The following is a 57671-nucleotide window of genomic DNA, read 5'->3' on the forward strand; positions in this document are numbered from 1 at the left end:
TGGGGTATAGTAGTCATTGAGTAGGGCTCCTTCTTGGTGGTGTGGTAATCCCGAGAATACCCTACTTTTTTGTCATTTGCCTATACTCCAAATGTTGGTACACAAACTATTTTACTTCATCAAATCGGCGAGCTGCGGTTCGCCTATAAGATGGCGCATTCACTAACGATGGCTTTGGCTCAGCGCCATTCAATCCCACCGTCTACTTTTCCACAAATAGGAGTCCCAAAGGTCTCTTATTCTATTGAAATGGAGCATCAGATGGAACTGCTTGAGCGATATCGCCCCCGATACGATCCATTCATACCACCTCATGAACCTCATGAGGTTCATTCACATGAATGTGCTGCCAGTCTTTTTCCTGCTCAAGCTGCCAGAGACGATAGTAATAGCCTTGGCGTTGGAGAAGTTCCGAGTGTGTCCCCCGTTCTTGGACACAACCCTCATGCATGACGATGATTTCATTCATGCGTTCCAGACCTGTCAATTTATGCGTGATCCAAAGCACCGCTTTGTCCTTCAGCAGCATATCCAAATTGCTCCAAATCGCCTTTTCCGTCAACGCATCCAGCCCTGTTGCCGGTTCATCGAACAACACCGCTGGACTTTTGCGGAGCAGCGCACGTGCCAGTGCCAGTCGCTGCCGCTCGCCGCCAGACAATAAACTGCCCATTTCGCCAATCATAGTTTCATATCCATTCGGGAACTGCTCGATCGTATCGTCAATCTGCGCCAAGCGAGTCGCTTCTCGCAGCTCATCTTCGGTCGCTTCGGGGCAGCTAAGGCGCAAGTTCGCATTCACTGATGCGTTAAACAAGTGAACGTTCTGCGAGACAACGGCAAATTCCGAGCGGACGAAAGTCGCTGGCAAATCGCGAAGCTCTGTACCATTCATCGTAACGGAGCCCTCAGTATACGCGCGCAGCTTCAATAGCAGGTGCAGCAGTGTGCTTTTCCCAGCTCCGCTCTCGCCAACAATGGCGGTCATCGTTCCACGTTTCAACGTCATGGAAAGGTCCCGAATGGCATAAGGCTCCTCTGGACCATACTGGAACGACAACCCACGAATGGAAGTCGTCCAGTCATCTTTGAGAGAGCCGTTCCCTTCACGAGTTGCAGCAGGCTCAGACAAGCTAATTTCTTCTGTTTTGTGGTTTTTCTCGTCAATCTGGTTTTTCTCGTTATTCTGCTTCTTCTCATCAATCTGGTTCTTCTCGTCAATCTGGTTCTCGTCGGCCAATCGAAACAGTCTATCCGCGGATGAAAGTGTAAGACCCATAGACTGAAAGGCGGTCGGTAGCGGCATGACTGCTTCAAAGCAAGCTAATGTAACCATCACTAACGCTGGAATCGCGATACCCTCTAGCTGGCCGCGGCTAACGAAGTACACCGATGCCGCGAGGACCAACCACATCGCCAAATGCGCAGCCCCCAGCATCCCCCCACTCGCATAGGCAGCAACCTTATGTTGATTCGTTTGATACACATTCGAACGAGTTTGTATCTCATCGATTCGAAGAACACGCTCGTTGACACGACCATATACGATCAAATCTTTGATCCCAGCGATGAGATCCGCTGTTTCGGCATACATATCTGCTCGCGCTTGCACGATAGCCTCACCGTGAGATTTAGCGCATCGAACGCTAAGCCAAGGGATGCCTATGCCGGCCAACGTCAACATACAAGCAAGGAGAAGCGCCAATTCAACTTGATGCGCAGCCATCACGATACAGCCTAGAAGTCCTGTAAGCATAGCAACAAGCGGGGGAGCAAGAACGCGTAAATACACATTTTGCAATTGCTCCACATCGCCAATGATCGCATGAAGCAGTTCTCCGCTTCGTCCTTTCTCTAACAGCTTAACTCCATTTGGTTCCAAACGTTCGTATAACCAGACGCGTATTCGATGCAAAATTCGGAACGTCAGATCATGAGAAACAAGCCGCTCGAAATACCGAAACACGCCTCTGGAAAGGCCAAAAAATCGAACTCCCACAATCGGAATCCACAGCATTAGAACGGATTCGGGGCGCAGCGCCGCTTGAGCAATAAGGTAGCCGGAGGTCCCCATCAGCCCCATATTAGCGCCGATTGTCAAACAGCCGAGCAGCACGGCCAAAGCTGTCCGTCCTTTGTAAGGGCGAACGAACTCAAGCATCCGTAAAAACGTCCCGCTCCGATGACTAAAGCGTTCTTGCTCATTTGAAGCCGGGCGTGAAGCAACGTGGCTAACCGCTTCAGTCTCCGCGCTTTCGGAAGATCCATGAGCTTCAGCCACGTTCAGAAACGCTTCTGAGTGGGCTGAACGATTAGCTTCCATCATGCGGGCATACAGCCCATCAGCGGCTAAAAGAGCAGCTGGCGTTCCGATTTCAGCAATCCGCCCGTTCTCCATCACAATGATGCGATCCGCATTTTGTACCGTTTCAAGACGATGCGCCACTGTTATAGACATCCGATCTTGCAATTGTTCATTCAGTCCCTGTCGCACGACAGCTTCATGAAGGAGATCCAGCCCTGAGGTTGGCTCGTCGAGCAGCAGAATTGGCGCTTGTTTAAGCAGTGCGCGTGCGATGGCAATGCGCTGCACTTGACCGCCTGAAAGACGGACAGACTCCCCCATCATCGTCTGATCGCCTTGCGGAAGCTTGTCGATGAAATCGACGCCTGACGCTAGAAGCGAAGCAGCCATATCTGTTTCTGCGACATCACCGCAGCCCATGATCAAATTCTCTTTCAAAGTGCCATGATAAAGCCTTGGATTCTGATTGACAGTGGATAGCTGATCGCGCCACCACGCCATCGACAGCTTGGATAACTCGATGCCATCGACTAGAATTCGTCCTTCCGTAGGCCGAATGAAACCCTGAAGCACATCTAGGAGCGAGCTTTTGCCAGAGCCCGATGGCCCAATCACGGCCACTCGCTCTCCAGGTTCAAGGGTGAACGATACGTTTGAAATTGCGGCTCTTTTTTCCCCAGGGTAAGTAAGACCGATCTCTTGAAATTCGATTCTGTAGCCCTTCGCATTCCAAAGCGGGTGCCGACTATCCTCCCGTTCCGTCCAGCCTGGGGATTCTGTTTCCAGAATATCCATGATGCGGGCAGCAGCAGCCATGCCATTCGTGCTCGCATGAAACTGGGTCCCTAGCGCACGCACAGGCACATAAAATTCTGGGGTCAAGAGAAGCACTAAAAATGCATGCTCAAACCCAATTTCGCCAGCAATCAGCCGCAGTCCTAGAAATACAGCAACGATGGCCGTACTAAGTGTTGCGAACAACTCCATAACAAACGCCGACAAAAAAGCTAAACGCAAGGTCCCCATCGTCGTTTTGCGGTATTCTTCACTAATTCGGGAAATAATTTCAATTTGCGCGCGACTGCGATTGAAAATCTGCAGTGTCGGTAAACCGCGCAGGATATCGAGAAAGTGGCCGCCTAATCGTCCGAGCGTTTTAAACTGCTTTTGTGCTTTCGATTTTGCGGCCATGCCAACAAGAATCATAAAAAGAATGAGCAGCGGGAATGTGACCGCGAGCACTAGGGCTGACAGCCAATCCAAGCCTGCAACAAAGCAAAATACGGCAGCAGGAATGAGCATGGACAAGGCCATCTGCGGCAAATAGCGGGCCAAGTACGTTTCCAATTGTTCAACGCCTTCGTACACAGTGCTGATCAATTCTCCGCTGCGCTCGCCTTTGGCGTAATTCGGTCCTAAATCGGCGATTTTTTGCAGCAGCCTTATGCGAAGATCGCTCTTAATGCGCAGCGCCATGCGGGACGATACATAGTCACTAGCCGTTTGAATTGCCGCTCTCAGGCCAATCCAGCCGAGAAGCACAACCAGCACTGGAAGCAGTGCAGCAAGCCCAAGTCCTTTCATAAACGCCCCATTGACAATTTGAGCCAAATAGGAAGCTTCTACGATAATGAGAGCTCCCCCGGCTAGGCCAAGCCCAATACAGATGGCAAACAGTTGCATCGTCCCCGGCACTTTCAGTAATAGCTTCTTCATCATACTAGTATTCCAAGTGATCTTTCACACTGATCCGTTTGCGGAATACCCAATACGTCCATGCCTGATAAGCGATGACTAAAGGCACCGTTGTTAAAGCAATGATCGTCATCACTTTAAGCGTATACGTATTAGAAGCCGTGTTATATATCGTCAGTGTCCATTCCGGATTCAGCGAAGAGATCATCACTCTTGGAAATAGCGACATGAACACTGTGATAGTGGACAGCGTGATCGTTAAACCCGTCATGATGAATCCCCAACCGTCACGACCTGCCTTGAGGAAGAAATGGACGGACAACAAGGCCATCCCCGCCGTAAGGGGAACCATTCCCGGGATAATGCCGTCACGGGTAAACATGTCTGTCTGGAAGTAACACAGCAGAACAAACAGCAGCAGAACTGCGCTTGCCCACGCTCCAAAGCGTTTGGCAGCTTGGCGGGCCCGTTCGCGGAGCTCCCCTTCTGTTTTGAGTGCAAGATAGAGCGCACCATGTAGTAGAAACAATAGTACGATGCTAATCCCAGCCATAACCGAGAAAGGTGAAATCAAATCCCAAAACGTGCCGACGTAATTCGTCTTGGCATCAATCGGCACCCCCTTCATCAAGTTCGCCAGCGCAACACCCCATAGCAGCGGAGGCAGCAGGCTGCCGAAAAAGATGATCCAATCCCAAGTTTGACGCCATTTGGTGTTCGGTAATTTGCTCCGAAATTCGAACGCCACACCTCTTCCGATCAGGGCAATAAGCATGAGAAACAAAGCCATATAAAATCCACTGAATAAAGTGGCGTACCAACCTGGAAATGCCGCAAACATAGCACCGCCGGCTGTAATGAACCACACTTCGTTGCCATCCCAGACGGGTCCAATCGCATTGATAAGAACACGTCTTTCTGTATCCGTCTTGCCAAGGAAAGGCGTCAGCATGCCCACGCCGAAATCAAATCCTTCCAGAAAGAAAAAGCCGACAAACAGCACCGTGATCAGTACAAACCATAAGGTTTCAAGCATAGGTGATTTCCCCTCACTTTCTTACTCGTCATCAGCTCCCTGTCTTACAGCAGGGTTGCCATGGTTTCCTCACGTTCATCTCGATTATGAAGACCGTGTCCTTCCTCCTCGACTCCCTTGCGTACAAAATGGACGATAAGGTACACAAACACGACGGCCAAAATGCCATAAACAAGCATAAAGCCGATTAACGAGGTGGCTACCATGGAGGAGGAAACGAGAGGTGACACCCCTACCTCTGTCTTATGCAATCCGAATACAGTCCAAGGCTGCCTGCCTACCTCTGTCATGATCCAGCCCGCTGAGTTCGCAATAAATGGAAGACTAATAGCTGGTATCATCCATTTCAAATAATGACGATACCCTTCCAAGCGATTGCGCAATGCGGCGTAAGTTCCTAAGATACTTAGCAGAATCATAAGCACGCCAGCCGCTACCATGATGCGGAAACTCCAGAAGGTCGTCTTCACTGGCGGAATATAGTTGCCAGGACCGTATTTCGCCTCGTACTCGGCCTGCAGCTGGTTCATACCAGGCACGCTGCCTGTAAGCTTGTTATACGAAAGAATGCTTAGCGCATAGGGAATTTCTATTTGAGACTTGTTCTCCTGCTTCTTCACATCAATTCGAGCAAATACGGTCCACGGGGCGCTGTCCCCCGTTGTATTCCATAGTGCTTCTGATGCAGCCATCTTCATCGGCTGAGATTTCATCAAATGCTGCGCTTGCTCATGTCCAGCTACAGCTGTCATCAAGCTTGCCGCGAGCGCGATTGCGATCCCTATTGTAAAAGAGGCTTTAAATAAATCGACTCTGTGTTTGCGTAAAATTTGATAAGCGCTGATGCCTGTTACGAACAGTGATCCTGTAGCCAGTGCCCCATAAATAACATGCGGGAACTCCACCCATAGCTGTGTGTTGCCTAGCAGAGCGAAGAAATTCGTCATCTCCGCACGCCCATTCTGAATCGTGTAGCCGACGGGCTCTTGCATGAATGAATTCGCGCTCAGAATCCAGAGTGCGGATAACGTTGCTCCAATTGCTACAATCCATATACAAGCCAAATGCACCTTTTTCGGCAGTCGATCCCAACCGAAGATCCATAACCCGAGGAACGTAGATTCCAAGAAAAAAGAAACTAAAGCTTCTACGGCAAGAGGTCCCCCAAACACAGCGCCAACAAACCGAGAATAATCCGCCCAATTCATGCCGAACTGGAATTCTTGCATAATCCCTGTCACAACGCCCACTGCAAAATTAAGGAGAAACAATTTGCCCCAGAATTGTGCCATTGCTTTGTATTTGTCATCCTTCTTGACCACATACATCGTTTGCATACAAGCAATCAGATAAGCGAGACCGATAGATAAAGGTACGAAAAAAAAGTGGTAAACTGTTGTTATTCCAAACTGCCACCGACTCAAGTCTAATGCTTCCAAAAATAGCGCCTCCCTTCTTTTCGTTGTAAGTATAAATCGTGGCGTATTGTTTGCATGTGAGGAATATCACAGCCGCGGCAATTTCTTTTGAACAAAGTTTGAACGCAGAAAAAGCGACCTAAGCGGTCGCTTTTTCTGTCTTTTCCTATTTGCCAGACCTATCATCTAGACATCCCCGGACGGATTGATTAGAGCCAGAACCTGATGATCCTCCCACACTCCGTTGATCTTCACGTTGCTCCGCGAGATGCCTTCTTTGTGAAAACCGGCATTCTCAAGCACACGCATTGATCCGGGATTGTGGGGAGAGACTTCTCCGATGATCCGGTGAAACTTCAACTCCTCGAAAGCATACCGTACCACCTGCTTCAGCGCCTCTGTCATATAGCCCTTACCGTTTTCAGCCTGGTCTAGACTGTATCCGATCATGCAGCTCTGAAGCGATCCCCGCGCCACAAAGAACAGCCCTATATTGCCAATAATCCGGTCGTCCTCCTTGTGGCATATCACAAAGGTATATTTCCGATCCTCTTCCTTATCGGCCTTGCTCTTAATAATCGCTTGGAGCTGGTGCTCCTCCGTAAAGTACTCCTCCGTGTTGCTTGGCGAAAACTTCTCAAAGAACTCCCGATTACGCTTGTACATGGCTGCCAATGCTTCTGCATCTGCTTCCTCAGGGAACCGAACATACACTTGCTGCTCTGACATCTGCCTCATCCCTTCAAACTAAAGTAATAAATAATTATATCACAGGATAGGGGGTTCGGATAATGATTCCGTTAACGCACAAAAGACAGCCATTGATATTGGCTGCCTCGTTGTTGCTATTAAGCAATCGAGATTACTGAGGGTGCAATCAGAAACCGACACTCGTAATCGTTATGCTTGAAAGTGGACCACCGTAGGAATATCTGACGACGTATGTGTCTTGTGCTAATCCATTGATACTAATGTTAAAATTAGCTGTACGAGGACCGCCGCTGATAACACGTGAACCTCTGGCAACAAGCTGTTCTGTTCCGTTTACTACACGGTAAACATCTGCAAATACAGCTCCAGATCCGCTGCTAGTAACATACAAATAGCCAGAAATATTCAGTGTCCCTTGGCCAGTAACGGTATCTGTCCGACTTATTACAGTATTAGCGCTGGCGGTGACCGAAAATAAGAAGAGCAACATGGCAGTTAGCATGAAGATTGTTAACCTCTTCGCTTTCATTACATCCATCCTTTCAGTATGTGAGACTAGTAGAAGGAGTCTCTGAGGTGTGAATGCTGGCCAGCTTTCTATTGTATGTGCATAAGCCTTCTATCAACCACTATACCATAATGCGGTCAAGTGAACACTAAATATTTGAATTTTAGTAAATTTAAGTAAACCTTCAAAACTTCTTCAAAAGCAATCCCAGCCTGTCTAAATTTTGTTCATTAGCTTCTTCACACATGGGTTTTAGCTTTTTATAATCTTCCTCTGTTTCGAAAGTCTGCCTGAACGTAATTTCTGTCTTACCGCCAACGTCCTCGAATGTAGAAGTCAGGGTAAAGCGGGGTGTGGAGTCGTGCCGCAGCACAATACATGCTGGTCCGATTTCTTGAAAAACGTTGCGGTTCGGATAGTCCGCTCCACCCGGGCCATGCATCGTAAATTCCCAGACTCCTCCGGGCTTTAAGTCGAATGTATGGAACGTATTTGTAAAACCGTTAGGTCCCCACCACTGGGCAAGCAGCTCTGGTTCCGTCCAAGCCCGGTAGACCAAATTCTGCGGGGCATCCAGCTTTCGACGGGACACTAGTTCAAAGTTTTCTGCGTTGCTTTCCCCAAGGGATTGCCCGAGAAGATCCAGCATTTCATTCGTTCCATGCTCACGTTGTTCCGGTGTATCCAGGCCGTCGAAAAACGCTCCTTGTTCTGTAAACACCACTTTAGTGCCATCGATCGTTGGGATCAATTCAATGGTTGCGATGGAAACCGACATCCGGGTATCTCCTTGGTCCAGGCTGTAAGTGTACACTAGTCGTTCATTAGGCACGATTTCTTGATAATAAGCGTCAAAGGTAAAAACAGGTCCTCCTGCAGGGCCACCCTGACATAATTCTCGCCCTCCAACTTGGAAGTCAAACACCTCGGCAGGCTGAAACCAGCGCTCTTTGGCGCTCCGGTTCGACCATGCTGCAAATACGCGTTCCGGAGCGGCGCGGTAAATGCGCTCAATTTGGAATGTAGAGTGAGTTGTATATCGTTGTTTCATAAAGTAACTCCTTCCTCCTATAGGGAATTCATGTCTCATTATCGTTCAGGAAATCACCAAGCAGATCCAAACGGCGTTCCCAGTTCAACCTGCGCTCAATAATATGTTTTTCGTGGCTTAACTTCATCGTTTCCAGCAATGATATAAATGCCTCAACTGAAGGCGGTTCCTGCTTGTTCATTCGCTCAGCAACGCGTTCGAGTTCTGCGAGAAGTTTCTGCTGGGCTTTCACATTTTTCCGCACCCGTTCAATCTGAATCTCCACGATGTCAGACGGGGTATACGTATGTTCTTTAAGTATTGACTGAATTTCCTCAAGCGATAAGCCCAAGTCTTTTAGAGATACAATTTGGTGCAGCCGTTTGATATCGGCTTCGTTATACAACCGATGACCGGTATCGGAATGCCCTGACGGCGAAAATAAGCCAATCTGATCGTAAAACCGAAGGGTACGAACTGTAAGTCCGGTCAATTTGGCAAGATCCCCCACCTTCCAATACTGCTGCATAACCCACTCCTTTCTTTGGTGCTAGCTGTTTACCGGTGTCTTTAGTATAAAACATGACGTAACGTAAGGTGCAAGAGTTTGTTACTATTTTTTTCGTATGGAAAACAGCAGCGTCGCCAGAGTCCGGTTTTTCGAGCTAGCCTCACCGTAGCATATTTCCGTCGATACAGCGATCCTATGAGGTTGTGAACACGAAGCAACGTAGCTTAGCTGCTCGATAGCGGAAAAAAGGCAGCCGAGCTCGCGGCTGCCTTTTTCTTTGTTTTTGTAGTGCTCTCAATTTCCCTTACACAGCTTACAAGAAATTCGAAGTTCTCCATTTGGAGTAAGTTACCTATTTCTTCATAAGAAAGTTATATAACGCTTCAGCAGTTTCCATTCGTAAAGCCGTGGAAGAAGGAGAGAAGCGCTCGTTTGATAGGCCCGAGAGAATACCTAGCTCGATCGCCTTGTTCACATCTTCTAAGGCCCATGTGGAAATTTCTCTTTGATCTGTATAGCTTTCAAGTTTACGATGGATTGACGTATAGCTGCCATTCAAATACTCATAAGCTCTGACTAGTAGGATCGCCATCTGTTCACGAGTCATTTCCGCATTTGGATCGAATGTCTGTTCCGTGACTCCCGAGACCAAACCGGTTTGACTCGCTGCAGCAACATCTTGGGCATACCAGGCATCTTGCTGAACATCTTCAAATTTCGAAGTCAATGTTGCCAGCTTCTTTAAATGCAAGGAACGTACCAACAACGCAGTAAACTGCGCTCTAGTGGTTATCCCATTGGGGTTAAACTGACCCGAAGTAATGCCTTCAATGATATGCTTCGCAGTCAATACCTGTACCCCACGAAAAGCCCAGTGCGTTTCAGGCACATCTTCAAACTTTTTATGAAACTCTAACATAGCGTAAATGCCCGGTTGGTCCGGCGTGAATGTAACTTCTTTAGACGATAGGTCAATCTTTCCACCTACGTATTCCCATTTCCCGCTCGCTTTATCATAACAATATACGCCAAGCAGTGCCGGATCCTTGCCTGTAGGATCAAACGGCAGAACAAGTTGAACGCTTGATTGAAGTTCTTTTGCTAACCAAATCTTACCTTCATCCGAACGTAAGCTGAGTGAAAATTCAATGGCAGGACTTGCTAGATATATATCAACAGTTGGATCTTTTACACCATTATGCGTAAGGTATGACTCCAAGATTGGCCGCGCTATAATATCTAGTATTGTTTGACTACCATCGCCACCTGCTTTCTCCTTAAGCACTTTAAGAATTTCAGGAAGAATTGTAATCTGAGCGGTTTCTAGGTGAACTTCCAGAGGGAGACTCGGAATCTGCGCAGTTGGCACAGAGACGGCATTCGTTCCTTGTTCAACATCAACCTTAGCTTTACCGTCCTTCACTATGACTTTAGCTGGCTGAGCCTTTGGTTCAGACTCTGTTTGTTTAGGATCAGCGGGGCTAGATCCTGTTTCTTCTTCCGGCCCAGCAGGTTTATTCAATGTGCGCACCGTTACGTCAAGTGATTCTGCACTCCAATTTCCAGCTAAATCTTTCGCTTTTACATGGAATGTATACAAGTGATTTGGGAGTAAATCTTCAATTTGTTGATTATGCCTTTGGCCTGAAACCAAGAGAGACTGCTCATCTTCCCATTGAATTTGATATTCTGTAACCTCGATATCATCAACCGCTGGAGTCCAATTCAATGTCACTTTGGATGAGGTCACATCCGATATTGTCATCTGAGCTGCATGCCCCCAAGTCGGTGCTGCCGTATCAGGCTCAGGTACCATTTGCATCGATACCAGCTGAGATTTACCCATTGTATCTTTTACATTTACTTTCAATTTCAATTTAGGGCTTAGCTGTAGAATCTCTATTCGATCATCCTTGCTAATCACGTTTTGGGCTGACTTATCCAACTCAAGTTCAATATAACCCTTATTCTCCAAAGTAGGATCAGCAACTGCTATCTCATAAGCTCCTGTATATTTGTTCCCTTTCATCATAACGGATGCTTTGCTATTTGAAGTCAAGCCATCTAGGGTAGTAACTTTATCCTTCCAGAAATTGAAGCCTGTTATTCCCAGCTTATTCTCACGAACAGCTTGAACGTCCTGTGAATTGGCCAAAACTGTATACTCTGGAGACGAGGCATACACAGAGGTTTCAGACTTGCTTGCATTTGGCAGGATGGCATATTGATAGGTATCATGGCTTGGATTAGAACCATGATCGAACCACATCGTCAAAAAATTATTTTTCAAAAGCTCTGAAGGAACCGTTGAAGATGGCGGATTACTAAGGCTCGTATCTGAATATCTGCCCTCTTGTTCTGTGCGCATAAATTGAAGTGATTGTGTACCAGGAAATACGTAGCCAACATCCGCTCCAGCCACATTTCCTTGCAAATGTACCCATTCAGGATGCTCCAGGGTTTCCTCTTCAAAGAACCCGTTCTTCAACTCCCCATTTACATAAAGTTCATTCGCATTATTTTCTTTAAGCTTACGCTGTTCTACGATTGTCTCTACGTTCTTATTATCTGTACTCGAAATATCAGAACCTAATGCAACAATTTCATTATCAAAAGTAAACCACGACTTATTCGCTTTCATCTGTGTGCCGTTTTGGATTAAATTCATTCCTGTAACACCATATTGACCCAATACGGCACCACCCGCCCAGGAGTTCGCAGGAGCCGTTTCCCCATCTCCATACTGGTACTGGTCTGAAGCTCTAGGTCTCACAACGACAGTCGTACCTGGCAAGCGATACCAATTAATGGTTTGCCAATAATGATCTGTGTATTGAGATAAATCGTTATTGTACAGATAGGTCATGCCATCACCGGTATACCAGCCTTTCGCATTTTCACCATTCGTCAATTCATAGGTTGCTATTCTCTTAGAACTCTTACTAACTCCAAACAGATAGCCATCGCTGGCATGTACGCTGCGAGCCATCGCATTCATTTCGAAGTGGTCCGGTAGTTCATCTATAGGTTGAATAGTTGGCTCTTCCATCCATCCTTTTATCGTGTCTCCCAAGTCCAAAGGAAGTTGATCGTATGTCAAACCTCTAGCCAAAAGAAACTGGACATGATATTTAATAAAGCTTTTTAAATAGGCAGCCCTCTCCTCTGAAGCTGTTTGCGCAATACGGGAAATACCAATTAATATATTTTTGGCCGAACCATAGGCATCCAAACCTTCCCTAACGATCGCACGTCCACGAGTCATATCCAGTATCTGCCCTTTGTACATGACCGGAGCATATCCTTCTTTGATCCATCGATAAACATGCTCTACCTCAGGAACAACTGGCTGCCAAGTGCTCCCATTCAATAACAGAAGCAAATTGCCCATGCCATTAATTAGAACTTCGCCATAACTTCCTGTATAAGGAACCGTACCGTGCTGAATAAATGAACCATCCTCATAGAAACCATCGCCAGTTGTCACATAATCAAAAAGTGGCGTCAGTCCATCACGTGCATGAATAAGACGATCATAACTTTTCTCAACGAGACCCATTCTCGTTTCAATCAGCATAATATCTGAACGGTTTGCTCCCTGCTGTGTAAACGTAGGCAAGCTCACATCTCCAATGAAATGATCAATGCTTGCCGTGTTTTTTAAAATCTGTTCTGGCGTCAACTCGTCATACATGAAGATGAGAATATCCGCCAGCCGCGTAGGTGTACCGATATCCCAGTTCCACCAATTTCCAAACTCAATCCCTGTATTCGTGTATAAATGATCTAACATCCAATTCATAGCTTGAAGAATGTCTGCCTTTAAATCAGGGTTATTATAAAGAGATGTTCCCTTCGTTGCGAATGATTGTGCCATAGCTTTCAAACGTGTATAGTGATCCACAACATAAGTTGAATCCGTAGTGGAACTCGGTAAATCTGCCCATAGTGTCGTACGAGTGCCACTAATTTGCATGCTGTCCCAATACATTTGTGCTTTCGCTGCGTTGGCCTCAATTCTGTTTCTAACCTCTCTGTTATCAAGGTCCAATGAATCTTTGCCTGTTAATGTTTCCTTCCAGCGAATTCTAATTTTATCGTATTCTTGCGGATCTTTCAGTTCGGGAGCCTTAACCTCAATCGTCGCAGATGCTTGCTTACTATTCGACGATGTTGCTGTTATAGTTGCCACGCCTAATTTCAAAGCCCTTAAACTTCCATTCTCATCAACACGGATAACACCAGGATTATTGGATTGCCATGTCAGTAGCTTGTCGGTTGCATTAGCCGGCTCCACGAAGGCCTCCAATTGAAAGGTATCGTAGTTGGTCATTTGTAATGGCGCATTCGTGAAACTTACACTTGTTAGAGGAACGAACCGAGTTACGGTAACCGAAGTATGGCTTGTTATTGTCGCATCCAGGTCAGATGTAGCCGTAATCATCGTAGTTCCTTCAGCAAGTCCCGTCACTACCCCACTCGCATTAACAGTTGCGATATTCGTATCGGACGAATGCCAGTTGAGCTTTGTATTCGTCGCGTTTTCAGGTTGGAATGTAACGGGCAACGAAAGCGATTTCCCTTCTACTAAAGAAGCTTGGTTGGGTAAGGCAATGTTTTCTAAAAGGATTGGTTTGACGACAGTTATCGGAATTATTTTCGCGTAAGCGCCTCCATAAGTACTCACAGTAACGGTCGTGTTGCCTTCCTTCACTGCGCTAATCCTGCCATAGGTGACGGTAGCAACGGTTGGATCGTCAATACTCCATAATAGACGTTGATCAGAAGCATCTGTGGGTACGGTTAATGCCGTAATGGTAGAACTGGTCGTCTCTGATAATTCAAGTGCTTCAGGAGAGACTTTTATCCCTGTCACTGGGACATAATCAGAGAGCTTCAAATCGTCCACATACCACTCGCCCTGAACCCCGGCCTTAAAATATTGATACAGGTAGATGTGTCTTATATTTAACCAAGCTGCGGGAAGCGAACATTCTCCGAGATATTGATCATTAACAAAATAGGTTACCTTCCTGGCAGCGTTGTCAACGAATAGTTTCAAACGGTACCATGAATTAGCCTCATAATTGGCCAACACTTGATTATTCGCATCCTTTATCCTACCCGTGTTATCAAATGAGATGACAGACACATTCGTAGTTGTCGTGGCGGGAACTGGTGCGTTTAAGCTTCTGAATTGAATGTCCCTGCGATGCTGGGTACTATTCATGTTTACGGAAGCCTCGAACACAAGATTCCCCGAAATTCCGGTACTCCCTGTTGTTGCTCCACCCAAATTGTTTCTTCCAGTATTTATGTTGGTCGCATTGGAAACAATCTTGAGACTGTAGTCACTACGTAAGGGGGCTTGTTCCATCATGAGATAATCTGTATTCGCCGCGGAACTATAAATACCCCACGCGCCCCCGATAGTACCGTTGTAGGTTGTCCCACTGTAAAGCTTCGTGTTTTTAGCCGTCGTACTTTCATCATAATTCACATGCACGTGCACGGTTGCAGCCGCTTTTGCGACTGACAAGCCCCCATGACTTGGACTTATCCACAATGAGAAGAAAATCATAAGAACCAGTACGCCTGCCAAACATTTCCTGATCAAGAGTCTCATACTACGCCCCCCTCGTTTTTCAAATTTCCATCTGCAAAACAAACTCCCGTGGCATTGCGTCCTTACACACTATTTCGATTACTGTCGTATGGTCATCTCTATTTTCTGCGAGTCGACATCCCAAGAAGTCTCCTTTCATGATCCAACTTCCTTTCAAGACGATACGTATCGTGGATGGCATACTTTCAGCATGGATCCACTTTCGAGAATAAACGCTTACTTCTACTTGATTTCCAGCCTCATCATATTGATCTGATTCCTTGCCATCATATAATCGCAAATCAGGATCGACAGCGCTTACGATGAGTTCATCGCCTGCTTCCCGAATCATGATCATCGCAGGTGTGTCAACAGCAAGAACCCAACCTGTTCTGACGTCTGCATTTGCTTCGAACAACGCATAGGCCGTCGTTTGGTTAACATGATCCTTCACGATGTGTGCGCTATGATCTTTGCGAAGCACTCTATATGCCGCGGATTCCAAACTTCGCATGTTCTTGCAAAATGCTTCAATATTAGCGCGATTCGTTTTCACAAGTATCGTATATTCATAGCTGCCTTGTTTAGGTGCACATCCATGCCCCAATATGGCAGTAGCAAAACTGCCCTGCGTATCCGCATCCGTAGCTTGATGCTTGGAATGCTGAACACGTTTAGACAACGAGAGCATTTGTCCTTCTGGGATGTAATAACCATTCTCCAAATGATCCAGAAGCCATATAGGTTCGTCCAATACACGCTCATATGCATATGGAAACTCACAAATAGAGTTGTTGTCATTCACCCAGATTGGACTTCCTAGATCAGCAAGGTGATTCTGAAACAGTGTCGTTTCGGTAGGATAGACTAAGTTCGTATTCTCAATATCCGAACCAAGACAAATAATTCGGTTATCAAAAAAGAAGACGGATTTGCGTGCACGGTGGCTTCCTTCATATTTCGGATGCTCGTGCAGCTTCATCGCGAACATACCGTTCCGTCCCTCCAAATTCAATCCTCCGGCATACGTTTCATCCGAAAGCAGCATCTCTTCGAAGCCGCTAAAGGTATCCACGTTCCGAACATTCGAGCGCAGATCGGCTATCGGTTTATGCACGGTCGTTGTCCCTGGCCAGCGGTTCCAATCCCAGCCGTCGTGATGATAACCGCTGTCCGTATGATTTATGGGCTCACCTTGGCTCATGATTTGCAAATGGCCATGCGAAATGTACCGACCATATAGGTTGGCGCTTACGTACGTTTCGTTCGCCCACAAATACCTGCTGTGCCCTCTTGCGCCTGCAAGCCAAGAATCTCGGCGATGAATCGCCAGCGCTGCAAAATTCATCGTCCAATGTCCGTCTGGATCCGCTTCCGGTGCAATGCGCATAGTTAAAAACTGCTCAGCTGCTTCGGATTCCTCCTTGTGAGGGAGCAGCCGTAAATAGGCGGCCGCCACCTCTTCGTCAACCGGTTTCGATCCATCCGGGGTACCCGATAACGCCATATATTTGTAGGGTTCTACTTCCAATGCTCCCTTCCCTGTAGGATGACGGGCCGAAAGACTAAGCAGCCATTCGTATTTGTTGGCATATAATCGCATTGCTAGCAGCGCCTTGCGAATAGATGCGTGGGCTCGTTCATCAATTCGATAGACGGTACCGCTTATCAGATAGATAACTGGCGTAACCCCGAGAAAGCCCCCTATTGCATACGCTGGGTAATGATTAACATGATGGTAGGCAGAACCGTCTGATTTGTAGGCGGATCTTAGGCCAGGTGCGGGTAAAAGAGATTGGCTGAGCCATTCTCTGAACGAAGACAGCTCGCGCACTTTCGTGAGCGTGTCGTACATAATCAGAAGACTTGCTAGAATGCCATGCAGCGTGGTGTTGAAAATATCGATATTTCCTTCAATATCTTCAAGCGGTGAATGTATTCTTCCAGCGCCGCTAAACCAATACATCGTTTTCTGTGTTCGTTCAAGTCGCCCCGCTTGTTCCAGCTCAGCTCGCATCAAAAAAACAGCCGGATAATAATGACTGAAATTGTAACCGAAATGATGGACCGTCCCTTGGGAGCTACCATACGCCCACCCTTGCTCATCCAAATGATCCAGTAAATCAATAAAGATAACTTGCAATTCTTGTTTCCAACTCGAACGTCCTGCAGAACGATAGTGCAAAGCAATTTCCAGCATGAAATCTGTGTAGGAAGATAGCTGTATACTGTTCGCGAGCTTCTTCAAGCGTTCTTTGTCCGACTTTGGAAAATGGTCGAAGAATGGAAGATCGATGGGCCTTCCAGAGATTACATCCCCGTTTCGTGAAATTCCGAAGGTGGAAAAAATCTCCCTTATTCGTTTGATGTCTTCAAGGGCGACGAATCGATCTTGTAGGATCAGCTTCTCGAAACGCTCATTGATCATGCCATGCGTCCCTTGCTGCACGGATGAACCAACGTCGGTCGCCGAAGGCCTGTGCTCCAGCTCCGCAAAAGCATACAAGCTGAGCCAGTGTGCGTTAGCTTTCTTATCTGCCTCCCGATTAACGAAGGGGACTTGCTTATCCCGTGTATGGAAACGAGGATCGATGGGTGTGTTCAGCATAAGCTGATTGATGTACAGCTTCCCCGATCCGATTCTTCTCGGTGCGAGAATGACCAGCGTATCCATATCGGGATGCGGGTCCCCCTGCATATCTCGTTCATAAGCAACCCAAGCCGTACGCCACCCGCGATAATTGAGATGAAACTCAAACTGGCAATCGACCTCATTGTTTCGTCCAAATTGAAAGGTAAGCACCTCTTCTAATGGTGCTGGGTTATAGATCCATACAACGAACGAATCGCGTTCTTGACTGAGCGAGCCCTCTTGAAAAGGCTGGTAAAGAATGGGTTCATTCACTTTCAAATAGGAATTTGAGGTATATTCCCATTGCAAACTATGCGTACCATATTTGTAATGCTGATCGCTTACAGATATGTGTGAGCTGTGATCGCACGAGAACTCTTGCGGGATTTCATTTTCAAAAGAAAATATCTTCATGCCTGCCTCCCATTAACTTCCCGTCGTTATTTGGTGGTCTGATAACGGTCGTACACCGTTTGATAAATTTTCATCATTTTATCCAGGCCCATTTCGTTCAACTTCTTCACGTAATCGTCCCATTCTTTGTCGATGCCGCCAGACATCATCCATTTGGCATACATCTTGCTTACGTAGGCATCCACATCCGTCAAGTAACGTGAAATTTGATCATTTTCTTCCGCTGTGAAATAGGCTTTGGGAAATGCATTATTAACAAGAAATGGGGCATACACGTTGTCAATATCAACTTTGGACCTTTTACCTGTCGCTGCCGCTATTGTCATATCACCTACCGCCTTCGTGGTAGCCCAAACGGAATATGCAGTTGGTGGTACTTGCTTGAAATCATCTTCATTAGCCCCTTGCGGAAGATTCACGGTTTCATATTTGCCATCCGAGCGTTCTTTCAAGCTTTGGCCGCCAATCACGCCTTTGTTAAGCTGCATGGAGTTTGTTGGATCATACATATTATCAATCCAACGAATGGTCGCTTCGGGATGTTTGTTCACATTCGTAATCGCGAATGAACCTCTCAGCAGAATCCCAGCAGGATACTCCGCCCACACTTGCTTTTGCCCAGCCGGCCCTTTCAGTGGAGGAAGCGAAACGTAATCTTGATTAGCTGGATTCCAATCGAAGGCGACACCTACAATCCCTTTAGCCGTTTTGGCATTAAATACTTTCGTGTCCTGCGTAAAGCTCTCTTGGTCGACCAAGCCTTCGGAAATAAGTTTGTTCACATATTGGATAGCTGCCTTATATTCCGGTTGAACAGCCGTATAAATCACTTTGTTATTCTCCACAGACAAGTGATTGTTGCCCGATTTATGAACATCACGATCGATACGGCCAAAAGCGCCGAATAGGGAGTTCAGATCGTTATTCCAATTTTGTTGAAATGACATCGGGATCTGATCCTTCTTATGGTTGCCCCCTAGATCGTTATCCTTGAAAGCCTTCAGCGTTTGATACAATTCGTCGGTCGTCGTCGGCATAGGCAGCTTCAGCTCATCCAACCATTTCTTATTGATAAACATCGTTGATTTCGTCCTAGAATACGTTTCATCAATGGTCGGCAGTGAGTATATATGTCCGTCCGGAGCCGTTAACTGCTTTTTGTAGACTGGATTATCCAACAGCATCTTCTTGAGGTTCGGCGCATAGGTGTCGATATATCCTTCCAGCGGAATGAGAATACCCTGCGAACCATATTTAACTACATCCGTATCTTCGCTCAAAATACCATGTGCATAGAAGGCGTCAGGCAGCTCCCCACCGGCAAACAACAGGTTTTTCTTTTCCTGCCAGCTGCTTCCTGGTGTCAAATTCCAATTGATATGGATGTTAGTTTTCGTTTCTATCTCCTGAAAAAACTTATAATCGTTCAGATCTTTCCCTGAGGGCGGTTTGAAAGCAGCCATGTTTAGGGTCAACTTTTCTTTGGCAATTGGAAAATCGGTCACGTTCAAATCGCTCGGCACTTGCGCCGTCGTTTGTTTGTCCACAGCTTGCTTATCTCCACAGCCCGCAAGTCCAACAGCCATACTTAATGTGAGTGCAACTGTACTTAATCCCCATTTATGATTCATATGCCAGCACCTAACCTTTCGAATAGAAAATATCTTGCATAAATGTTCAAGCATGAAATCCGCGACTATCCTTTTAGAGAGCCGACTAACGCGCCTTTAACAAAATATCTTTGGAGAAAAGGATACAAGATGAGCATAGGCAGACTGGAAACAATAATAATCGCGTATTTCATCAGTTCGAGCTTTTTCTGCTGCTCTTGCGAGCCATCTAGTAAATTCTGCAAATCAGAGCCTTCATTCATGATCAGTATGTTCCGCAAAATAATTTGCAGGGGCTGCATACCGTTGCTTTTCAAATAAATTAACGCCTGAAAATAGGAATTCCAATGCCCTACGGCATAAAAGAGCACCATCACCGCCACAATCGGCATCGCCAAAGGAATTGCGATTTTAACAAAAAACTTCACATTCGAACAACCATCAATCATGGCCGATTCGAGCACCTCTGCTGGCACGTTCGATTGAAAAAATGTACGAACAATGATGACATTAAATACGGAAACCGCATTCGGAAGGATCATCGCCCATGTTGTATTCAGAATGCCTAGATCCTTGACCAGTAGGTAGGTTGGAATAAGTCCGCCACCAAAAAACATCGTAAATACAAGCAGAAACATGAAGGCATTTCTTCCAACCAAATCTGATCTGGAAAGCGCGTAGCCGGCCATCACTGTCAGCACGACATTCAGCATCGTTCCGGTAACCGTGTACCATAACGAATTCTTAAAGCCAATCCAAATCGTCGCATCGGAAAACAGTTTTTTATAACCATCCCATGTTAATTGTTGAGGTAAAAACAACAGCTTCCCAGAGTAAACTACATCCGGATTGGTCACAGAAGCTGTTACAACAAAGTAAAGCGGGTACATAACAAGCAAGAGCAGAATCACAATCAACGAGTAATTGATTACGTCGAAGGTCATATCCGTCCTATTTTTAGCCAGCTTCATAGATTTCCCTCCGCCCTTTTACCATAGGCTCGTTTGTTTTAACGATTTCGCTATTTTGTTCACACTGATTAATAAGATGAAATTAATAACGGTATTAAACAAACCAATGGCAGCTGAATAGCTGTACTGCGATTGGACAAGTCCCGCTTTATAAACGTAGGTCTGAATCGTCTCTGACGCATCGATATTCAGTTGATTTTGCATCAAATACACCTTCTCGAAACCAACACTCATCATATGGCCCATGTTCATGATCAGCATGATGATGACCGTGGGCATGATCGCCGGGATATCGATATGGAAGACGCGCTGCAGCTTCGTTGCTCCGTCGACAACCGCTGCCTCATGATATTCAGGATTGACTGACGTCAGTGCGGCAAGATAGATGATCGTTCCCCAGCCTATATTTTGCCAAATACCGGAGAAGACGAACACGGTCTTGAACCAGTCCGCATTGCCCATAAAAAAGATGGGCTCGATCTTGAATACAGCCAACAGGCTGTTCACTGCACCTGTTTTGGGAGACAGGAGCAAATACACAATTCCAACAACAACAACGGTAGAGATGAAATGCGGCGCATATGTAACCGTTTGCACAAAACGTTTAAAACGCTCGTTTGTCAATTGGTTAATCATTAGCGCCAATAGGATTGGGGCAGGGAATGCCACGAGCATCTCATATACACTGATACCCAGCGTATTTCTAATAATTGTTTCCAGCTGATACGATTGAAAGAACCTTTCAAAATGATCGAAGCCAACCCAAGGGCTGCCCATGATTCCTTTAACCGGATTGAAATTTTTAAATGCAATCTGCACGCCATACATCGGTACATAATGAAAAATAATAAAATAGGCAAGCGTCGGCAGTAAAAGCAAGTATAAATCATAGTTACGCAGGATTCTTTTAATCATTTTCGACTGTAATGACATTTTGTTTTCACCTCCGCTGGATCTTATTTATGATGTACGACCTAGAAATGAATGCGCCTTCATACATGTCATTTAATCATCCACACGACAGTAGGTATATAAGTGAGATCGCCATTCTACCTATGCGAAATTTATGATTTACCCCATTTCAACCTGATATGTCGAATTTGACCCGCACATATGCTGTTTTCAACATATTTCTTACCTACTTGTCTTGTTTTCGGTATTCACCAGGTGTTGAACCGACTTGCTGTTTGAACGTACGGATAAAGCTCGATACATCATAATAGCCTATCTGTTGTACAATTTCCTTAACCGAGTTGTTTGTATGTCGAAGCAACCGTTTGGCTTGTTCGATCCTTACCTCTTTCAAATATTCCATGACTGTTCGACCTGTCTGTTCTTTGTAATAACGGCTCAGATAGGACAAGGAGAGAGAAAAGTGCTCGGCAATCTTTTGTACGGAGAAATCATATTCGCTGTAGGATTGCATAATATATTGGTTAATTTGGTCGATCATTACGGCAGGAGATGCCGACTTTGGCAGATTAAGGGAATCACATAATGCTGTACAAGCGGTTGTGAGCAAGTCAGCAATTTCATCTAACGTCGTATAGTCGGTCAACGCTAATATGTCCGGCAAGCGATCGCTTGAGCTTCCTGGACTTCTATTTTCCATGAACGTAATAAACTTATGAATCATGTCATAACAAAGCTCTTTGGCGATAAACAGAGTCATGCCGCTTTGTTTAATTTTCATGGCGATTTGATAGACACCCTTGGTAATCCGATATGCTTCACCATACTGCAGAACGATTTCCAATTCGTCCAGAATACGTCTGGGATTTAACAAATCTGCATGATCATGGGCCATTAAGTCATCGAAGAAAATAACTCGCTGATTCCCTTTGATCATCTTATAGTCTATCGCCGTTGATGCTTCTAAATAGGAACGCCCCACTTGCGACATTTCCCTATAACTGTTTCCGATACCCAGTGTAATTGGTACGACATACGTGATACTCAAATGAACATGCAAACGGTTCAACCACAGCCTTCTATCCTCTGAAGTGCCTCCCCAAGACAAAATAAAAATCGCTCTTCGTTCTTCTAAGCCGATCTTTACATGTCCCACGGCATCTCCTCCGAACTGCTGCTCCACTTCTGCAATCAACTTTTCCTTATAGATCACTTGTGAAACAGGAACTTCTAGGATCATTACCGTCATATCTGGAAAAGGAAAAGCAATGCCTACTTCCTTGCCCCGTTCATTAACATCGTCCAGTGTCTGAAATTCTCCCTTCAGTAAACTGCCCAGAAAATGGTCTCTTACCGCTGAACGATTTTCTTCCAACTTGCGGCCCAAGGTTCGGTTCGAATCCGTGATATCGTTGATAACACTGCCAATTGCTTCGAATACGTTCGTTTTATGAATCGATTGACCTCGAATGGCTTCTACGAGTGAAGCTAGCTTTTTAATTGGATTATAATTAAATACCATAACAACGTAAATGAAAGCGCACCCAATAATCAAAATGAATAGCAAATAACTCATCCACTTCAAGATAGCTTGATGAACTGGCGCAACGACTGAATTGTAAGGCAGCATGATGACATAAGTCAGACCGCTTTGCGTTGATTTCTGAAACGAAACAACAAACTTTTGATCTTGAAACTCTTGAATATGCCGTTTGTTCTCTCCACTTGCGATTTGCTTGTAGACGTCGACGGATATCAAGGAATCCAATTGTTTATAAGCCGATATGACCTTGCCTGCTTGATCGAAAACCATCGCGTTGCCATTCGGCAGCAGCTGATCTGGATTAAGCCCTTTGAGTAATGTGTCTTCTTTCAGTTCAAACAAGACCGTCCCATACGGGTTTTGGTTCCTCATCGGAATAGGCACGATATAAGTAATCAGACGTTGTAGGGGCAACCCCTCCATCCTAACGTCCTCTGCTGGACGAAGCATCGTTGTGTTGATATGGTTCAAATCATCATGAAACTGTGCTTCGGTCCATTCGGAAAAGTGATAAAAATGACTCACAAAGTCTTTGACACTATACGTGCTAAGGGACGAATATAACTTCTCCGATCCGCGAATATGGAGAACAATTTCACGAATACTGTCATCTACAACCTTACCTTCCAGTATTTTTTTTCCTTGATACGCACTAAACATGTCCTGTGTCAGTATATAAGGTGACAGCTCCGGGGTTTCCGTAATCTGATTGGCAATTTTATTCATCAAAATTAGTTTGTAATCAACCTCGAACTGGAAGCTATTGAGAAGCGACTGATTATTTCTCTCAACTTCGTCCCCCACAATCGTTGATAATTGATAATACCCTGTAAATCCCAAAAAAAGCATAGGCAAAAAAAGAAGCAAAGTAAATGATAACAAATATCGATTAAAAACCGTCATAACCCTTCGTCTGTATATCGTAGATTTCATCATCATTGAATACATTCATCCTTTGGATTGTGACATGAACTTATCCCTCTCATTATGCTTAGTATCACGACAATCCAACAGGTGAATGTTTTATACCCCTGTACAAAATAAACACCTATCCTTTAGAATGTAATCATTTAAATTGCCATCAGAACGATATAAAAAGGGCGCCACATTGTGAAAACTGTGCGCCCTTCTTATGAGCCAATCCGATGAAATTTTCAAGCTTGTACCGTCTCCCGTTCCTTATTTTCATATAATCTCTCAATTGTTCTTTCAATGTTAGGTTCCTTAATATGCAAATCAACAATACTATTGCCAGTAGTGATTTTAGAAATAGCTTCAGCAATTGTGATCTCATTCGTATTGATGAGAATCGTTTTTCTCGGTCCCTCTTCACTAATAACCCTCAATCGAGAATCATTAAGTGATACATTGTCTTCTGCAAAATCCACGATTAACATATACCCTTCACTGTATAAGTCTTTTAATTCCCCTATGGATCCGTCAAATATTTTCTGCCCATGATCAATCATGATGATTCGATTGCAAATTTGCTCAATATCGTCCATATCATGAGTGGTTAATAGGACTGTCGTACCTTTTTCTTTATTTAATTCCCTCACAAAACGTCGAATACGACTTTTAGCTACAACATCAAGTCCAATTGTAGGCTCATCTAAATATATAATTTCAGGATCATGTAGAAGAGCAACCGCCAAATTGGCTCGCATCTTTTGTCCCAAGCTTAACTGTCTAATCGGTCGATTCATAAATTCCTTCATCTCTAACAACTCCACATAAAGGTTTACATTTGATTTAAACTGTCGCTCTTCAATACGGTACATTTTCTTATACAGTTGAAAAGTCTCTGTCATTGGCAAATCCCAATACAATTGAGATCTTTGTCCGAAAACTACGCCCATTTTCTCCGCATTTTTCACTCGATTTTCGTGAGGAACCCTCCCATCAACGCGAACAATTCCAGAAGTTGGTGTCAAAATACCTGTTAAGATTTTGATCGTAGTCGACTTACCAGCCCCATTTGGACCGATATATCCAACAAGCTCTCCTTTATCAATGCTAATATTTATGTTTTGAATAGCGACCTTTGTTTCAAATTCACGAATAAATAAAGATTTTAACGTCTTGGTCCAACTTGAATTTCTTTTATACACTTTAAATTCTTTACAAATATTTTCCATTTCAATATAAGCCACATTCTCATCCCTTTCATCAAGACCCAGTGCTGTTATAATGTTTAATCCCTTTGAAGAAAAACAGAAGTGCCAGAGTAAATAACACAATACCGATAATCGGAGTAAGAAATTGAACCAATGGATGAAACATTAGGAAATCGTTTTTTTTGAGAAAATATTGCGCTGGATAAAAATTGATGAATGCATAAGGAAACAATAAGGTTAATAACACCTGCAGGAACTTGCTGTACGCAGATATTGGATATTGGATAAACCTTTTTAAATCAAACATAAATAGGTCAATTAATGCATTATTGTTCGTTATCCAAAAAGCGGGCACAGAAGTAAACAGAAATGCTGCGCCTTGTATGAGAGTAGCTCCAATTAATACGATGACAAGGAACAATAGATTCATTGCGCTTAATGTGATTTGAAGTTTGTTGAAACAAATGATGATAACACCGATGGCAACAATCACATTGTTAAAATACCCGGTACTGAATTCTTTGCATACTAAATATAAAAAAGGATTAATTGGTTTTGTTAAAATTTCATCAAATTCTCCGCTTTGGATGCGTGATGCTAGTTTCATACATGGATGAAACAGAAAAAATCCAGCAAAGGAATATGAAGCTAAACTTAATGCATATAAAAACATAACCTCGTATGTTCCCCATCCAGCAATTTGTTTGAACTTGGAGATGAGAATATAGATGAGTAGAAACTCCGTTACCCATACGGATGCTTTGGAGAAAGAGGTGAGCAAAAATGCACCCCGATATTCTACCACTCCGTTTAGCTTAATTTTGATAAATGCCAAATATAGCGGCAGTCGACTCATTTTAGCCTCCATGGACGATCACTTTTTTTTCAACTTTGTTCCAAATTAACTTTTCCACGATGATCAAAAGAATGATCCAAACAAATTGCGTACAAATAACGTTGATAGACTCATGCCAAGACAATTTCCCCAAAAGTATGGCAATTGGCTCGAATGCGACAAGATGAAAAGGCAGCATTTTGCTAATGTATAATAAAAAATCTGGATAAAACCACAGGGGGACAAAAGTACCTGCAAAGAGTTGAAAAAACGCCTTCATAAACCAATCAATATAAAAGGAAGTCGTCATCCAAAACGTAGTTAATCCCAAAATATAATTGAAGTAGTAGATAATTATAAAACCGTTAATCAGGCTAATAAAAAATAATAAAAGGCTATTAGTCTGATATGGCCATGTAAATCCCGAATAAATAATAATAAGCAGTATCGCTGGTACTGTATTGAAGACGAGCATGTACAAATTCTCGCCGATTTGGTTGGCAAATATGTAATACTTAAAATGAATTGGCTTGATGAAGTCGGTGCTTATAGAACCATCAACGACTTTGCTCCCGATCTCATTAGCAATATTTGAATAGATCAACGAACCAATTATTGAATTGACGATGACAAAATTAATCATATCCGTTAATTGAATACCGCTAATAGCCGATTGTCCTTTAAATAAAGCTGTCCATATACTGATTAGGATTAACATCTTAATGAGTGAACTGATGGCACTTATGTAGGAGTTCATTCGATAAACAAACTTTTGAGAAAATGATATTTTAATGAACTCTAGGTATACTCCCACTCGATAGCCTCCTACTATTTCTTATTCCAATGATTCCCAAAGGGTACAAACATCGTAACTTAATTAAACCCAAAGATGAATGGTCAAAATCTAAAATCAATCTTCAATATTGAAAATCAATAAAAAATGCAGCAAGGCCGGCCCCCTAAAAGGCCAACCTGCTGCATACAACCCTAGCGATCCAACATACGCATAACCACCGTGACGGCTTCCGCTCTCGTCGCCACGTCAAACGGTTTAAAAGCATGATTCTCCCGGCCATCAACTAGACCTAGTGAGTTAGCCCGCGAAACTAACGGCAGTGCCCATGAGGGGATCTGAGAACTGTCGCTAAACGAAGCCGCTGCTGATGTTCCCTCGCTTTGTGGCAATGCCCTTACTAACATGGCAACCATTTCGATTCGATTTATTGCCTCATTAGGGCGCAGAGATTGGTCTTCATAGCCCTGGATAATGCCTGCTTTCAACGCAGCGCTTAGTTCTCCCGCCGCCCATGCCGGAATACTCGCCTCATCCGTGAATTCCGGCTTCGTTGGTTCCGGCTTCAAGCCCAGAGCACGAACTAGCATGGCAGCGAATTGAAGCCTCGTCATCGGTTCGTCAGGCTTAAAGCTACCATCTGAATAGCCGTTCACAATGCCCTTGGCAGCAGCCTTGCTGATAGCTTCCGATGCCCAATGTTTCGGCACATCTACAAAAGTCTCCGGCGTTGGTACTGAGGTTGAGGAATCCGTCGGTTTTGAAGGCTGTGGAATCGTTGGTTCAGGAACCGGGTTAGGCAAAGGCGCTGGATTATACCCAGATGAAGAATCCGATGAAGAATTCGATGAAGACGAATTGTTTGTCTGCGGGCGTTTTATCATCATCGTATACGTTTTATGAATGCCCGACGGCATCGACACATCAATCAGAACAACACTGCCGCTTTCTGCAATCGCCAGCGGCCCGCTTTCGCTGCCGCTTCTTACTGACTGCGTCGAAGCGCCGTCTACACTCACCTGAATGTCAGCCTTCTGACTTAAGGAAGCCGGCGTAATTGTTAGGTTGCCAATTCCAGTCGGAGCCATCACCGTATAATACGTAATATCCGAGCGGAAGACTGGTGTAAGTGTCAGATTGGAGCTGATCTGAAGGCTGCTTAACTCCGGCTTGCCCTCTTCCTCTGGCATGTTCCTGCCTGCAGATGGCCCGACATCAGCAGCCGTAAGCGGCTTAAGTGTAGGAACGGCTGTCTGGTCGTACTCATCTGCACCAGCGTCGGGAGTATGCGTCCGCCTTTGACCATCCATATCGTCCAAAGGAACATATGGACCTTGGGCGCTATCAACCGCGGGACTTAGCGGCGACAAGCGAATCAGACCGTCGCTGCCACGGACCAGCTTCAGATCACCTTTGTAAGTGGCGCTAACGACAGTCGCATTCGCCGCCACAGCAGCGAGACCATCGACCATGTTGCCGACATAAGTCGGTCGGCCTGCGGACGTGATATCTTTCGTTTCATTGAATATCGTCCCTACGTTACTGAAAATGACATTATTATAAACTTGCGTTCCCGTTGGTTGGAACGTGCGCTGAGCAATTTTGACGGCCGATGCTTTATTGCTTAAGTTTACGATTGTATTATTGAAAATTTGCACATTATATTGCCGCCAATGCCCTCGCAGCAACTCCTGCTGCCTATCTGGGGAAAGGCTCCTAAGTTCCGCGAAGTCGTTCGGCCCAGTGCCCCAACGTATAATTGGGTTCGTGCCTCCCTCCGGCCCCGCATCTTCCGTTCCGCCATCAAGCTGAATGGCATCATCCGTAAGTCCTTCCATGTAATTATTATAAATCTTGTGATCATTCCCATAGAGACGGAAACCGCTCGTTCCAGGTTTCTTGCCATCTGCGATAATGAAATTGCCATAAAAGCTGTTGCGATGACCGTGCCGGGCTACCATGCCTCCATAGGAATTCAAGACGGTGTTGTAGCGGATCGTATTATCGCTGCTCTTCACCGAAACGATCTCGTCCTCGCCGTTCAAACCGTCGAACAAATTGTATTGAATCGTAACATGTCCAGGAGCCAAAGATAGCCCGGAAAGCCCCAGGCGGATCGCTTCCAATCCGTTGCTTACCCGTGGACCGATATCATGGAAGTGATTATATTCAATCACATCGTACTGCGAAACCGCATCCTTGCCGTCATATGTCATCACTGCGCCGAAGCCGGTTTTCGGACCGATGTCATTGTAAGCGATCCGATTGTGGCTGCTGGTGCCTTCCACCCGAATATAATGCCGGTCGGTTCCGCCGTCCGTAAGCAGCGCCGAGTTCGGGGAATGCGACGTTTCGCCCGTATAAACAGCTCCGTTCGGATCATAGGTGCTGCCATAACGGCAGTTATTTTCAACGCCAATCACACACCAAATTGGTTTGTTGACGCTGTTCTCAGCTTTCGTAAAGCGATATTTCTGCCCCGTTTCATCCAAGGCAAAGGTATTGCGCACAAGGGAGACATTGCTGGAGTCATACAGTTCCACACCTGGGTGCAGTCCCTTCAACGTTGCGATCCTGTCTTCCGGAACGCCTCGGCTCCGCAGCGTATCCTCCCCAGTATCCGATCCGCCACCGGAGTGGAACGTAAGTCCTTCAACCTCAATATAGTTTGCATTTTCCAAATGCATGTAGCTGTCGCCAGCGATAACGGCCTTCCCCAGTTCAGCAGCGACAATACGAATCGGAAGCGCAGCCGTGCCTGCCTTATCTTTGATAACGAATGGGCCGTTTTGTTGATACGTACCATTTTGCAATTCAATCGTCGTCCCTTTAGCAGCTTGATCCAGCGCATTTTGCAGTTCTTCCGCGGAATTGACCTTCACCACCCGTACCGGAGGGAGGGGTTCCACGGGTCTATCACCTGCTTGCGGAGGACCACTTGGCTCTGTAGGTTCATCCACCTTGGGTGCAGTGCCCGTATAAAGTTCAACTTCGGTAATACTATTCCAATTGCCTGAGCTGCCCGAAGCCGTATTTCCATATCCGACCAACCGCAGATATCGAACTTCTGCCGGAGTAGTCAGCACATAAGGCTGCATAATATCATCTTCGACTTTGAGCAATCTACTTTTTCGTTTAGGCAGCAGCACGGTCGGATTCTGGAAATCCGCTTGATTGGAGCCTATAATTTCGAAATTGCTTTGACGGTCGATCGCGCTCAGGAAAGCAATGTTCAAATAGGTAACCTTCTCAGGCTGACCCATATCGAACTGCAGCCACTCCCCTTGTCCGGAAGCCGACCAACGGACATCATTATTCCAAACACCGTCCACGACATTCGCGGGAATATTCGTCGTGTTCGGCTGATAGGAACTAGCGGTAACCGTACTTGCGTTCATCGGCACTTGGCCATTCGTTCCTTTGGCGGATAGCCGATAGGCTTGCAGCGTGTACGTATTCATCGCATCGCCGTTTGATAATCGGATCGTGAGCTTGTTGTTGCCCGGCGCGAGATGAACCCTGGCAACATCGCTTATGGGCTGATTCACCCCTTCAAGGTTCGTCAAGGTCACCGCCGTAGAAATACCGCCGCTGACTTGCATGGCTAAACGGATGGAATCGGCTGTTTGTGGAACAATGACCTCATACCCGTCCATCTTGGAAGACACGAAGGGGATATTCATCCCGATCTTTTGGCTGCCGTTCCAAACATCGAGCGCAGATAACTGGATGGCTGGCATTTTCTCCACAAAGGTGAAAAAGGATCCGTCAGCGAGCTGTGTATCCGCAGCGTAGTAAGCTTCACCATGCACCTCCACAGGAGTTAATGACAGTGGAACCGCGTGGCTGAAATCGCTGCTTCCGCTCGTTAGCAGCAAGCCGCCTAGCGGAAGCATTGCTGCTGGAAAAGCAACTTGTACAGTTCCGACATTGCCCGTATTTCGGACTTTCCATGTCCGCGCTGACTGCTTGAAGTCCGCACCGTAGGGCACAGAAGGAGCCAAACTTCCGTTATCGCCCCAGAGCAGGTACTGTTTGTCCGCCAAAGCTTGTTTAGCGGTAATGATGACCTGCGAAGAGGCTTGTCCTTCGCTGCTCCGGCTTGTTGCTTGCGCCAATGCTCCTTGCTGATCGCGGGCGATACCTGCAATGTTATTGCCATAAGCCATATTGGCATCCGTTGGCCAAACGACCATCGGCGAAGGGCCTGCCGATACATAATCCTTCCCCTTCAGCGGCGTTCCGAACTTAAGCGCCATATATGTTTGCACTTGATTCTGCTGATCTTCTGTAAGCGTATCGCCAAACACGATCATCTCGCCAATTTGTCCATCATAGCCGGATCCTCCCTTGACAGCAGAACCGAGAGACATCGGGTTGCTTCCGTTTCCAACCATTGCGAGGCGGGCCTGTGTTGATTTGGCTATCGTTTGCCCATCTAGCGTAATCGCTTGGTAAACAGCACTGGAAACGGCAGGATGCGATTCATATTGAAACCCCCAACTATTGTATTGAAGCGGAGGGATTGAATAGCCTGTCGTGAGTCGTGGATTTCCAGATAGGGTAGCTCCCGAATCCCACAAGACTTGCGAAGTGCCGGAATAATAGGGGATATACGCGCCGAACACTCCGTTTCCTTGCAAATTTTCATAAAAAATTTGCGACGTCTGATTCGATAACGATATCCCGCCAGTAACCATATATACACTGGCATGTTCAACAGACTCATTCTGGTTGAATAACCCATTTTTGTCCAACAAAAGACTTCCACTGCCTGAACTGGCTGAACGAATAAATTGCACCGAAGGCTGGAAATTCAGTGCAGGATTGGACGGAGTATACTTCGGCTTTGCCCTCGGACTCTTATCGCCAACCGTCCCGTCATTGATGAAATCATTACCTTGCGGACTGCTGTCCTTCCATACCGTTATATCGCCATTCCCACTACGGGTCACGCTGTCGGAATCCGCCTTCAGCCACAATTTCAGCATATTGGCATCCACACCACCTGGTGTTCCTGCCACTGCGCTATCGGCATGTACGTTGGATACCCCTAGCGGCAACCAAGTAAATGTTAATGCTGCTGCGAGCAGCAAGCTGACTCCCCGTTTCGAACGCACGATGAATTCTTTGGACATCTTGCTCAAATTCTCATCACCTCTTCTGTATCATGAAGCTTTTAGGCAACATTGCTGAAAACCGTAAAAGCAGCTGCATTCATCATAAGAAAGCCCTTACAAATAATACATCTTTAAAACCTTAAACGTATCATCAAATTCTCAAATTCCACTAATCAATATCTAAATCAACCTTTAATTTTGAAAGACGCGCACTTCGATTTCATACAAAAATACAAATATCTAGACTTGGCTAGCTCGAGGTCCTACATCATCTACAGTGAGCGGTTTTATTGCTGCAACATGACCGGAATCGTATTCGTCAGTGCTAATGGCTGGACTTTGCTCGCTTGCCGCAGCCTGCTGCATCGCACTTGACTCAAAAACCATCGTTCCAGAATCGCTGACAATCAAGTTGTTATACACCTTCGTACCCACGGGTTGATAGGTTTTTCCGCCCAGAGCAAGGAATTTGGCATCATTCCCCGGATTCACCAGCGTATTATTGAACACCTGAACATGATATTGCCGCCAATGCCCACGCAGAAGCGCTGTTCGCTCCTCTTGCGAAAGATCCTCCAGAACCGCAGACTTTTCCTCATCTCCACTCATCCACTTTACCGTAGGATTTAGGCTTCCTTCAGCTCCTCCATCATGTGATCCGCCATCAAGTCTTATCACCTGATCCGTCAAGCCCTCCATATAGTTGTCATAAATCTTATGATCGTTGCCATAGATGCGAAAGCCGCTCATCCCCGGCTTTTCCCCGTCACCGAAGAAGAAGTTGCCGTAAAAGCTGTTGCGATTACCGTGTCGAGAGACGAATCCCCCGTACGAATTCCGAGACGTATTGTAGCGGATGATGTTGTCGCTGCTCTTCACAGAAATAATCTCATCCTCGCCGTCAAAACCGTCAAACAAATTATATTGGATCGTTACGTAACCAGGCGCTAATGAAAGACTCGATAAACCGAGCCGGATCGCCTCTAATCCGTTCGTAACACGCGGGCCGATCCTATGGAAATGATTATATTCAATGACATCATGCTGCGAGATCGTTCGTCCGCCATGCCCCTCTCCGTCATAAATAAGAACGGCGCCAAAGCCTCTCTTGGGCCCAATTTCATTGTAAGCAATCCGGTTGTAGCTGCTCACTCCCTCCACTCGGATATAATGGCGGTGCGTTCCATTGTCGGTGATCAGTTTAGCATCTTCATATGGGGTCGGACCGCTATATACAGCTCCATTCGGATCATAGCTGCTGCCATAACGGCAGCTGTCTTCGATGCCATACAACCCCCATACTGGACCCTTATTCGTGAGGAAGCGATAAGGCTGGCCGGTCTCATTCAAGGCAAATGTATTGCGAAGAATTGAAATTCGGCTAGAACTCTGCAGTTGAATTCCTGGATGTACACCTTGCAAAATACGGTGCGATAGACCTCTGTCTCTAAGCGACTGTTCGCTCGAGGTAGAGCCGATCCCACTATGGATCATAAGCCCCGATACTTCGATATAGCTTGAATCCTCAATGTGCAAATAGCTGTCACCTGAAATAATAGCCATTCCTAAGCTAGCAGCTTCAATCCGAATCGGCATGCCGTCCGAACCATGCTTATCCTTTACAACGAATGGGCCGCTTTGTTCATATATCCCGTTTTGCAGCTCAATGACGCTTCCTGCGATCGCTTCATCCAATGCCATCTGCAATTGTGCAGCCGTGCTAACCTTTATGTATGTCAGCATCGGCCGTACTTCCATATGATCCCCCATATCCTAACCCCTCCATCATTCTCTATCATTCACTTGCCTGCTTAGAACACACGATGCTTCCAACCCTGCAGCTTGGCAAGAGCTTCAACATAATAGTAGTCGCCATAAATCAACGAGACATTCACATTCGTCTCAGCCGGTTTATGCCCTGTTCCCCCACGGAGAATGCCTTCATGCTGCGGTTCATCGAAGGCCGCATATCTCTCCGATAAAGATTTCAATATGCGCTCAGCAGCCGAGCGGTACTTCGTTGCGTCCTCAGCTTGAACGACTTCGGCAAGCTCAAGCAAACCCGACGCCGCAATGCTTGCAGCGGACGTATCCCGTGGCGCGCCGCTTGCACCCGGTGCCCGGAAGTCCCAAGGAGGCACCATTTCTTCTGGCAGCGAGCTGAGGAAATGATGAGCTACCTGCTGAGCCGCATGCAGATACTTCTCCTTCTTGGTATACCGATAGGTGTTAGTCATACCGTATAACGCCCAAGCATTCCCTCTGGACCAGCAGGAATCCTGTGCAAAGCCTTGCCCACCCATGTGCTCCAGCAATTCCCCAGTTATCGGATCAAATACAGCAATATGACAAGTCGATCCATCGCCACGGATCATATGCTTGATAACCGTATCTGCATGAGCACAGGCGATTTGAGAAAATCGCGGGTCTTGCAGCTCTTCCGAAGCCCAGAACAAGAGGGACAAGTTCATCATGCAATCGATGATGGCCCAGCCAGTCATATCACGATTCCAAGCCCTAAGAAACTGCCCAGCCAAATTAAATCGGCCTGCAAGGAAATTGGCTGCCGCAAGTCCCCGACGTCGTCCGTCCATATCTCCAGTCAGCTTGTACTTGAGTACAGAGGTGGGCAAATACTGAAACCCCACATCATGATGAAAATGGTTGTCTTCCAGCAGATGACGTTCCATCCGTATATCCCAATCCCAGGCAGCAAGTTTATAGCGTTCTTCGGCGGTTAAATCATAAAGAATCCACAGCATCCCCGGCCAGAATCCGGAGATCCACTGATCAAGCTTTAAGCCGTCATATGCCCCTGACTGAGCTGCATGCGGCGCTAGTTCAATCCCTCGGCTCAGCATGACATCAACCTTGTTCTGCACTCCTTTCCACCAAAAATCGATAGATGCAGGATCAATTATTGTTGATTTTTCAATTATTGTTGGCTTTTCCATGAATGTAAACTCCTCCTTTTTATCCTTTAATAGCCCCAATTAAAGCGCCTTTCACGAAATATTTCTGCAGGAAGGGGTAGACCATAAGAATCGGCAATGTGGCCACGATAATGGTAGCATGCTTCAAGGTTTCCCCTACGATCGCCACATCCGCACCGCTGGAACCGCTTGCCATCGAGCCTGCTTCGTTCATCAGCAGCAGCTCTCTAAGTACAAGCTGCAGCGGGTACAGCGATCGGTCTTGCAAAAAGATTAGCGCGTTAAACCAAGCGTTCCAGTGACTCACCCCATAGTAGAGCAGCATAACAGCGACAACTGGCATACAGAGCGGGAACATAATCCGAAACAAAATAACAAACTCATTGGCCCCATCTATTTTCGCCGATTCTTCCAGACTATCCGGTATCGCCTCAAATGCTGTTTTCATCAGAATAAGATTAAACGCTGAAATTGCTTGCGGAATAATTAATGCCCACAATGTATTCGCTAGGCCCAGCCCTTTGACAGTAAAATAGAAGGGGATCATGCCACCGCTGAAAAACATCGTAAAAACAATATACAGCATGAGGGGCTTACGATAGCCCAAGCATTTCCTCGACAAAGCATATGCGCCTAGAGACGTGAGAAAAATGTTAAGCGTTAATCCCACGACAACAATGATCATCGTATTGACATAGCCGTTCATGATCGTTCCATTTTGGAAAACAAGCTTATAGGCATGAAGATTAAAATCAAGCGGTTTCCAGAGAATTCCGCTATGCTGCATATAGAGAGTAGGATCGCTTAAAGATGCAAACAAGACGTACACAATAGGATACACAGTAGCTACAGCTAGCAGTGACAATAACGCATAGTTTCCGATATCGAAAGTCCACTCACCGACTGATTTGCGCTGCATATTCATCCCCCCTCTACCACAGGCTGGTATCGTTCAGCTTGCGGCTCAACCAGTTGGACCCGACAACAAGGGTGAAGTTAATGGCCGAATTAAATAGCCCGACGGCCGAGCTGAAGCTGTAATTGAATTCCTGAAGCCCCACTCGATATACATAGGAGCTAATCACATCAGCGGTATCATAGATGGTTGGATTATAAAGCAAAATAATTTTTTCTGTCCCCACACTCAGCATACGGCCCATCTCAAGAATCAATAAAATGACAATCGTAGGCATGATTCCTGGCAGCGTGACATGACGCATTTGCTTCCATCGTCCTGCGCCATCGATCTTCGCAGCCTCATACTGCTCTGTATCAATGCCCGCCAATGCCGCAAGATAAATGATCGTTCCCCATCCAATATGCTGCCACACCCCCGACGAGACATAAATCGTCCGGAAAAACTGGGATTCAAGCAGCAGGGAGAGCCTCTCCCCGCCCATATACGCTATAAAATCATTGATTAATCCCCCGCTTACGGTGAATTCCTTGATCATTCCGCATACGACGACGAGTGAGACGAAATGCGGCATATAGGTAATCGTTTGGATAGATCGCTTGAAGATCGTCTTCTTCACTTCGTTAAGCAGCAGAGCCAGAATGATCGGCGCAGGAAATCCAAAAACGAGATCATACAAGCTGATAAGAACCGTATTTTTAAGCGTGCGCCAGAAATAAATACCTTCGAAAAAAACTTTAAAATGCTCGAATCCAGCCCATGGGCTTCCTATAATGCCAAGTCTTGGGGAGAAATCCTTAAAGGCAATGATTGCGCCATACATGGGAATATAGTGAAAAAGTGAAAAGAATAAAATTACAGGAGCCAGCATGAGATAGAGCAGCTTATTTTTGCGAATGTCATACAACATCCCCCAACCTGGGAATGAATTTGATTTCACGGAGATACCACCTCTCTATCTCTTGTTATACCGATCAAGCGAATTCTGATAAATCTCTACGGCGCGATCAATGCCCAGCTTTTTAATTTGCTCCACATATTTGCCATAATTATCAAGCGGTTCCTTGCCCATAATAAACTTTGCAAACATTTCTTCCTTATAATTGCTTACATCGTTAATGATTTTACCGAGCTCTTTGCTTTCTTCCGCTGTTGGCGTAAGAAAGGCTGGTATTGTATGTTTAGCCGCATCGGTATTCGACCACAATTTAACCGCTTCATCTTGCTGAGGGAACGTATTCCAGTTTCGGCGTTCATCCGCTTCATACGGACCGTTCGGCTTGGTATACTGTGCGACCATTTGCTGCAAGCTGTACTTCTCATTTTTCACAATCTGATCTGTATAGGTAGGCGTTCCGTCTTTCATGACATAGCTTTCGCCCTCAACGCCAAAGTTGAACAGTAAACTGCCTTTCGTACTGTAAGCATAATCCAGCCAGCGAACAGCCAGCTCCGGATTTTTTGTAGTTGCCGAAACCGCTTTGCTAGGACCAGGATTATATTTAAAATCTCTTTGTCCTGTAAAAGGCTTCTCCCCTTTTTTAAGGGTTGGATAAGGAGAGCCCACCAAATTGTACTTCGGATCCTTCGACTTCATGGCATCCATCCATCTTCCCATTCCTCCGCTCAGCACAGAAACGGTTGCCCCTGTTTGACCGCCAAGCATTTTCGTATCCAGAACCTTGCCGTCCGTCAAGGCAAAATCTTTATCAAACAAGCCTTCTGCATACCATTTACGGAACAAGGTTAAAAAATCCTTATATTGGGGGTCGACAGGTCCATACTTGACTTTGCCTGCGTCATCGAGATAGAAGTTGTTAGAAGTATGATAAGCACCGATAAAGGCATCGCGAATTTCAAAATTCCCATTGACATAGGTCACACTAAGCGGTGCTTTTGCTCCTTTTTTATCACGGAAGGCTATTAGCGTTTTTTCCCAATCATCAATCGTCTCAGGTACGGGCAGTTGAAGCTCATCCAACCAGTCTTTGCGAATGATCGGTCCACGGAATACAAGTCCGGAAGGGTTGCGGATCATCGGAAATACGTAGTATTTGCCGCTATCCGTTTTGATCATTTTGTCGAGCTCTTTGTCTTCCTGCAGCTTCTTCTTCAAATTCGGCGCATATTTATCAATCAGATCATTCAATTCCAGAATGACTTTATCGCTGATGGCTTTCTCGGGTCCGCCAGGGTAAGACCCCGAGCTGCGCCCCGTCCAATCGTATTCAATGACATCCGGCAGTTTCTCAGAGACAATCATGAGATTGAATTGTTCTTTCAATTGTTGATCATTCGGATGGACATACTTGACTTCAACACCCGTTTCTTTGGCCAACTGCTTGCCAAAAGGAGTATCAGCCAAATTTTGATAAAAGGTAATCGCATTGTTATTTATGCCTTCCCATGATGTTAGCGTTTCCTTCGTATTCATAGGATAAGTTGCTGTTGACTTGGCTGGATCAGCATTGGGCGTATTTACGCCATCCTTGCCAGTACTTCCGGTTTCCGAGCAAGCCGCAAGTACAATACTTGTTAACATGAGGATACTTAACCCCGCAGCGCCATATTTGCGATGCTTTCCTTGTGATCTTAGGCTTTCCATATTGGTTCCCCCTAATCAATAGTTAACGGTGTGCATGTTTCATTTTGCTTAAAAGATTAGAAAAAGTATATATTCAAAAACTAAACCCGTACGTTAAAACCAGAAATACGAGGTTTTGCGTACGGGTTTAGTTTTTACATTATGGGCTGTCTGGCCCTACATTCGAAGCCGCAAGCGGTGCACGGACAATAGGAGTAGAAGAACTAAAATATTCATCTGCCCCAATATCGTTTGTTAAACGCGTTTGGCCATCCATATCCTCTGTAACATAAGGATAGCTGCCAACAGCGGCATTAACGGCTGCGCTTCCAGCAGTTAACTTCTGCAAGCCGTTGATCGTTGTGAACGAAGGCGTTATGTTGAGAATTTCTGACGATGTTCTTGAACGATTATTTAATGTACTGCCAAAGCCAATATTCCCTTCGAACACAGTGTTCGATGTTTTTACTTCCTCATAAAGCGTCCCCGTACTATTGCGAACAATGTTGTTGGCGATTCGACTATCGACGGGTGCTGAAGTATAGCTTCTGCCGACGATGATGCCAAATGTGCTGTTGACGATCGTGTTGTTCGCCACTTGCGCTCGGTATACTCGCCAATGCTTGCTTAGATCCCCACTGCCGTAGTTCGTGGAATTGGGTCCACCGTCCCAATCTCCCCCATCCAGATTAATAGCATCCGTGGTTAGACCTTCGAAGTAGTTATTATAAATGCGATGATCTGTGCCATAAATTCGGAAACCTCCAACTCCGGCTTTAGTTCCGTTGCCCAGAAAGAAATTTCCATAGAACTTGTTGTTATTCCCGTGTCTTGCGGTTACCTGCCCTTGCGAATTCCGAATTGTGTTGTAACGGATCGTATTGTTGCTGCTTTTCACAGAAATAACTTCGGGGTCTCCATCGCAATTCTCGAATAAATTATTCTCGACTGTCGAGTACGCGTTTAATAACGATACTCCGGATAAGCCAAGACGAATACTCTCTTTCCCGTTATCAATCCTTGGCCCGCTGTCATAGAAATAGTTCCCGTCAATCATCGTATATTGTGACATATAGCTGCTTCCGTTTCCATCTACGGCGATGATGGGTCCTGGGTCTGCTTTGGATCGGAATGCATTCCGGTCAATCCGGTTATAGTCGCTGTTGACACCTCTGATATTCACCCAAGTGTTCTTAACCCCGGTTTCATTCAGATTAAATTCATTACGTGTCAAACGGATGTGGTTGGATTCATCGATTTTCACAGCATAGTTGCTTGTGCTCGTTGTAGTTGTGAACTTCAAGCCCGAAATCGTCACATAAGACGACTGAGAAAGATTGAAATATGCTCCACCAGCTAGAATAGCTTGCCCGCGATTAGCGGCTTTAATTGTAATTTCATTGCCATCCGTACCGTGAATCCCATTAAGATTGAAAGCGCCTGTTTGCGAATAAGTGCCGTTCTCCAAATAAATAACCCTGCCTGGAATGGCTTGGTTAATTGCCGTCTGCAGTTGTCCGGGGGTGGAAACTGTTACTGAATCTTCAACGGGGGTTCCGCTTCCATTTCCGTAAATCTCTACCTCCGTATAGCTATTCCAAGCGTTCAACGAATTGCCGTGCCCGACAATGCGCACATACCTGACAGAGGTAGCATCAGGAAAATCAAATGTTTGCAGGCCTTCTACCAAGCTGCTTGTTACATTCGCCTGAACGGTCGTAAAGGTCGTGTTGTCCGAAGAAGTCTGAATATCAAAAGATGAGGTGCGTGTCGAACCATTTAAGAAAGCAATTTTGATATAGGCTACCGTTGCGCTAGAGCCGAGATCGAATTTAATCCACTCCCCATTACCGCTGGCTGACCAGCGAGTTGATGCATCTCCATCTACCGTATTGGCCGGAACATTCCCATCATTGGAACTCGCCGTTACATTGGACCCTGCAATTGTAAATTTGGTGTCTGCTGCTGCAGCTAATCCAGGAATCAAGCTCATAAATACGAATGCGCATAACAGCAGCAGTGAAGCCTTTTTAAGTGACATCCTCATATAACTAACACCGTCCTTTTCATCTAATCTGATTAATTACCGCGACATGAGAGTGCTTACAATAATGTTGTCTTCCGAATTAATTATTTCTGAACACCACTTCCTTTCAGCATCTTCTACCTCAAGTTTATCTCGTGTCACATCATTATTGAACCTCATTTGGCTTCATTTGTTGATAGGCAAAAGCAAGTATGATGCGTAAAATATAAACTCAATCGATCGTATTTTGCAAACATGGTATGTGAAATTAAAAAAAGAGCCCATTTCGGACTCTGTAACAAACTTAGATCTTCTGATACTTGCCAGGAGTCATCCCTTCAAATCTTTTGAATATGCGCAAAAACGTGCTCACATCGGCATAGCCAACACGCCCGGCAATTTCGTTAACCGTTAGTTTTTGCTCGGAAAGAAGTGCTTTTGCCGCTGTCAGTCGCGTTTGATTGATGAGATCAAGCAGTGTTTCTCCAGTATGTTCTTTGAATATTTTGGACACGTAGGATGGCGTTAACGAAAAGGATTCCCCGATCATCGAAATATTCAAATTCACATCTCGAAAATGCATCTCAATATAGTCCCGGATATCATTAACCAAATACGCATGATGATTTTTCTTTTCCGTTTGAATCCATTCACATACCTGCATGAGCACCCGGTTCATATGCGTCATCATTTCCTGAATCGTTTCACAGTTCAACAAACATTCTACGTCTTTGACATGAGCCTCAAAATTACGCCTGCTGATCGTGCTCACCTCATCCAGCGCTTTGAGCATGGTACTTGCCAGATTAAACAAAAGGCATTTGGCAAGCGCAACCGAAACAGGATGAACCTTGAAATTCGCCTCATAAATCTCTCCTAACAACATCTGCGATTTGGGCAAGTTGCCCGTCTTCACATAGTAAATAAGCTGTTGTTCAACGCTTAAAGGATAATAATAATTCCGCTGAGATTGAGCAGACTCCATACTTTTTTCCTTGTACTGGATCAGTTGTCCACTCCCAAGTACGATTCGATACTCGAGCGCTTCCAATGCCTCATGATACGATTGTGATATTCCATATACGTCACTATGAACTCCGCTCACCGCAATCGTCATTTCGGCATGAATATGTTCCTTCATGAAGGCTTGCGTTTGAGAAGCTATTCGATTTAATTCCTTAACTTCATCTTCTTCACTTAAAGTTGGTTTCAAATTAATGATACAAGCTATCAATTCGTTCACTTCTGTTGAATAAACCGTCGCGTTCTTTCCGGCCAACTCTTCAATCACATTGCTTAGAATAAAGTGGAGCATCTGCGTCTTTTGCCCGAAAGAGTCCCCCCCTTCATCTGCTTGCAGCTTGCCATAAGCATCCACACTGAAAAGCAGCACCGCAAACCGATCGGAATGGAATTGAACGTTGTGGGCGATGAAAGATTCCTGAAGCGGAAATTTCCTCTCTAGTTGTCCTTTCAATAAACGTGTCAGGAAATGTGCTCTAATCGTATTATTATGCAGCTTTAATCGGTCGCTGATGGCATCTTTCTCCACAAATGTATGATGAAGCGCGTTCTGTAGAAATGAGTATTCATTTGATTTCCCATCAAAACGGAACCCTGATCTTTGCGTCATGTTCTGCAGCAGCACCTGTATCGGCATATAATTTTTTCGCAGGAAAATAATCGTGACAATGATGCCAATCAACAAACCCAAAGCAATGCTCAATCTTGTTATATCTTTCAAATATTCCATCTTTTCATTGAAAATGTTTGCCGGCAAAACCGATACGTATTTCCAACCCGTTAGCTCAGATGTCAAGTAAGACAATGCCGCTTTGTCTTGATTCATCTCTACATAAACCAAACCTTTTTTCCCAAGCAAACGCTCATAAGGCAGCTGATCTTGAAGCTTTTCTTTATCTTTGGACGATGCAATGAAATGATTATCTTTATCCAGAATCAAAACTCTCGAATCATTGTATTGCGGAAGGCTTTCCAACAGCTTATTCACGTTAATTAGGAAAATGAGAATGGGATGGGGCTGTATCGGATTATTAAAGATGAGCGAACGGGCAAACATTACCGTAGACGTGGGCTTTCCTTCGTTCCAATACAGCATGGGGGAATACTTATTGACATATTTACCAGCAAATAACTGCGTCCATTCCTCAAAGCTAGTCTCATCGCGCTGCCTCATGATGGCATACAGACCACGGGAATCGATGTGGTTAAACGTAGATATAACGGTATCACTATTCCCGTACATCACGTAAATTTGCTCAATATAATCATTTGCATTCTGATAGGTTCGTAAATTTTCTGCGATATTGAACAGTTGAAAATATTGATCATCGGATAATGGCTTTTCTACATTCGTGAAAGAGACTATATTTTTGTTTAAAGCAACTTCCACACTTAATTGTTCCAAGCCTTTTAACTTACTGTCAATAGATAATTCGATTTGCGTGAGAAGCAGCTCATTTGCCCGATTAATTTCTTTCTCCACCAGACTATGCGTGGCAGAGTAAAGAATTAAACTGATGACAATAGGAACCAACAAGACAGATAAGTAAGAGAATATCCATGTTACAATTACACTCCTATTATATTTTCGGAGCTGCAGCCGCATACGAATGACCTCCTAACCATATTTCTGTACCTATTATACATGGCTAATGAGAGCGATTACAAACGAAGTCCTCAAGTTTTTTGGCGATATTCGGTTGGCGTAGCCCCCTTGTGTCGTTTGAACATTTTGGAAAAATGGACGTAATCCGGAAATCCTACGGAAGCGCTAATTTCATAAACTTTTTTGGCCGATCCAGATAGTTGTTCGGCGGCTTTATCCATACGCAGGCGGATCAGATATTGGCTGAATGGAACGCCAAGCTCCGATTTAAACATATGACTGAAATTCGCAGGCTTCACCTGAAGGTCATAAGCCAGCTTGGTTAAGGTGAGTTCAGAGTCCCCGTAATGCTTTTCCAAATAGGCAATAGCAGCTTGGATCACTTTCCCGTATCCCCAGTTCCTTATTCCTCGGATCGCTCCCATTGCGGCATACATCTGGGTGCTGAATGCCTCGAAATGTTGGGCATTCTTCTCTCCACCTCGCGGAACAGGCAGTTCTTGCCCAGCAGATGAGCGAAATTCGTCCTCCAGCAAGGCAAGATACCCCGTAAGTTTCCGCTCCATATCATTGGCCGATGACCTGTCCGCGATTAATTCATGCTTCAGCGTGTTCAGCTCTTCCTCAATCTCCGCTTCACGCAGATGCCATAAACTGCTCGCCAGCCGTTTGGCACTTAACTTGAACGACCACAACTGCTCCTTGTTGTCATGCACGATGCGCGATTTCTCCCGCTGAATCTTCTCTTTTAACGCATGCAAGGTGGGCAGCAGGTTGTCTTCATTGATAGGCTTCAATAAATAATCCGCTGCACCGGCACGCATCGCTTGCTGTGCGTACTCAAATTCTCCATAACCGGAAACGACGATGACGGAAGAGGAGATCCCTTCCTGCCGGAGAGCGGCCATGAAGCTCAGGCCATCCATCACAGGCATGCGAATATCCGTAATAATGATGTCCGGCATATACGTTCTTGCGAGTATGATGGCCTGCTGGCCATCTTCGGCCTCCCCTACGATCTGGAATCCATCTGCTTCAGCTTCCATAAGTGCTATGAGTCCCATTCTGACTATAGGCTCATCTTCGACAACGACAACGGTCATCATACAGATTGCTCCTTCCGATAAGGCATTCTAATCTCTACAATGGTGCCAAAGCTTTCTGACATCACAATGGCAAGGCCATAAGGTTCGCCAAACTCGAGTCTCAGTCTGCTGTGGACGTTCCACATGCCGATCCCCCCGAATGGGCTGCTTGCTTGCAGCATTTGTTCTTCAGACATGCAGGCGAAAGCATGGTTGTAGGTATCAACGAGGTCAGGCTCCATTCCCCTGCCTTTGTCAATAATTTGAAGCCGCACGCCCGAATCATCATAACTTGCTCGAAGACCAATATATTCTGGCTTCATCGAATAATCCTCATAACCATGAATAAAAGCATTCTCAACAATAGGCTGTACAGTAAGACGCAGCGTATGAATATCCTTCAAACGCTCAGCATCCAGATCCACATCTACTTCCAAACTCTGATAACGTTCTTGCTGAATATGAATGTAATTAAACATATGTTGGATTTCATCAGCAAGCGAAACCGTGTCCTCGGGATTGTCGATGCTATAGCGGAACATATCGGACAATCTGACCGTCATCTGGCTAATCGGTTTGACTTTGGCAATGATGGCATAAGCGTTGATAACCCCTAGCGTGTTGTAAAGAAAATGCGGGTTGATTCTCGCTTGCAGCATTTGCAGCTTTGATTCTCTTTGATGAATAGCCATTTCTTTTTCCTTCAGATGGGAAATATGTATCATTTCAATCAATCGATTCAGATCTTCCAGCATGAGATTAAAGCCTCGGTTCAAACTTCCGATTTCATCCTTGCGCAGCGGAGCCCGTATGCTTAAATCGCCCATCTCGACTTTTTTCATTAAATTCATTAAATGAGAAAGCGCACGAGTAATGGAAAGCGAGAAGCTGAGAATGGTCACAAACGCCAATACGATCAGCAGCACAACGAAACCTAGCGTCAAATTTCGAAAATAAATCAGGTCCTCCATCAACTCACGCAGCGGAACCTCTGACACAATCGTTAGCCCGGTTGCCGCAGATCGGTTATACACGACAATCGTCTTGTCTGCTCCCGCTCCGTTCGTAAAGTAAGGAGAATGGGCGGATGCAATGCGACTTTGGTACAATCCCGGCAGCGGCTGCTTCCACATTTTCGAATCGGGGTGGTACAAATAGCGGCCATCTGTGTTCACAATGGAGATGATTCCCGTTTTCCCAAGCTCAGCTTGGTTAATAATGTTCGTCGTTCGATTCAAGGATAAATCAATGATCAAATAACCTGCTGTTACATACGTTTCATTATCTATGATTCTTCGAAAGACCGTAATGACCTCCGTACCGTCTCCGGTCTTGCTAATGCCCAAAATACGAAAGTTTTCTTCGTAGTTCTCAGCGAATTCTTTGCGATACACGTCCACCCGATCTGAAAAAGCGATATTGCTATAATAAGGACCTTTCAGAGAAATGATGGAAAGTCCATAAATGTCATCTCGATTATATACCGTGTTAGGAATGAGGTCTGATCGGATATGAGAGCTTAAATCGTAATAATCGTATTGATTGTTAGGGTCAATTTTGACAAACTGCTGTACGAGAGAATTAGCGAGAAGAGGAAGCGTTGCTTTCTTAATGTCCGAAAAGTACACATCGAGGTTATAGTTCATTTGCCGCATCAGTTGTTGACTATTGTTAATCGCGTTATCCTCAATCGTTTCCATGGAACGATCATACCAGAACTTGCCGAGGACTAGAAATGGCACACAGAAGAAGCCGAAGAAAAGCAGAACGAGCTTTACCTTTATCGTCAACGTTTTGATCCGCATGCGCATTCCCCTTTTTCTTCTGTCTGTGCCTCTGTGATGTTTACTTGTAAGCTTAGCTTATTTATCGCAATCAGGATACCCCAACTTATTCTTTGACTGAGCCCAGCATAGCGCCTTTAACGAAATGCTTTTGAAGAAGCGGATATACGATTAGAATCGGCAATGTAGCTACCAATACGATTCCTGCTTTCATCATTTCCGGCGTAAACTGCGTACTGAGCTGAAAATCGCTCATTCCGGTATTCGCTCCGTTGTCTACGATGAGGTTGCGCAGAAGAACCTGGAGCGGATACAGCTCTCGCGAACGAATATAAATGGTTGCTGAGAAATAGGAATTCCACTGGCTAACCGTATGGAATAAGGTGATTGTAGCCAGCACGGGCATGGATAGCGGCAAGACGATGCGCGTGTAAATGCGCTGCTCCCCACAACCATCAATCTTCGCAGCTTCAAATAATTCCCCAGGAACACCTTGGAAAAAAGTTCGAATGATGAGAACATAGAAGGCGCTCATCGCACCTGGAATAATAAGCGACCATAGCGAATTCATCATGCCGAGCTGCTTCACTAATAAATAACTTGGAATTAAGGGTACGGGAAAAACGAACGTAATGACAATAAGTTTCAAAATAATTTTCCGTCCCGGCATCATTGGCCTTGTAAGCGTGTAGGCCAGAAGAGAGCAAAGCAGCAGCGTCACGAGCGTTCCGATAACCGTAATATAAATACTTACGCCCATAGCCCGCCAAATCTCATCTAAGGCAAAAATAGATCCGTATACATCGAGCTGCATGCCTTTGGGCCACAGCCCCACTAATTTGGCATTCGCGTATTCGGGAAGGCTTAACGATACGGCCAATAAATGAATAAGCGGCGCAATCATACTTAGACTGGTTACAATCAATACAGCCACGTTCACAACAGAAAACCATTGAAAGGAACGAGCGCTTCTCAGATCAATCCCCTCCTGTTTAGTCTAATATACACTTTCACCTGTCGTTTTCTTGCTCAAGGTATTCACCAAGGTTAACAAAATTAATCCGATAACGGATTTAAATACACCAATTGCCGTGGAATAGCTATATTGGCTGTCCAATAGGCCAACTCTATAAATATACGTATCAAAGACTTCCCCGACATCCCGCACAAGCGGGTTTAGGAACATCAGCATTTGTTCAATGTTTGCATCCAGCAAATTTCCCACTCTAAGCAGCAGCAGAACAATAATAGCCGGCATAAGCGATGGCAGCGTAATCGACCATATTTGCCGAATCCGACTGGCGCCGTCTACAGTAGCCGCTTCATATAAGCTCGGGTTGATTCCGGCTAGCGCCGCCAAATAGATGATGGTTCCCCATCCGATTTCCTTCCAAATGCTAATGGAGATAATCGTTCCAAGAAACGATGCCGAATTGCTTAGAAAATCGAAGGGCCCGATACCAATGTGATGAAGCATTTGATTCATCCAGCCTTTAGCCTCAAGGAGGTTGGAAAAGATTCCACCGACGATGACCCAAGAGAGAAAATGAGGCAAATACAACATCGTCTGAAGCGGACGTTTCAACCACATCGCCCGCAGTTCATTCAACAACAGGGCTAAAAGCAGTGGTGCCGGGAAACCAAAAAAGATGGAATAAAGGCCCAGTTTCAAGGAGTTGCGCATAATAATCCAGAAATCATCGTAACGAAACAACGTAAGAAAATGATCCAGCCCCACCCACTTGCTGTGGAATAGCCCTTGGAATAAATTATAGTTCTGGAAGGCAATCACGTTGCCAGCAAGAGGGATATATTTGAAAATGAAAAAGTAGGCTAAGCCGGGGATTGCCATAAGAATGAGCACCCAGGATTCTTTGAATCGGACATGTGCAAACAGGGCGTTCTCCCCCTTTATTCAAATTTGTGCGGATCGAGCACGCAAGTTCGGTCAGTTCGAAGTCAGACCTGCACTCGATCCGCGCTTAAGATGGGTGCATTTATTTGTTGTTAAATTTGTTATACCAATCTGTCGCTTCTTTAATGGCCGCATCGCCGCCTCGTTTTTTCCAATCAGCAACGAAGTTGTCAAACGCTGCGTCAAGCGGCTCACGACCTGTAAGCACCTTGGCGAACATGTCTAGGAAAAGCGTTCCTTGCGCTGCGCCAATATTTAACTCGGGATGACTGGCTAGCGATTCCAATCGAGGCATATATTTAGCTTCATTCGGGATTAAGCTCTCTTTGGAAGTCGCATATCCTTTGGTAATTTTGTCCGATTCCGGCAGAGCTTTAAGCACAAGCGGCGCTGCGAATCCGATTTCACGAGGGTTAAGCGAAACCTGATACATTTGGAAGGCATTTTTGTCTGCATTAGCCGGTTGGTTAATATCGTATTTGATCTGTCCGTTTTCTTCGGTGTAGTTTTGCCCTTTTATGCCATAGGCAAAAAATTGATCCGCTTCTGGACTGCTGTAAGCCCATTCCAGAAACTTAATGATGTTTTCCGGATTTTTTGTTTTGGCTGGTATCACCCATACGAAATAAATCTCATCTGATTGCAGTGCCATCCCTTTATCGCCGTGCGGGCCTTGTGGAGGTGCAATCATGCTGACAGAGGCATTCGGTTGATTAAGAAACGTTTTGGGCGCATTATCCTTGCCATAGCCAGCCAAATATTGATAAACAGCAGCTCCCCATACGCCAACTTCCCCTTTGGCAATCGAAGCATTTTGTTCATCTTCCTTTTTGACAAACAAATTCGGGTTGATATAGCCTTTGTCGTACAGCTTTTTGTAGAAAGCGATCGCTTCCTTCATTCTTGGATCTATAATATCAGGAACAAGCTGCCCATTCTTGAAGCTCCATTTGTTCGTATGAACACCGAAAGCCGGAGTGAAAATATCCGTCCAAACAATATTATTGAACATGCCTAAGCCGTATTCATCATTAGGATCGCCGTTCCCGTTCATATCTTCTTTTTTGACCGCTTCAAAAAAAGCCAAGTAATCATCAAGTGTCTTAGGGGCATCCATCTTCAGCTTATCAAGCCAATCCTGACGGATAAAGATGGAACGGTCGGCAGGCACACCGCGGGTAACGGGGATGCCATAAATTTTGCCGTCCTTGGAAATACGGGGACTTTTCCAGAATTCCGGGGGTATTTTCTTTTTTAACGTTGGCGCATATTTATCAATGAGCGGGCCGAGTTCGAGAAAAACGCCTTGGTCGACCGCGCCGCTGTGCATGGTAGAAACTACGCTGTCCGTCCGAATCAAATCGGCAAGATCACCTGAAGCAAACCGAAGCGATAACTGCTGGGCATAATCACTATGTCCCAAAAAATCATAATTGACATTGAAACCAGACAATCGGTTCAGTTCTTTCTTGTAGATGTCGTCTTGTTTCGCTTGTTTGGCATAGGCAAATTCGGAATGGGACAGAAGAATATGAATGGGCGCCGATGCGGGTGCACTCGAAGATGTAGTTGGCGCTGCTTCTTTGGTGGCATTGCTGCATCCAGCCAATAGGACAACAGCCATAACAGCGCCGACCATCGTGGTAGTGCTCCGTTTGCGAAGAAAACGGGAGTTATACGTATCTGTTTTCAAATGAAGTAACCCCTCTCTCAACTCATTACTATCATGGGCCCATGATAGTTTTCATTATATGGGCACTTACAATAAATTTACATGTGTTTTTAGTCAGAATTATGTGTTTATTCAAAATACATGACGATAATGGCATGGAATATATCTCCAACACCGTCACTGCTTCCAGTCGAATCTATCACGAACAAAAGCAAAAAGAGGCTGTCTCTAAAGTCGAAAATGACTGCGAGGCAGCCTTTTCTTTTTTAGAGGCTCCTATTGGTACGCCTAAACCTAACTGCAACTGCAATAGCCTATTCAACTGCAAGCCCAACCCTGTTGGCAAATTCCACTGGAATTACGCCAGTGTTATCAGAGTAAAACTGCAAAAGTGCAGGCTTTTTCAACAAAATCGCTTAAAAAATGAAAAAGCCTGCAATTATGCAGGAATTTATAGATTATTTTTCCTAAAACTAGAAAAAACCCTTCAAAAGATGCATATTCGCAGGAATTCAGGTGCTATAGGTAGATTCTGAGCAAAAAAGATGCACATTTGCAGGAATTTGATCCTGACGTTTCTTCATAGAAATGACTGGGGACATCCTTGGATCAGTGTACACCAGCGGCCTACAGATACGCGCTGTCTCATTGCTGATGCAAGCTACGGAGGCGAAGAAAATTACAATTATTTAGAGCGAAATGAAACCGAAGCTAGGCATGGCAAAAAGATATGAGCAAAATCGACAACTGGACCTATTACGCCGAGCAAGATACATGGACATGCGCTGCTGCACAGCATGACGTCATCCTAATTTATACGGCGTAAACACATAGATCCATCTGCCATCCTTGCTTCCGCCAATGATATACTTCTTCACTAACACTAGTCATCATTTTAATTCTTCCAGTTGTCTTTGTTTATTTCAAATACTCGCTGAGTTACTTGGAACCATCTGGTTATGTTGAAGGAAGTTGGGTAGAATTACCGGAGAAACATGGACCTATCATTTGACAGACTCTAGAGAAAAAACTCGAATGCTTAATGGTATCACATACGGAAATGGGCGTTTTGTTGCTGTAGGATATCAAGAAATAATAACCTCATTGGATGGTGTTAATTGGTCAAAAATAGACTTAGAAATTAAGAATCATTTGCAAAGTGTCACCTATGGTAATGGCATATTTATAGCTGTAGGTTCTGGAGGATTAGATGGAGTCCTGCGTTCAACGGATGGATTAATATGGGAAAAACACAGTAGTTATCGTCATTGGAGTGTTTGCTATGGTAATGGTTTGTTTGTCGCGGTAGGTCCCTACGAAGCATCCTTTTCGTCAGATGGAATATCTTGGACCAGAGTTACGATTCCTGAAAAATCTGGCGGAGGTTACCTCAGTACAGTCGCATACGGTAATGGTCAATTTATCGCAGCAGGGGGAAGAGATGATTTAGGTAGTGTTTTATGGACTTCAACGAATGGATCAAATTGGAGAGCTATATTACGAGTAAAAGACCATATCAGTGATATGACATATGCACACGGTCAATTCTTTCTTGCTGGCATGCGATCATTTATATACTCCGAAGACGGACACGTATGGGATAGAAAATTGCTACCACCGGACTTAAGTCTAAGCGCTATTACTTACGGCAACAACGAACTGGTTGCTTCAAGCTCCCACTCTAGAATTTTATTACCCCGATAGCCCCATGATTGCTGCAAATTCGCCATGCACAATGTTCAGGGAGACATCGTCCAACGTCCGAATGATCTCCCTGCCCATTTGATTAAACCTTACTACAGTTCAATGGTTTTTGTTGCTACATTTTCACAAAATTCCCTATCATGCTCGACAAAAAGAATGGTTGGCGAGTATTCAAGCAGCAGCTCTTCAATCTGCATCCGGGAAATAATATCAATAAAATTAAGCGGCTCATCCCAAATGTGCAAATGAACATGCTCACTAAGACTTTTTGCAATCAATACTTTTTTCTTTTGCCCTCCACTAAATGAGGCAATATCCTTTTCAAATTGACTTCTGGAAAAACCAAGTTTTCTTAATATCGATTTAAACAGGCTTTCATCAATCCCGCAGTCTGCCGCATAGTCAGATAAATTGCCTTGAAGATGGGATGTGTCCTGCGAGACGTAGGAGATTCTCAACTGGCTGTCTTTCCTGAAGGTGCCTGTATAGTTCATATCCTCACCACAAATAAGTTTGATGATGCTTGATTTTCCTGAGCCGTTTTTACCGGAAAGAGCAATTCGGTCACCTTGTTCAATCGTAAAACTCACACCTGCACAAACGATCTTCTCACCGTAAGAAATAGAAACACGATCCAGTTCAACAAGTTGGTTTTTATGAAAAGCAAGCTGTGAAATCTCTAAGCTGTCTGAGCTCTCGATATTTTTAAGGAGTTTAGACTTTTCATGAATAGCAGAATGCTGTCTTTGTTCAATCGCTTTAGAGCGTTTCATCATTTTAGCAGCTTTGTGGCCAATATATCCTTTGTCTACCTTAGAACCGGAATTTCTTGTTCCGTTTTTTGTTTTTTCCACTTCGTGTGACCAGTTGCCCGTCCGCTTAGCCGAATTTGACAACCGATTAATGTCTTTTCTAAGTTTTTCGTTCTCGGCAAGCTCAAAGTTATCTTGCCTTGTTTTATTTTCCCACCAACTCGAAAAATTTCCTTTTTGTATTTCGATGTTAGTCTTATTGATAGAAAGGATGTGATCGACACAGTTATCAAGAAAAGATCTGTCGTGAGATACCAGAATAAATCCGCTTTTGGACTTGAGATAATCACTGACCAGTTTTCTTGCATGCATGTCAAGATGATTGGTTGGTTCATCAATTAACAGAAAACTATTTTCCTTAATAAATAAAGTAGCCAGTAAAACTTTCGTCTGCTCTCCGCTAGACAAGGAATCAAATGGCCGATACAAAACATCCTCAGAAACCTTTAATAACGAAAGCTCACGCATTAATTGCCAGTGAACATAGTCTGGAAAAATGTCATTGATGACATCAAGCGTATTATTTTCTTTATTTTCTACTGGGAACGGGAAATATTCAAAACTGACATTTGCAGAAATAGTTCCACTGTATTCATATTTACCAAGCAACAAATGGAGAAATGTTGTCTTGCCTCTACCGTTTCTTCCGGTAAACCCCAACTTCCAATCGGAATCGATTTGGAAATTGACATGTTCAAAAATATGATCATACGTTCCTTCATAGGCAAACGTCAGGTTTGTAACATTGATTAATGACATAACATTATCCTCCTGTATGAAAAAAATAAAAGCTACAAGAAAGTTACATTCTTGTAGCTCAAATACATACAGTTAATCAACCCCTGCACGGAGTTAAATAAAGATATCGTTTGAGTGAAAGATAATGTAAACTTTCTTGCATACAAAATAAAACATGCGAAAATATTGCTTCGCTTTTGCTGTTTTATCGTTAGCAAGAAATCCTACATTATTCTTTCAACTCCAGTCATTAATTTATGAGCATTATAGCATCCTAATAATTAATTATCAAGAATGCAAAGCTCTTTTTTCCAATTTCTATGCTAAGCCATCTCTTTCAGCTCCGCCAATTTCAAGAAATTGTCAGCAGCTAGACGAATAGCCAGGACGCTGCCCGTATTGAGAGAATTATCGAACAAGAGGACATGATTGTTCTTCACGGCTTTCAATCCGTTCCACACAGCCGAGCCTTGCTTTTCTCGAATTGCCTCCTTGGCCACGTCAAGCGTGTGCTGGATAATTATGTAATCAGGATTCATCTCCGACAAAGCCTCCAGAGAAAGGATGGCGCTATCTTCCGGATATCGAACGGGTTTCATCAGCCCAAAGCCCGTCGTTTCGTTATAATATGTCGTGTTTTTTGTCCCCTGAGCGGTAAAATTGGATTTACTATCAACCCTCAGCAAGGCGAAGTTTTTATTTTCCAGGCCGCCCAACCGATCTTTGGTTTTCTTAATAATTTCTTGAGTTTCCTTGATCAACTGCTCTGCCTTGTCCTCTTTGCCGATAATTCGGGCACAAATCATTGTCGCATTTTCCCATTTATCGCTGTAGTCGATTTGGATGACAGGAGCGATTTTACTTAACTTATCGTAATTCGTCTCATCGATATGGCCTTTAAAGGTAACAATCACATCCGGCATGGAATCGATGATGGCTTCCATATTCAAGTCTTTTCCTGCGCCCAAGTCCACTATCTCCGCTTTTCCGACATAAGGCTGCAGCGTAGCGAACTCCTTCATCGATTTCGCTGCGCTTCCCGAAGCGATCGGAGGTGTGTCGAGCGCGAAAAAATAGTCCAGATACAACGGATGGAGCACCGCTATGCGCTTCGGACGTTCCTTAAGCACCACGTTGTGGTTGGTCGCATCCGTTATCGTTCTTGGCCATCCGTCCCCCGCTTCAAGCGCACTTGCTCCCTTCGACTGCTCGCCTTCGCGCACATTTACAGCGTTCGTGGAAGACGTATTCCCTACGGAAGTTCCAGAACCGGAACAACCGGCTAATATTCCCATCAGCAGGATAAGCGCAACAATCAGACCAAACCATCTATTCATATTGCTCTCCTTCGGCATGCTCTCCAGTTTTGGCGTACAAGTGTTTCATCAGATCTCGGTTTTTTTGCGTGAAAACGTCATTATGCGAAGATATCATTCCGTGCGGATTGGCCTCCGGCGAAATATATTGCTTGGCTTTATTTACGGCATTCGCCGCATCTTGGAATGCTCCCGCAATCAAATGCAGCTTCCCTTCATGGTGTAAAATATCCCCCGCTGCATAAAGTCCAGACACCGATGTCTCGCTCATAGAAGAGCCTGCAATCCAGTGATCCTTCAACTCGATGGCCACCTCGCTGTTGGCCAGCAAATCTCTGTCGCGTTCATAGCCGTGATTGATAATCACCTCGTCCACCTCCAGCTCGAACGTCACTGCATCCTCACTACTCTTCAGAATCACGGTATCAATGGTTTGATGATCACCCGCAGCAATCAGTTTCTCGATGGACGTGTTTAACAAACATACGACAGAGCTATTCTCAAGGCGCGATATTTCAGCTTCATGACCTTTTAATGTATCCTTTCGATACGTTAAATACACTCTTTTAGCAATCGGCTCCAGTTCATTTGCCCAGTCAACCGCTGAATTACCACCGCCAGATATGAGCACCGTCTTCCCTTTAAAATGAGAAAGCGCTTTTACGGTATAATGCAAATTCGTAATCTCAAAACGCTCCGCGCCTTCTATATCCAGTTTGATCGGTTTGAGGATACCGCCGCCAATCGTCAAAATGACAGTTTTGGAATGATGCTCTCGGCCTGAGGCGCTATGCAGAACCAAGCGGTCTTCTACTTTGGATATAGACGTTACCTTTTCCCCGAGAACAACCTCCGGCTGGAACGTCAGCCCTTGAGCAATCAATTGTTCGATTAGCTGCGAGCCAGGAACAGGCCTCAATCCCCCCACATCCCAAATCATTTTCTCTGGGTATACGTGCACTTTACCGCCTAGATGAGGTTGGAACTCAATGATTTTCGTTTTCATTTCTCGCAAACCGCTATAGAATGCAGCGAACAATCCCGCAGGGCCGCCGCCAACAATCGTGACATCAAACAATTCCTTATCATGCATCATATATTCTCCTTGTAGGCTAGGAGCAGCTCTTGATCCGAGGTTGCTCTTATTTTTTTGGTACCTTGTTCGATGCTAAATACCTAAATGCTCCCTCAGCGTAGAGCCTGTATATTCGCTTCGGAACAAACCTCGTTCAACCAGTTGAGGCACCAGCTTTTCAAAAAATAATACCATCGATTGTTCTGATCCCCCTGGAAGAGCTATAAAACCGTCAATAGCGCCTGCTTCGAACCGTTGTATAATATCGTCCAGTACATCCTCTACCGTTCCAACCGAAACCCAGTGCGCAGATCCTAAGACCTCCGGTCTTGCCAAAACCTCAGCTACCGTGGGTTCATAGTTGGCAATATATCTCCGAAGCAGGTCGGCATGCGTTCGGCTGCGGACTGGCTGATTCGGGTCAGGAAGCATAGCGGCAGTCACGCGATCATTCAATTCATATTCACTTAAATCAAGGCCCATAACGGATTTGAGTGCGGCATGTCTGCGTGCGATACTAAAGTGTGCATTCGCCAGCTCAAATAATGCTTGAGCTTCCTCGCCCGTATCAGCCAAGAAAAAATATAATCCCGGCAAAACTTTCATGGTGCTCGGATGACGCCCATGCTGCTCCGCTCTTCTCCTCAGATCGCTCCGCAATTCTATCCCTGACTCCACATCCGGCATCGCCGCAAAAATAGCATCGGCAACTGAAGATGCGAAATCACGTCCAATGTCCGATGCGCCTGCTTGAAATAAAGGAATCGTTCCTGATTTATGGGCAGGCAGCGTGAGCGGCCCCTTAACGCGGAAAAATTCACCTGAATGATCGATGGAGGCAACTTGATCAGAATCGGAAAATTTGCCTAACTCACGGTCAACTAGGATCGCCTCATGCGGGAAACTCGCCCAAAGCTTTTGCATGACGTGAGTAAATTCCTTTGCTTTGGCATATCTCACTTGTGGAGAAGGCATAGGTGAATCACCAAAATTTTCCGCTCCTTCAATCGATGTTACAATGTTCCAACCCGCACGTCCGTTGCTAAGCCAGTGCAAAGACTGAAGCTGTCTGGCTGCCACATACGGTGGATTAAAAGTCGTGGAAACTGTCGTTACCAGTCCAATCCGTTCTGTCGCGCAAGCAATTGCCGCAAACATGACGGTAGGATCAGGACTTCCAAAGTTAGCAGAATCGCCCAACATTTGCGGGCTAACATAGAGATAATCCGCGCGGAACAGAAAATCGAGCTTCGCCTTCTCTGCCAATTTGGCCAAGTGGATATAATAATCAATGGACTCAAGCTTCTCCACACCGCTATCCTGGGCCCGCCAGCTGTGCCCTTTCATCCAAGTTGCCGATAAAGAAAACCCGATGCATAGTTGCCTGTCTGTATTCACTGGTTGCTAACATCCTTTCAACTATCAATAATAACGATAATCATTCTCATCTAATAGTTTAGCAAGGGTTCCTCCGTAAGGGAATACATAGATAACTAATCCGACATGCACAATTATTAAATCCAGCGATCTGTTAAGTAAAACTCACATAACCTGCACTCAATCGTCATTGCCGATGTAAGCAGAGGGAGACACGCCAAATTTCTTTTTAAATGCCCTGCTGAAATAGAGCGGATTCGCGTAACCGACACTAACCGCAATGTCGCTGATAGGAAAATTACCGATTTTAAGCAGCTCACTGGCCCTTTCCATTCGGTACTGAATCACAAAGTCGATAGGACGGTAACCCGTATATTTATAAAAGTAGTAGGAGAAGCGTTTGGTATTCATAGCATGTATGGCTGCCAACTCTTCAAGTGTCAGCAGATTCATGTAATTTCTTTTAATATATGAAATTGCTTCCTCTATCACTTCTTTATTCGCAGAATTGGTATTCACTCGATGCTTGTGTCCAGCCAGCACTTGATGCATGATGCTCAAAAATATTTCTTTCACACGAAGCTTTCCTATTCCCCCTGGTGTATCTGCATTCTGATGAAGCATTGTCAACAATTCGATAACTTTGGGAATGGTTTCAACCTCAAGCTTGAAGTGAGAATTGCACTCATGATTGCTGTCCTCTACAGACATTTTGCCTAAGCTATAAAAGACGGAGTAATACTCCAACTCGGACTCACTTATAACCTTGGCTTCCATGTGCATGTCAGGAGCCGCATGAAATACTTCTCCTCGCCGCAATTCGTAGATCGTATCATTTACACTTATTCTGACGGAGCCGCGGATGATAAAAAGAAAGCCATACTTTAAAGTTCTGAAAGGACGATGTACACTTTTAGGCTGAATGACCAACCGATAAATATTGTCGATATGATAGGAATCATTAGCAAATCTCTCCGCTAATCTCTCCACATCAGGCATCATGTGCCTTCCCCTCCATCTCTGTTCCAAAATGGCCATTAAACCAAAACCAGAATGATTTCCATACCATACCGTCATTGATTTTGCTTGTCAATATCCAAAGAAGCTGTCGAGAGCTCTCGACAGCTTCTGGTGCGTGGATGAGGGCAAGACATATAACTACTTCGATCTTTCCGCGGCTTTTTAAAGGCATAAGATTTCCGTTCATGGTAGTATCTATGAAAGGACTCTTGCTTTTCATTAGTTAACGCGATAGGACCTTTAGCTGGCTCGATATCGTTCCAAGGTGAATCGCTTCATGAATCAGAGCGAAGTTGAACAACTCCCCGGCCTTGTTGAA

Annotated in this window: 37 protein-coding genes and 1 pseudogene (1 of these 38 running past the window's edge); 3 read left to right on the forward strand and 35 right to left on the reverse strand. The window is 45.0% G+C overall.

Annotated elements, in window-relative coordinates; all coding sequences use genetic code 11:
- Positions 1-301 precede the first annotated feature (301 nt).
- From cydD to HQN90_RS31610, 29 genes are all read right to left on the reverse strand, one after another.
- The gene (gene cydD, locus HQN90_RS31470; RefSeq protein WP_173226508.1) at positions 302-4024 is read right to left on the reverse strand and encodes a thiol reductant ABC exporter subunit CydD; all 3723 of its coding nucleotides are present in this window, start codon (positions 4022-4024) and stop codon (positions 302-304) included.
- Between the two features lies 1 nt (position 4025).
- Complete coding sequence (cydB, locus tag HQN90_RS31475; protein ID WP_173226510.1) at positions 4026-5036, reverse strand: cytochrome d ubiquinol oxidase subunit II; 1011 nt, start codon at positions 5034-5036, stop codon at positions 4026-4028.
- A 44-nt stretch (positions 5037-5080) separates the two neighbouring features.
- Entirely contained in the window at positions 5081-6475 is a 1395-nt protein-coding gene (locus HQN90_RS31480) for a cytochrome ubiquinol oxidase subunit I (protein WP_173226512.1), read from the reverse strand.
- A gap of 165 nt (positions 6476-6640) precedes the next feature.
- Positions 6641-7183, reverse strand: coding sequence for a GNAT family N-acetyltransferase (locus tag HQN90_RS31485; protein ID WP_173226514.1), 543 nt, complete (start codon positions 7181-7183; stop codon positions 6641-6643).
- Positions 7184-7331: 148 nt separating this feature from the next.
- Complete coding sequence (locus HQN90_RS31490; RefSeq protein ID WP_173226516.1) at positions 7332-7667, reverse strand: hypothetical protein; 336 nt, start codon at positions 7665-7667, stop codon at positions 7332-7334.
- Between the two features lie 190 nt (positions 7668-7857).
- A complete protein-coding gene (locus HQN90_RS39765; protein ID WP_173226518.1) occupies positions 7858-8724 on the reverse strand; it encodes an SRPBCC domain-containing protein in 867 nt (288 codons plus the stop codon).
- Between the two features lie 28 nt (positions 8725-8752).
- Positions 8753-9232 (reverse strand): MerR family transcriptional regulator, encoded by a 480-nt coding sequence (locus tag HQN90_RS31500; RefSeq protein WP_079410148.1) that lies wholly within the window; start codon positions 9230-9232, stop codon positions 8753-8755.
- 334 nt (positions 9233-9566) lie between these two features.
- Positions 9567-14840, reverse strand: a complete 5274-nt coding sequence (locus HQN90_RS31505) for a polysaccharide lyase family 8 super-sandwich domain-containing protein (protein ID WP_173226520.1) — start codon at positions 14838-14840, stop codon at positions 9567-9569.
- A gap of 19 nt (positions 14841-14859) precedes the next feature.
- Positions 14860-17865, reverse strand: a complete 3006-nt coding sequence (locus HQN90_RS31510; RefSeq protein WP_173226522.1) for a chondroitinase family polysaccharide lyase — start codon at positions 17863-17865, stop codon at positions 14860-14862.
- 26 nt (positions 17866-17891) lie between these two features.
- A complete protein-coding gene (locus tag HQN90_RS31515) occupies positions 17892-19496 on the reverse strand; it encodes a type 2 periplasmic-binding domain-containing protein (RefSeq protein ID WP_173226524.1) in 1605 nt (534 codons plus the stop codon).
- Between the two features lie 65 nt (positions 19497-19561).
- On the reverse strand, positions 19562-20446 hold the full coding sequence (locus HQN90_RS31520; protein WP_173226526.1) for a carbohydrate ABC transporter permease: 885 nt from the start codon (positions 20444-20446) through the stop codon (positions 19562-19564).
- An 18-nt stretch (positions 20447-20464) separates the two neighbouring features.
- Entirely contained in the window at positions 20465-21379 is a 915-nt protein-coding gene (locus HQN90_RS31525; RefSeq protein WP_246362935.1) for an ABC transporter permease, read from the reverse strand.
- 205 nt (positions 21380-21584) lie between these two features.
- Entirely contained in the window at positions 21585-23840 is a 2256-nt protein-coding gene (locus HQN90_RS31530; RefSeq protein ID WP_173226528.1) for a helix-turn-helix domain-containing protein, read from the reverse strand.
- 215 nt (positions 23841-24055) lie between these two features.
- Complete coding sequence (locus HQN90_RS31535; RefSeq protein ID WP_173226530.1) at positions 24056-25054, reverse strand: ABC transporter ATP-binding protein; 999 nt, start codon at positions 25052-25054, stop codon at positions 24056-24058.
- A gap of 16 nt (positions 25055-25070) precedes the next feature.
- The gene (locus HQN90_RS31540; protein ID WP_173226532.1) at positions 25071-25874 is read right to left on the reverse strand and encodes an ABC transporter permease; all 804 of its coding nucleotides are present in this window, start codon (positions 25872-25874) and stop codon (positions 25071-25073) included.
- Between the two features lies 1 nt (position 25875).
- Entirely contained in the window at positions 25876-26667 is a 792-nt protein-coding gene (locus HQN90_RS31545) for an ABC-2 family transporter protein (RefSeq protein ID WP_173226534.1), read from the reverse strand.
- A gap of 173 nt (positions 26668-26840) precedes the next feature.
- Positions 26841-31784, reverse strand: coding sequence for a chondroitinase-B domain-containing protein (locus tag HQN90_RS31550; protein WP_246362941.1), 4944 nt, complete (start codon positions 31782-31784; stop codon positions 26841-26843).
- 222 nt (positions 31785-32006) lie between these two features.
- On the reverse strand, positions 32007-33536 hold the full coding sequence (locus HQN90_RS31555) for a polysaccharide lyase 6 family protein (protein WP_173226538.1): 1530 nt from the start codon (positions 33534-33536) through the stop codon (positions 32007-32009).
- Positions 33537-33577: 41 nt separating this feature from the next.
- Positions 33578-34720, reverse strand: coding sequence for a glycoside hydrolase family 88 protein (locus tag HQN90_RS31560; protein ID WP_173226540.1), 1143 nt, complete (start codon positions 34718-34720; stop codon positions 33578-33580).
- Positions 34721-34739: 19 nt separating this feature from the next.
- Positions 34740-35618, reverse strand: a complete 879-nt coding sequence (locus HQN90_RS31565; protein ID WP_420851101.1) for a carbohydrate ABC transporter permease — start codon at positions 35616-35618, stop codon at positions 34740-34742.
- 13 nt (positions 35619-35631) lie between these two features.
- The gene (locus HQN90_RS31570; RefSeq protein ID WP_173226603.1) at positions 35632-36525 is read right to left on the reverse strand and encodes an ABC transporter permease; all 894 of its coding nucleotides are present in this window, start codon (positions 36523-36525) and stop codon (positions 35632-35634) included.
- A gap of 45 nt (positions 36526-36570) precedes the next feature.
- Positions 36571-38220 carry an extracellular solute-binding protein gene (locus tag HQN90_RS31575; protein ID WP_173226544.1) on the reverse strand — a complete coding sequence of 550 codons (1650 nt, stop codon included), beginning with the start codon at positions 38218-38220 and terminating at the stop codon, positions 36571-36573.
- A 139-nt stretch (positions 38221-38359) separates the two neighbouring features.
- Positions 38360-40240, reverse strand: a complete 1881-nt coding sequence (locus HQN90_RS31580; RefSeq protein WP_246362936.1) for a chondroitinase-B domain-containing protein — start codon at positions 40238-40240, stop codon at positions 38360-38362.
- Between the two features lie 289 nt (positions 40241-40529).
- Positions 40530-42854, reverse strand: a complete 2325-nt coding sequence (locus tag HQN90_RS31585) for a helix-turn-helix domain-containing protein (protein ID WP_173226548.1) — start codon at positions 42852-42854, stop codon at positions 40530-40532.
- A 71-nt stretch (positions 42855-42925) separates the two neighbouring features.
- Positions 42926-43960, reverse strand: a complete 1035-nt coding sequence (locus tag HQN90_RS31590; RefSeq protein ID WP_173226550.1) for a response regulator transcription factor — start codon at positions 43958-43960, stop codon at positions 42926-42928.
- Positions 43957-45744: a sensor histidine kinase gene (locus HQN90_RS31595; protein ID WP_173226552.1), complete on the reverse strand. Its 1788-nt coding sequence runs from the start codon at positions 45742-45744 to the stop codon at positions 43957-43959. The genes HQN90_RS31590 and HQN90_RS31595 overlap by 4 nt, the downstream gene beginning before the upstream one ends.
- An 85-nt stretch (positions 45745-45829) precedes the next feature.
- The gene (locus tag HQN90_RS31600; RefSeq protein ID WP_338042413.1) at positions 45830-46657 is read right to left on the reverse strand and encodes a carbohydrate ABC transporter permease; all 828 of its coding nucleotides are present in this window, start codon (positions 46655-46657) and stop codon (positions 45830-45832) included.
- 63 nt (positions 46658-46720) lie between these two features.
- Positions 46721-47575 carry an ABC transporter permease gene (locus tag HQN90_RS31605; protein ID WP_173226554.1) on the reverse strand — a complete coding sequence of 285 codons (855 nt, stop codon included), beginning with the start codon at positions 47573-47575 and terminating at the stop codon, positions 46721-46723.
- Between the two features lie 145 nt (positions 47576-47720).
- Positions 47721-49331 carry an extracellular solute-binding protein gene (locus tag HQN90_RS31610; RefSeq protein WP_173226556.1) on the reverse strand — a complete coding sequence of 537 codons (1611 nt, stop codon included), beginning with the start codon at positions 49329-49331 and terminating at the stop codon, positions 47721-47723.
- 134 nt (positions 49332-49465) lie between these two features.
- Between HQN90_RS31610 and HQN90_RS31615 the strand changes: the two genes are divergently transcribed.
- The 3 genes and pseudogenes from HQN90_RS31615 (at position 49466) to HQN90_RS31620 (ending at position 51014) form a co-directional block, all read left to right on the forward strand.
- Positions 49466-49846 (forward strand): hypothetical protein, encoded by a 381-nt coding sequence (locus HQN90_RS31615; RefSeq protein WP_173226558.1) that lies wholly within the window; start codon positions 49466-49468, stop codon positions 49844-49846.
- 75 nt (positions 49847-49921) lie between these two features.
- A pseudogene (locus HQN90_RS40055) lies at positions 49922-50106 on the forward strand (IS1182 family transposase); the annotation flags it as partial.
- A gap of 239 nt (positions 50107-50345) precedes the next feature.
- On the forward strand, positions 50346-51014 hold the full coding sequence (locus HQN90_RS31620) for a beta propeller repeat protein (RefSeq protein WP_173226560.1): 669 nt from the start codon (positions 50346-50348) through the stop codon (positions 51012-51014).
- 92 nt (positions 51015-51106) lie between these two features.
- Here HQN90_RS31620 and HQN90_RS31625 read toward each other — a convergent pair whose 3' ends face one another.
- The 6 genes from HQN90_RS31625 to HQN90_RS31650 all read right to left on the reverse strand — a co-directional run.
- Positions 51107-52585 carry an Lsa family ABC-F type ribosomal protection protein gene (locus HQN90_RS31625; protein WP_173226562.1) on the reverse strand — a complete coding sequence of 493 codons (1479 nt, stop codon included), beginning with the start codon at positions 52583-52585 and terminating at the stop codon, positions 51107-51109.
- Positions 52586-52887: 302 nt separating this feature from the next.
- Positions 52888-53901, reverse strand: coding sequence for an ABC transporter substrate-binding protein (locus HQN90_RS31630; RefSeq protein WP_173226564.1), 1014 nt, complete (start codon positions 53899-53901; stop codon positions 52888-52890).
- On the reverse strand, positions 53894-54973 hold the full coding sequence (locus tag HQN90_RS31635; RefSeq protein ID WP_173226608.1) for an NAD(P)/FAD-dependent oxidoreductase: 1080 nt from the start codon (positions 54971-54973) through the stop codon (positions 53894-53896). The genes HQN90_RS31630 and HQN90_RS31635 overlap by 8 nt, the downstream gene beginning before the upstream one ends.
- 75 nt (positions 54974-55048) lie before the next feature.
- Entirely contained in the window at positions 55049-56353 is a 1305-nt protein-coding gene (locus tag HQN90_RS31640; protein WP_173226566.1) for an NtaA/DmoA family FMN-dependent monooxygenase, read from the reverse strand.
- A gap of 159 nt (positions 56354-56512) precedes the next feature.
- Entirely contained in the window at positions 56513-57334 is an 822-nt protein-coding gene (locus tag HQN90_RS31645; protein ID WP_338042414.1) for a helix-turn-helix domain-containing protein, read from the reverse strand.
- Between the two features lie 241 nt (positions 57335-57575).
- Positions 57576-57671, reverse strand: the final stretch of a protein-coding gene (locus HQN90_RS31650; RefSeq protein ID WP_173226568.1) for a DinB family protein. The gene runs 372 nt beyond the window's last position; the window shows 96 of its 468 coding nt (coding positions 373-468); the start codon falls outside the window, past its right edge; it ends in the stop codon at positions 57576-57578.

The sequence above is a fragment of the Paenibacillus alba genome (genome assembly GCF_013204855.1).
GTDB classification, from domain to species: domain Bacteria; phylum Bacillota; class Bacilli; order Paenibacillales; family NBRC-103111; genus Paenibacillus_E; species Paenibacillus_E alba.

Excerpts from the sequence above, each read along its gene's own strand:
- HQN90_RS31520 (WP_173226526.1), bottom strand. The coding sequence starts at position 20,446 with ATGAAGCTGGCTAAAAATAGGACGGATATGACCTTCGACGTAATCAAT.
- HQN90_RS31510 (WP_173226522.1), bottom strand. The coding sequence starts at position 17,865 with ATGAAGATATTTTCTTTTGAAAATGAAATCCCGCAAGAGTTCTCGTGC.
- HQN90_RS31575 (WP_173226544.1), bottom strand. The coding sequence starts at position 38,220 with ATGGAAAGCCTAAGATCACAAGGAAAGCATCGCAAATATGGCGCTGCG.
- HQN90_RS31580 (WP_246362936.1), bottom strand. The coding sequence starts at position 40,240 with ATGTCACTTAAAAAGGCTTCACTGCTGCTGTTATGCGCATTCGTATTT.
- HQN90_RS31560 (WP_173226540.1), bottom strand. The coding sequence starts at position 34,720 with ATGGAAAAGCCAACAATAATTGAAAAATCAACAATAATTGATCCTGCA.
- HQN90_RS31555 (WP_173226538.1), bottom strand. The coding sequence starts at position 33,536 with ATGGGGGATCATATGGAAGTACGGCCGATGCTGACATACATAAAGGTT.
- HQN90_RS31525 (WP_246362935.1), bottom strand. The coding sequence starts at position 21,379 with ATGTCATTACAGTCGAAAATGATTAAAAGAATCCTGCGTAACTATGAT.
- cydB (WP_173226510.1), bottom strand. The coding sequence starts at position 5,036 with ATGCTTGAAACCTTATGGTTTGTACTGATCACGGTGCTGTTTGTCGGC.
- HQN90_RS31500 (WP_079410148.1), bottom strand. The coding sequence starts at position 9,232 with ATGCAGCAGTATTGGAAGGTGGGGGATCTTGCCAAATTGACCGGACTT.
- HQN90_RS31645 (WP_338042414.1), bottom strand. The coding sequence starts at position 57,334 with ATGATGCCTGATGTGGAGAGATTAGCGGAGAGATTTGCTAATGATTCC.
- HQN90_RS31550 (WP_246362941.1), bottom strand. The coding sequence starts at position 31,784 with ATGTCCAAAGAATTCATCGTGCGTTCGAAACGGGGAGTCAGCTTGCTG.
- HQN90_RS31505 (WP_173226520.1), bottom strand. The coding sequence starts at position 14,840 with ATGAGACTCTTGATCAGGAAATGTTTGGCAGGCGTACTGGTTCTTATG.
- HQN90_RS31515 (WP_173226524.1), bottom strand. The coding sequence starts at position 19,496 with ATGAATCATAAATGGGGATTAAGTACAGTTGCACTCACATTAAGTATG.
- HQN90_RS31605 (WP_173226554.1), bottom strand. The coding sequence starts at position 47,575 with ATGGCAATCCCCGGCTTAGCCTACTTTTTCATTTTCAAATATATCCCT.
- HQN90_RS31540 (WP_173226532.1), bottom strand. The coding sequence starts at position 25,874 with ATGAGTCGACTGCCGCTATATTTGGCATTTATCAAAATTAAGCTAAAC.
- HQN90_RS31635 (WP_173226608.1), bottom strand. The coding sequence starts at position 54,973 with ATGCATGATAAGGAATTGTTTGATGTCACGATTGTTGGCGGCGGCCCT.
- HQN90_RS31630 (WP_173226564.1), bottom strand. The coding sequence starts at position 53,901 with ATGAATAGATGGTTTGGTCTGATTGTTGCGCTTATCCTGCTGATGGGA.
- HQN90_RS31485 (WP_173226514.1), bottom strand. The coding sequence starts at position 7,183 with ATGTCAGAGCAGCAAGTGTATGTTCGGTTCCCTGAGGAAGCAGATGCA.
- HQN90_RS31585 (WP_173226548.1), bottom strand. The coding sequence starts at position 42,854 with ATGCGGCTGCAGCTCCGAAAATATAATAGGAGTGTAATTGTAACATGG.
- HQN90_RS31570 (WP_173226603.1), bottom strand. The coding sequence starts at position 36,525 with ATGTTGTATGACATTCGCAAAAATAAGCTGCTCTATCTCATGCTGGCT.
- HQN90_RS39765 (WP_173226518.1), bottom strand. The coding sequence starts at position 8,724 with ATGAAACAACGATATACAACTCACTCTACATTCCAAATTGAGCGCATT.
- HQN90_RS31590 (WP_173226550.1), bottom strand. The coding sequence starts at position 43,960 with ATGATGACCGTTGTCGTTGTCGAAGATGAGCCTATAGTCAGAATGGGA.
- HQN90_RS31615 (WP_173226558.1), top strand. The coding sequence starts at position 49,466 with ATGGAATATATCTCCAACACCGTCACTGCTTCCAGTCGAATCTATCAC.
- HQN90_RS31625 (WP_173226562.1), bottom strand. The coding sequence starts at position 52,585 with ATGTCATTAATCAATGTTACAAACCTGACGTTTGCCTATGAAGGAACG.
- HQN90_RS31530 (WP_173226528.1), bottom strand. The coding sequence starts at position 23,840 with ATGATGATGAAATCTACGATATACAGACGAAGGGTTATGACGGTTTTT.
- HQN90_RS31490 (WP_173226516.1), bottom strand. The coding sequence starts at position 7,667 with ATGCTAACTGCCATGTTGCTCTTCTTATTTTCGGTCACCGCCAGCGCT.
- HQN90_RS31595 (WP_173226552.1), bottom strand. The coding sequence starts at position 45,744 with ATGCGGATCAAAACGTTGACGATAAAGGTAAAGCTCGTTCTGCTTTTC.
- HQN90_RS31565 (WP_420851101.1), bottom strand. The coding sequence starts at position 35,618 with ATGCAGCGCAAATCAGTCGGTGAGTGGACTTTCGATATCGGAAACTAT.
- HQN90_RS31620 (WP_173226560.1), top strand. The coding sequence starts at position 50,346 with ATGCTTAATGGTATCACATACGGAAATGGGCGTTTTGTTGCTGTAGGA.
- cydD (WP_173226508.1), bottom strand. The coding sequence starts at position 4,024 with ATGATGAAGAAGCTATTACTGAAAGTGCCGGGGACGATGCAACTGTTT.